General features: G+C 36.9%; 44 protein-coding genes, 3 tRNA genes and 4 pseudogenes. 9 read left to right on the top strand and 42 right to left on the bottom strand.

What is annotated here, in order from left to right:
• From ACFIN0_RS06910 to ACFIN0_RS06900, 3 genes and pseudogenes are all read right to left on the bottom strand, one after another.
• Positions 1-76 (bottom strand): annotated as a pseudogene (locus ACFIN0_RS06910) (elongation factor Tu); the annotation flags it as partial.
• Between the two features lie 181 nt (positions 77-257).
• Positions 258-331 (bottom strand) — tRNA-Gly (locus ACFIN0_RS06905).
• A 31-nt stretch (positions 332-362) separates the two neighbouring features.
• Positions 363-446 (bottom strand) — tRNA-Tyr (locus ACFIN0_RS06900).
• A 205-nt stretch (positions 447-651) separates the two neighbouring features.
• Between ACFIN0_RS06900 and ACFIN0_RS06895 the strand changes: the two genes are divergently transcribed.
• On the top strand, positions 652-1482 hold the full coding sequence (locus ACFIN0_RS06895; protein WP_375702183.1) for a TrmH family RNA methyltransferase: 831 nt from the start codon (positions 652-654) through the stop codon (positions 1480-1482).
• Here ACFIN0_RS06895 and ACFIN0_RS06890 read toward each other — a convergent pair.
• The 6 genes from ACFIN0_RS06890 to ACFIN0_RS06865 form a co-directional block, all read right to left on the bottom strand.
• On the bottom strand, positions 1479-2210 hold the full coding sequence (locus ACFIN0_RS06890) for a rhomboid family intramembrane serine protease (RefSeq protein WP_375606234.1): 732 nt from the start codon (positions 2208-2210) through the stop codon (positions 1479-1481). The genes ACFIN0_RS06895 and ACFIN0_RS06890 overlap by 4 nt on opposite strands.
• 871 nt (positions 2211-3081) lie before the next feature.
• Complete coding sequence (locus tag ACFIN0_RS06885; RefSeq protein ID WP_375606465.1) at positions 3082-3507, bottom strand: DUF2155 domain-containing protein; 426 nt, start codon at positions 3505-3507, stop codon at positions 3082-3084.
• Positions 3508-3598: 91 nt separating this feature from the next.
• Complete coding sequence (locus ACFIN0_RS06880; RefSeq protein WP_375606235.1) at positions 3599-3997, bottom strand: NADH:ubiquinone oxidoreductase subunit NDUFA12; 399 nt, start codon at positions 3995-3997, stop codon at positions 3599-3601.
• Positions 3998-4178: 181 nt separating this feature from the next.
• Positions 4179-5678 (bottom strand): Asp-tRNA(Asn)/Glu-tRNA(Gln) amidotransferase subunit GatB, encoded by a 1500-nt coding sequence (gatB, locus tag ACFIN0_RS06875; protein WP_375702182.1) that lies wholly within the window; start codon positions 5676-5678, stop codon positions 4179-4181.
• Positions 5679-5805: 127 nt separating this feature from the next.
• The gene (gene tig / locus ACFIN0_RS06870; protein ID WP_375702181.1) at positions 5806-7233 is read right to left on the bottom strand and encodes a trigger factor; all 1428 of its coding nucleotides are present in this window, start codon (positions 7231-7233) and stop codon (positions 5806-5808) included.
• 134 nt (positions 7234-7367) lie between these two features.
• Positions 7368-7450, bottom strand: a tRNA-Leu gene (locus ACFIN0_RS06865).
• Positions 7451-7583: 133 nt separating this feature from the next.
• Between ACFIN0_RS06865 and trmFO the strand changes: the two genes are divergently transcribed.
• Complete coding sequence (gene trmFO, locus ACFIN0_RS06860) at positions 7584-8996, top strand: methylenetetrahydrofolate--tRNA-(uracil(54)-C(5))-methyltransferase (FADH(2)-oxidizing) TrmFO (RefSeq protein ID WP_375702180.1); 1413 nt, start codon at positions 7584-7586, stop codon at positions 8994-8996.
• Between the two features lie 1184 nt (positions 8997-10180).
• Here trmFO and ACFIN0_RS06855 read toward each other — a convergent pair.
• The 8 genes and pseudogenes from ACFIN0_RS06855 to ACFIN0_RS06820 form a co-directional block, all read right to left on the bottom strand.
• On the bottom strand, positions 10181-10459 hold the full coding sequence (locus ACFIN0_RS06855; protein ID WP_273791158.1) for an HU family DNA-binding protein: 279 nt from the start codon (positions 10457-10459) through the stop codon (positions 10181-10183).
• Between the two features lie 231 nt (positions 10460-10690).
• Positions 10691-13117: an endopeptidase La gene (gene lon / locus ACFIN0_RS06850; protein ID WP_375606239.1), complete on the bottom strand. Its 2427-nt coding sequence runs from the start codon at positions 13115-13117 to the stop codon at positions 10691-10693.
• 183 nt (positions 13118-13300) lie between these two features.
• Positions 13301-14575, bottom strand: coding sequence for an ATP-dependent Clp protease ATP-binding subunit ClpX (gene clpX, locus ACFIN0_RS06845; protein WP_375606240.1), 1275 nt, complete (start codon positions 14573-14575; stop codon positions 13301-13303).
• 183 nt (positions 14576-14758) lie between these two features.
• Positions 14759-15391, bottom strand: coding sequence for an ATP-dependent Clp endopeptidase proteolytic subunit ClpP (gene clpP / locus ACFIN0_RS06840; RefSeq protein ID WP_375606241.1), 633 nt, complete (start codon positions 15389-15391; stop codon positions 14759-14761).
• Between the two features lie 146 nt (positions 15392-15537).
• A pseudogene (locus ACFIN0_RS06835) lies at positions 15538-16279 on the bottom strand (hypothetical protein).
• 76 nt (positions 16280-16355) lie between these two features.
• Positions 16356-17732 carry a Trk system potassium transporter TrkA gene (gene trkA / locus ACFIN0_RS06830; protein ID WP_375606242.1) on the bottom strand — a complete coding sequence of 459 codons (1377 nt, stop codon included), beginning with the start codon at positions 17730-17732 and terminating at the stop codon, positions 16356-16358.
• A 4-nt stretch (positions 17733-17736) separates the two neighbouring features.
• The gene (locus ACFIN0_RS06825; RefSeq protein WP_375606243.1) at positions 17737-19095 is read right to left on the bottom strand and encodes a sigma-54-dependent transcriptional regulator; all 1359 of its coding nucleotides are present in this window, start codon (positions 19093-19095) and stop codon (positions 17737-17739) included.
• Between the two features lies 1 nt (position 19096).
• A complete protein-coding gene (locus tag ACFIN0_RS06820; protein ID WP_375606244.1) occupies positions 19097-21364 on the bottom strand; it encodes an ATP-binding protein in 2268 nt (755 codons plus the stop codon).
• Positions 21365-21537: 173 nt separating this feature from the next.
• Here ACFIN0_RS06820 and rirA point away from each other — a divergent pair, with 173 nt between their 5' ends.
• Genes rirA through ACFIN0_RS06805 form a run of 3 tightly spaced genes read left to right on the top strand, consistent with a single transcriptional unit; the run spans position 21538 to position 23681 of the window.
• Positions 21538-21981 carry an iron-responsive transcriptional regulator RirA gene (gene rirA, locus ACFIN0_RS06815; protein ID WP_375606245.1) on the top strand — a complete coding sequence of 148 codons (444 nt, stop codon included), beginning with the start codon at positions 21538-21540 and terminating at the stop codon, positions 21979-21981.
• 24 nt (positions 21982-22005) lie between these two features.
• Complete coding sequence (locus ACFIN0_RS06810) at positions 22006-23196, top strand: bifunctional 2-C-methyl-D-erythritol 4-phosphate cytidylyltransferase/2-C-methyl-D-erythritol 2,4-cyclodiphosphate synthase (protein ID WP_375702184.1); 1191 nt, start codon at positions 22006-22008, stop codon at positions 23194-23196.
• Positions 23193-23681, top strand: coding sequence for a CinA family protein (locus ACFIN0_RS06805; RefSeq protein ID WP_375702179.1), 489 nt, complete (start codon positions 23193-23195; stop codon positions 23679-23681). The genes ACFIN0_RS06810 and ACFIN0_RS06805 overlap by 4 nt, the downstream gene beginning before the upstream one ends.
• A gap of 599 nt (positions 23682-24280) precedes the next feature.
• Here ACFIN0_RS06805 and ACFIN0_RS06800 read toward each other — a convergent pair.
• From ACFIN0_RS06800 to tpiA, 15 genes and pseudogenes are all read right to left on the bottom strand, one after another.
• Positions 24281-24742, bottom strand: a complete 462-nt coding sequence (locus ACFIN0_RS06800; protein ID WP_273791149.1) for a type II toxin-antitoxin system RatA family toxin — start codon at positions 24740-24742, stop codon at positions 24281-24283.
• 2 nt (positions 24743-24744) lie between these two features.
• Entirely contained in the window at positions 24745-25707 is a 963-nt protein-coding gene (gene lipA, locus ACFIN0_RS06795) for a lipoyl synthase (RefSeq protein ID WP_375614947.1), read from the bottom strand.
• Positions 25708-25774: 67 nt separating this feature from the next.
• Positions 25775-27235: a dihydrolipoyl dehydrogenase gene (gene lpdA / locus ACFIN0_RS06790; RefSeq protein WP_375610191.1), complete on the bottom strand. Its 1461-nt coding sequence runs from the start codon at positions 27233-27235 to the stop codon at positions 25775-25777.
• A 223-nt stretch (positions 27236-27458) separates the two neighbouring features.
• Complete coding sequence (locus tag ACFIN0_RS06785) at positions 27459-28802, bottom strand: pyruvate dehydrogenase complex dihydrolipoamide acetyltransferase (RefSeq protein ID WP_375606249.1); 1344 nt, start codon at positions 28800-28802, stop codon at positions 27459-27461.
• A gap of 14 nt (positions 28803-28816) precedes the next feature.
• Positions 28817-30184 carry a pyruvate dehydrogenase complex E1 component subunit beta gene (locus ACFIN0_RS06780; protein WP_375606250.1) on the bottom strand — a complete coding sequence of 456 codons (1368 nt, stop codon included), beginning with the start codon at positions 30182-30184 and terminating at the stop codon, positions 28817-28819.
• A gap of 16 nt (positions 30185-30200) precedes the next feature.
• Positions 30201-31241 carry a pyruvate dehydrogenase (acetyl-transferring) E1 component subunit alpha gene (gene pdhA, locus ACFIN0_RS06775; RefSeq protein WP_375702178.1) on the bottom strand — a complete coding sequence of 347 codons (1041 nt, stop codon included), beginning with the start codon at positions 31239-31241 and terminating at the stop codon, positions 30201-30203.
• A 136-nt stretch (positions 31242-31377) separates the two neighbouring features.
• On the bottom strand, positions 31378-31689 hold the full coding sequence (locus ACFIN0_RS06770) for a septum formation initiator family protein (RefSeq protein WP_012754998.1): 312 nt from the start codon (positions 31687-31689) through the stop codon (positions 31378-31380).
• Between the two features lie 182 nt (positions 31690-31871).
• Positions 31872-32314: pseudogene (locus ACFIN0_RS06765) on the bottom strand (TM2 domain-containing protein).
• Between the two features lie 377 nt (positions 32315-32691).
• Positions 32692-33122 (bottom strand): annotated as a pseudogene (locus ACFIN0_RS06760) (TM2 domain-containing protein).
• A 381-nt stretch (positions 33123-33503) separates the two neighbouring features.
• Entirely contained in the window at positions 33504-33911 is a 408-nt protein-coding gene (locus ACFIN0_RS06755) for an NINE protein (protein ID WP_375610188.1), read from the bottom strand.
• Positions 33912-34023: 112 nt separating this feature from the next.
• Positions 34024-35295, bottom strand: a complete 1272-nt coding sequence (eno, locus tag ACFIN0_RS06750) for a phosphopyruvate hydratase (RefSeq protein ID WP_375610187.1) — start codon at positions 35293-35295, stop codon at positions 34024-34026.
• A 69-nt stretch (positions 35296-35364) separates the two neighbouring features.
• On the bottom strand, positions 35365-36201 hold the full coding sequence (gene kdsA, locus ACFIN0_RS06745) for a 3-deoxy-8-phosphooctulonate synthase (RefSeq protein ID WP_375702177.1): 837 nt from the start codon (positions 36199-36201) through the stop codon (positions 35365-35367).
• Between the two features lie 36 nt (positions 36202-36237).
• Positions 36238-37866, bottom strand: coding sequence for a CTP synthase (locus ACFIN0_RS06740; RefSeq protein ID WP_375610185.1), 1629 nt, complete (start codon positions 37864-37866; stop codon positions 36238-36240).
• Between the two features lie 127 nt (positions 37867-37993).
• On the bottom strand, positions 37994-38446 hold the full coding sequence (gene secG / locus ACFIN0_RS06735; RefSeq protein WP_375610184.1) for a preprotein translocase subunit SecG: 453 nt from the start codon (positions 38444-38446) through the stop codon (positions 37994-37996).
• A gap of 82 nt (positions 38447-38528) precedes the next feature.
• Entirely contained in the window at positions 38529-39293 is a 765-nt protein-coding gene (gene tpiA / locus ACFIN0_RS06730) for a triose-phosphate isomerase (RefSeq protein WP_375702176.1), read from the bottom strand.
• Between the two features lie 154 nt (positions 39294-39447).
• On the opposite strand from tpiA, the gene ACFIN0_RS06725 reads away from it, so the two are divergent.
• Entirely contained in the window at positions 39448-41337 is a 1890-nt protein-coding gene (locus tag ACFIN0_RS06725) for a peptidyl-prolyl cis-trans isomerase (protein ID WP_375702175.1), read from the top strand.
• A gap of 901 nt (positions 41338-42238) precedes the next feature.
• Here the strand turns inward: ACFIN0_RS06725 and ACFIN0_RS06720 are convergent.
• The 9 genes from ACFIN0_RS06720 to tatA all read right to left on the bottom strand — a co-directional run bounded on the left by ACFIN0_RS06720 (position 42239) and on the right by tatA (position 50990).
• Positions 42239-43099 carry a phytoene/squalene synthase family protein gene (locus ACFIN0_RS06720; RefSeq protein ID WP_375702174.1) on the bottom strand — a complete coding sequence of 287 codons (861 nt, stop codon included), beginning with the start codon at positions 43097-43099 and terminating at the stop codon, positions 42239-42241.
• 876 nt (positions 43100-43975) lie between these two features.
• Positions 43976-44362 (bottom strand): Mth938-like domain-containing protein, encoded by a 387-nt coding sequence (locus ACFIN0_RS06715; protein WP_375622169.1) that lies wholly within the window; start codon positions 44360-44362, stop codon positions 43976-43978.
• Between the two features lie 466 nt (positions 44363-44828).
• Positions 44829-45281, bottom strand: a complete 453-nt coding sequence (gene yajC, locus ACFIN0_RS06710) for a preprotein translocase subunit YajC (protein WP_375702173.1) — start codon at positions 45279-45281, stop codon at positions 44829-44831.
• Positions 45282-45979: 698 nt separating this feature from the next.
• Complete coding sequence (locus tag ACFIN0_RS06705; RefSeq protein ID WP_375702172.1) at positions 45980-47161, bottom strand: peptidoglycan DD-metalloendopeptidase family protein; 1182 nt, start codon at positions 47159-47161, stop codon at positions 45980-45982.
• Between the two features lie 155 nt (positions 47162-47316).
• A complete protein-coding gene (locus tag ACFIN0_RS06700) occupies positions 47317-47976 on the bottom strand; it encodes a protein-L-isoaspartate(D-aspartate) O-methyltransferase (RefSeq protein ID WP_375606265.1) in 660 nt (219 codons plus the stop codon).
• A 133-nt stretch (positions 47977-48109) separates the two neighbouring features.
• Positions 48110-49387, bottom strand: coding sequence for a serine--tRNA ligase (gene serS / locus ACFIN0_RS06695; protein WP_375610178.1), 1278 nt, complete (start codon positions 49385-49387; stop codon positions 48110-48112).
• Positions 49388-49448: 61 nt separating this feature from the next.
• A complete protein-coding gene (gene tatC / locus ACFIN0_RS06690; RefSeq protein WP_375606267.1) occupies positions 49449-50231 on the bottom strand; it encodes a twin-arginine translocase subunit TatC in 783 nt (260 codons plus the stop codon).
• Complete coding sequence (locus ACFIN0_RS06685; protein ID WP_375610177.1) at positions 50228-50632, bottom strand: twin-arginine translocase subunit TatB; 405 nt, start codon at positions 50630-50632, stop codon at positions 50228-50230. The genes tatC and ACFIN0_RS06685 overlap by 4 nt, the downstream gene beginning before the upstream one ends.
• 55 nt (positions 50633-50687) lie before the next feature.
• Positions 50688-50990, bottom strand: a complete 303-nt coding sequence (tatA, locus tag ACFIN0_RS06680) for a twin-arginine translocase TatA/TatE family subunit (RefSeq protein ID WP_375702171.1) — start codon at positions 50988-50990, stop codon at positions 50688-50690.
• A gap of 1639 nt (positions 50991-52629) precedes the next feature.
• Here tatA and ACFIN0_RS06675 point away from each other — a divergent pair.
• The 3 genes from ACFIN0_RS06675 (at position 52630) to pgsA (ending at position 56518) form a co-directional block, all read left to right on the top strand.
• Positions 52630-53493: a 23S rRNA (adenine(2030)-N(6))-methyltransferase RlmJ gene (locus ACFIN0_RS06675; protein WP_375702170.1), complete on the top strand. Its 864-nt coding sequence runs from the start codon at positions 52630-52632 to the stop codon at positions 53491-53493.
• A gap of 391 nt (positions 53494-53884) precedes the next feature.
• Complete coding sequence (uvrC, locus tag ACFIN0_RS06670) at positions 53885-55864, top strand: excinuclease ABC subunit UvrC (RefSeq protein WP_375702169.1); 1980 nt, start codon at positions 53885-53887, stop codon at positions 55862-55864.
• Between the two features lie 72 nt (positions 55865-55936).
• The gene (gene pgsA, locus ACFIN0_RS06665; protein WP_273723320.1) at positions 55937-56518 is read left to right on the top strand and encodes a CDP-diacylglycerol--glycerol-3-phosphate 3-phosphatidyltransferase; all 582 of its coding nucleotides are present in this window, start codon (positions 55937-55939) and stop codon (positions 56516-56518) included.
• Positions 56519-56835: 317 nt separating this feature from the next.
• On the opposite strand, the gene ndk is transcribed toward pgsA, so the two are convergent.
• Entirely contained in the window at positions 56836-57258 is a 423-nt protein-coding gene (ndk, locus tag ACFIN0_RS06660; protein WP_375614957.1) for a nucleoside-diphosphate kinase, read from the bottom strand.
• Between the last annotated feature and the right edge of the window lie 327 nt (positions 57259-57585).

The following is a 57585-nucleotide window of genomic DNA, read 5'->3' as shown; positions in this document are numbered from 1 at the left end:
TCTTCCCATGATCAACGTGACCAATCGTACCAATATTAACATGCGGTTTTGTTCGTTCAAACTTGCTCTTCGCCATTGCTATTAATCTCTTGTTTTATTCCCTATTTTTATTAGCACCTAGGGACAGTTCTGCAAAACTTAAGTCTGACCAGACTGTAAACAGCCCAATCACCACAACTCTTAGACGGAAAACCCCACCAAATCTATAAATGGAATATCCTCCATCATACCTATTTGCCCAATCATCAACAACCATTTGGAGCGGGTAGCGGGAATCGAACCCGCATATTCAGCTTGGAAGGCTGCTGCTCTACCATTGAGCTATACCCGCATGACCCACGTACTAACTCTCCTTCGATGAATGGTGGAGGGGGTTGGATTCGAACCAACGTAGCATACGCAACGGATTTACAGTCCGCCCCCTTTAACCACTCGGGCACCCCTCCATTACACCGATAAAGTCGCGCAATGAGACATCACGACAACCATCTTGAATACCCATTCAATTCAATCTGATTGCGAAGTGGTTATGACGATTACTATTGTATCTGTCAACAGAATAAATACAATTCTGTACAAATTTCCTGCTCATAATTTTAAATCATAGATTTTTTCTCTCTATTTTTCTTATTAACACGTTATAAAGAAGCTATGAAAGAAAAAACATCACAAAATTCTCATTATGCTCGTTTGCGTCGCCGATATCGCGATACAAAAGGCTCTCTTTCTCGATCTTTTACACACCCAAAGAAGAAAGCTGCTTCTTTACAGCAAGAGATCATCCATCTTTATGGCATTCATTCTGTTCAGGCTGCTTTAGAAAACCCAAAAAGAATTTTAAAATGTCTTTACGTTACACAAAATGCCTTAAAACGATTAAATATATCCGAATCAGATTATCCTTGCTCTGTTACATTATGCACGCCCAAATATCTTGATTCGCTTGTTGGAAGTGAAGCAGTTCATCAAGGTGTTGTGTTGGAAACTCTCCCCCTCAAACCATGCAAACTGTCGGAACTAACCAATACTGATCTGGTCATTGTCATGGATCAAATTACCGATCCACATAATGTTGGCGCTATTATGCGCTCTGCAGTCGCATTGAAAGCTAAAGCACTTATTACAACTTGCCGTCACTCTCCCCACGAAAGCGGTGTTCTTGCGAAAGCAGCATCTGGAGCTCTGGAAATGATTCATTATATTACCGTACGAAACCTTGCTGAAGCTCTTCAAGAACTTCATCAAACAGGTTTCACAAGCTTTGGTCTCGATTCAGAAGGTGAACAACCTCTAGAAACAGCATTAAAAGGAAATAAAATTGCTCTTGTTTTAGGAGCAGAAGGTAAAGGCTTGCGTAAAAAAACACGCGAAACCGTTTGCGCTTTAACACGCCTTGATATGCCTGGACATATTAAATCATTAAATGTTTCAAATGCAGCAACAATAGCTCTTTATGTGGCACATCAATATCTTAGATTCTAGTTTTTAATTTTTTGTGAAACATCAAAAAAACCAACCAACAAAAAACCCGCAAGAAATCCGCCAATATGAGCTTCCCATGCTATTGAGATGCCATTTTCTTCAAACAAAATAGAAGAAATACCTATGATAAAATCAGTCGTCAGCCATACACTCATATAAACAAGAACCCCCTTAGAACACAGAGCTTTTTTGACAGACAATAAAGGTCCCAAAAGTTTTTCGTTCTGCGCATTGACAGCTAGATTACCACTAGGAAAACCGTAACGTGCAATAGCACCCATCATTCCAGATACGGCACCTGACGCCCCAATAAGTGATATGGTACTTTCTTGATGAAATGTAAAATAAGTCAAAACAGAAATAACTGCCGTTAACACCCAAAAAATTAAAAAACGTAAAACACCAAAATGCCTTGCTAAAGGAGAGCCGAAAACCAAAAGCCAAACCATATTAAGAGCAACATGTTTAAAACTACTATGCATAAATGAATAACTTACCATGGTATAACAAAATGCTACAGGATGCCTCTTAAACAATGCTGGTATAAATGAAAAAAACTCAAGGCTTTCAACATAAACATGATGAGAAAAAAAATACTGAGAAATGCAATAAAGACAAAAACAAAATGCTATCAAAACAACTATAATAAATGGAACATTCAATAAGGGTTCTTTAGGTTGTTTCGGCAATCGGGAAACATCATTATGTTGGTGACTAGAAACTTTCATTGTATAAAATCTCGTATTTTTTAGAAAATGGGTTATTCTTTATACAAAATAAATATACCATTCCCAGTGATGCAGAATCTTCTCAACGCCTCCGAAGCCCCTTTTTAAATTTTCAATAGCTCTACATGAAAACACGTGTATTTTATACAAAAGATTTTAAAAAGTATGGATATCAAGAATATGATTTACAAACTTAGTGGTATCCTGCTTACTTAAATGTGAAATTACCATGCAATATACAAGAACTTACGAATAGACAAACTCACTATGAGGTGGTGTATAATAAAAATATATAAACATTCTTTTCTTACTAGAAATATATTGATTATTGCATTTCTTAAACAAGCTATACCTCGATTGATAAACTTTACAGAATCTTAAATCTCAATTTTTCCATTAATATGGCCTGCATTGCTTCTACGCTTTGAACGAAAAACGACATCTCTATGAGAAAAAATACCAATACAGCGTTCTCTAGATATAATAATTGGTGTTTCATGATGAATTACTTACTTGATAGTCTGTTTCCCTCATACATGCAAAAGCGTCAGTTCATCTCTTTAACAAATATAAACAAGCCTTTCATTTCAACCTTTAACAGATATAATTCAAGAACTATCTCTTATGAAACACTGAAAAAATATGTTGATTCTAATGATGCATCTTTGAATTTAAACAGTTCATGACGGAATTTTTTATTCCTTTCTCAGACAGTCTTATTGACACATCCGCCACTTGTAACGCGCAAGAAAATAGTTTGGATTATTTAATATAAAAAATTAAATGAGGTAATCATAGGAATTTGCTATTAAGTTGTAAAATGATAAAGGACTATTATAAATCAATGTATTATAAATAGATAACACACTAATTATTGAAGAGAACGATCTTGAGAATTCTGCTTGCAATCCTTTAACCACACATCATAAATAGGATGCTCAACAGCGTTCAAACCAGGACTATCTGCAAACATCCATCCTGTAAAAATACGCCGTATTTTTTTATCTAATGTTACTTCATTGACTTCAACAAAACCAGTTGTACGCGTGGGTTCATCTTTAGAACTCGTATAACATGCACGTGGTGTTACCTGTAATGCGCCGTACTGATAAATTTTACCAAGAGTAACTTCAAAACGTGTGGTCCGTCCCGTGATTTTGTCAAGACCTGCAAAAACAGCAATTCCATTGCTAATACGCTCAGCCCGCACTCCATTATTTAAGGATAAAAACACTAAAATTCCCATAAAAAAAATATATATAAAATGCCTCACCCCTAACAATAAAAAAAATCTCATCATATCAAAATCAATCGCACCTTAAAAAATAATTCTTTTCATAACATAGAGTCAAATAAGACAAAAATACACACGTACATTAAAAAACATGTTATTTTTTAGGTGACCAAGCATCATAATCTTCATGCACACAAGAATGCTCTCCATTGAAAGTGATAGCCCCCTTTGGTCGATAGCCCTCACTTGTTCCTGTCATATTTGCAACATGAGGCTTTTCCCATTCATAAGGATGATAATCCTCTTGTGTTGGTGGACACTCACAGCGATGATGAATCCAGCCGTGCCAACCTGGTGGAATAGTAGAGGCTTCAGAATAGTCTTTATAAATAACCCAACGATGCGGATAACCATCCTTATGAAGTCCTCCTTCATAATATATATTTCCAAACTGATCTTCCCCTATCCGCTTACCTTTGCGCCATGTGAAAAAACGCGTACCAATGGTATTGCCATTCCACCATGTGAAGATTTGCTTTAAAAAACGAGCCATCTGCTATTCCATTCATTTAGTGCGCTCATGAAATTAATCGTTTGAATAAAATTATTAACGATTGAAATTATCGAAAAAGTTACTAGTAAATTCAACTACAATTCCAATTGATAGGTTAACGTGCTATCCTTTAATTTCAAGAAGATATCATATGTATGGCTTCTTCTCCACCCCATAAAATTTAATCTATGCCAAGTTTCATCTTAACCAATTCATTAACAGCTTGGGGATTTGCCTTACCACCTGTTGCTTTCATTACCTGTCCAACAAACCAACTAGCTAAAGCAGGTTTGTGCTTTGCTTGCGCAACTTTATCAGAATTATTGGCAACGATCTCATCAACAGCTCTTTCAATAGCCATTGTATCCGTTACCTGCTTCATATTTCGCTCTTCTACAATTTGGCGTGCATCTCCCCCCTCATTCCAAATAATCTCAAAAAGATCTTTGGCAATTTTTCCAGAAATAACTCCTTCTTTTATAAGATCAATAATGTTTCCCAATTGATTTGGCGATACTGGTGACTCTTCAATCTCACGATTATCTTTATTTAAAGCCCCTAAAAGGTCGTTAATCACCCAATTGGCAACTATTTTTCCATCACGCCCACGCGCTACTTCTTCAAAATAATCAGCAATAGCCTTTTCTGTCACAAGAATGGAAGCATCATACACTGTCAATCCCATTTCCTTAACAAAACGTGCTTTTATAGCGTCAGGCAACTCTGGTAAGTCTGCTGCCAAAGCATCCACAAATGCTTGATCAAATTCTAATGGTAAAAGATCAGGATCAGGAAAATAACGATAGTCATGTGCTTCTTCCTTTGAGCGCATAGAGCGCGTTTCACCTTTAGCGGCATCAAAAAGCCGAGTCTCTTGATCTATGACGCCTCCATCTTCTAAAATTGCGATCTGACGACGCGCTTCATACTCAATTGCTTGGCCAATAAAGCGAATAGAATTAACATTCTTGATTTCACAACGCGTTCCAAACTTTTCACCAGGACGACGAACGGATACATTGACATCCGCACGCATAGAACCTTCATCCATATTACCATCGCAGGTGCCCAAATAACGAACAATTGTACGCAATTTTGTCATATAGGCTTTGGCTTCATCTGATGAGCGCATATCAGGCTTGGAAACAATTTCCATAAGAGCAACACCAGAACGATTAAGATCCACAAAAGACATCGTTGGATGTTGGTCGTGCATCGATTTTCCAGCATCCTGTTCAAGATGCAACCTCTCAATTCCCACTTCTATATCCTCAAATTGGCCATTCGAATCTGGACCAACAGATATGATAATCTTCCCCTCTCCTACAATGGGATAGTGAAACTGAGAAATCTGATATCCCTGCGGTAAATCTGGATAAAAATAATTTTTGCGATCAAAAACAGATTTTAAATTAATACGCGCCTTTAATCCTAACCCCGTTCGAATCGCTTGACGAACACACTCTTGATTAAGAACAGGCAACATACCTGGCATAGCTGCATCAATAAGGGATACATGATTGTTTGGCTCTGCTCCAAATTTGGTGGATGCTCCTGAAAAAAGTTTCGAATTTGATATGATTTGCGCATGAACCTCCATGCCAATTATGACTTCCCAATCACCTGTAACTCCAGAAATAAAACGCTTAGAATCAGGAATACGCGTATCAATGATGCTCATTGCCAATCCATTACCAATATTTAAAATTCACTCATGGCTTATCTAAAACCATTCTCAGTGCAATCCTAGGATATAAATCTTACAACACAAGCCCGATTTTATCGGGCTTGTGTTGTTTGCATAAATATTAAGCTTTTTTAGGAGCCTTTTTCTTAACTGATGTTTTCTCTGCGGACTTTTCCTTCACTGCAGATTTTTTCTTTGCTGGCTTTTTTTCAATAACATCTGATTCGTCATATTCTTTCATCAACTCTTCAACCGTCACTTCTTTATCCGTGACTTTTATCTGTGCCAATAAATGATCAATGACCTTTTCTTCAAAAATTGGAGCACGCAGATTTTCAACAGCTTCTGGCGTCTTACGGAAAAAATCCATAATTTCTTTCTCTTGTCCAGGATACTGGCGAACCTGATCAAAAACAGCTGCCTTTAGCTCATCCTCACTAACTTTAACACCAACCTTTACTCCAATTTCAGAAAGCACTAAACCAAGTCGAACACGACGCTGTGCAAGGACACGATATTCCTCCCTTGCCTTTTCTTCTGTAATACCTTCATCTTCAAAACTGCGCCCAGCCTTTTTCAAATCATCATTAACCTGAGCCCATATATTGCTAAACTCAATTTCTAAAAGCTCTTCAGGAATCTCAAAATTATAATCAGCATCTAAAGCATCAAGAATTTGACGCTTAATTTTTTGACGTGTCATTGAACCATATTGGCTTTCAATCTGTTCACGAATGACCTCACGTAAACGATCTAGAGATTCTAAACCAACTTTTTGCGCTGCTTCATCATCAACTTTTAATTCATCTGGTTTAAAAACAGCTTTAACAGTAATATCAAACTCTGCTTCTCTTCCCGCCAAATGTGCCGCACTGTAATTATCAGGAAATTTAACAGAAATCGTTTTTGCATCCCCAGCCTTCACACCGACCAATTGCTCTTCAAAGCCAGGAATAAATTGTTTTGACCCAAGAATCAGTTGTGAATCACTATCTGTCCCACCTTCAAATGGAACGCCTTCAAGCTTACCTTGATAATCTATGGTAATACGATCACCTTCTTCAGAAGCCCCCTCTTTTAGTGAATAATTACGTGTAGAAGAAAGGACGCGTTTGACTTGATCATCAATCTCCTGTTCAGGGATAGTTGCAATTTCACGGATAACTTCAATATGTTTAAAATCTTTAATGTCAATTTTTGGTAAAACTTCATACTTTAAACTAAAAGTAAAATCAGCCTTGCCATCTAGAATTTTTTCATCTTCATCTATGTCAATTTTTGGCTGCATCGCTGCACGTTCATTACGGTCCGCTAAAATAGAACGAGGCGCCTCACTGAGTATCTCATTGAGAATCTCCGCCATAAAGGATTTACCATACATTTTTCGCAAATGCCCACTAGGCACTTTACCCGGACGAAAACCATTAAGCTTGATTTTTCCCTTGGTATCATCCAACCGTTCATTCAACTTTTCTTCTAAATCTTTCGCTGGAACCACGATCTTAATTTCGCGCTTCAGTCCTTCATTAAGCGTCTCGGTAACCTGCATTAAACACCTTCATTTTTCTAAGGAGAGGGATATGCCCACTCTAATAATCATTACATTCTAACACTTCGAGTGTTACATTACCATGAAGCGGAATTCCAGACACGTAGAAATCCGTAGCACTTAAGGGATTGCTTTGGTGCGGATGGAGGGACTCGAACCCCCACGGTCTCCCGCCAGAACCTAAATCTGGTGCGTCTACCAATTTCGCCACATCCGCCAAACTGACAAGCTAATAACCTTATACAAGCGGCGTCTCTATACCATTAATTACAGAAAAAAAGCAAACAAATATATTAAAAAAAACAAAATCTACGCTTTTCATACACGGCTGCTTACGCTAAAAGTCGATTATGTTAAAGACATTTGATACTCCAATCCATATCATAGGTGGCGGCCTTGCAGGGTGTGAAGCAAGCTGGCAAATCGCTCAGTCAGGAATTTCTGTTATTTTGCATGAAATGCGACCCCTAAAAAAATCAGATGCCCATAAAACCGATCATTTAGCAGAACTAGTTTGTTCAAATTCATTTCGTTGCGATGATTCATCAACAAATGCCGTAGGACTTCTCCATGCTGAAATGCGATTAGCGAAATCATTAATTATGAAAGCTGCTGATACCAATAAAGTCCCTGCAGGGAGTGCTCTTGCCGTTGACCGTGATGGATTTTCAAAAACCGTCACAACAGCACTAGAAAACAACCCTCTTATAACAATCAAACGTGAAGAAGTTCAAAAAATTCCTAAAGCTTGGAAACATGTTATCATCGCAACAGGTCCCCTTACCTCATCTGCACTTGCTCAAGAATTACAAGCAATAACCGGAACAGAATCGCTCTCTTTTTTTGATGCTATTGCACCTATTATCCATACCGATAGTATTGATATGAATATTTGTTGGTATCAATCTCGCTATGATAAAATTGGTCCTGAAGGAACAGGAAAAGATTACCTTAATTGTCCCTTAAATAAAGAACAGTATGAAACATTCGTTCAAGCGTTAAAAAATGCCGACAAAACAGAGTTTCGTGACTTTGAAAAAACACCCTATTTTGATGGGTGCCTACCCATTGAAATTATGGCTGAACGCGGACTTGAAACTTTAAGACATGGACCTATGAAACCTATGGGCTTAACCAATGCCCATAACCCTACAGTTAAACCTTATGCTGTTGTTCAATTACGCCAAGATAATAAACTTGGAACGCTTTATAATATGGTCGGCTTTCAAACAAAACTGAAATATGGTGAACAAATTCGCATTTTTAGAACGATTCCCGGTCTTGAAAAAGCAGAGTTTGCGCGTCTTGGTGGTCTTCACCGCAATACCTACCTCAACTCGCCAATCATTCTTGATCAAACCCTTCGTTTAAAACAAAAAAAACGACTACGCTTTGCAGGGCAAATTACCGGATGTGAAGGTTATGTAGAATCAGCGGCAATAGGGCTTCTTGCTGGACGTTTTGCTGCTGCCGAATATCATCATAACTGTCCTTGCCTACCCCCACAAACTACAGCATTCGGAGCCCTATTGCATCATATTACGGGGGGGCATATTGTAATAGAAGAAACAGAAAGACAATCCTTTCAGCCAATGAATATCAATTTCGGACTCTTTCCCCCTATTACTTCTATTAAACATTCAGAAAAACGCTTGCCAAGTAAAGAAAAAAAATTAGTAAAAAAACAAGCCATAACAGCGAGAGCTCTCAATGATTGTACTCAATGGTTAGCAGATAAAGAATCAAAGAGCTCCTGTTTATAAAAAACATACGATTCGCCTCTCACCTACTGAATAGATCTTTATGACTCTCGTGAAAAAATCATTCTAAAGCCTTTTAAAGACTACCTCCCCCAATCAATAAATACTACCCTACGTTTCATCATTTATTCAATTTTGCAGGTGCTGTAAAATAACTTTTTGCTATAAAAAAACTTTACTGCTATCAACAATTTAATATGATTTAATGACTAAAAACAAAATAATCATATAAATATATTATGAATAATCAAAAAAATAAATAGATGAAAAATACACAATTAATACTCTATTATCTTTACTAATAGTTTTTATATTATGTAATGTATATTATTTTATAAGAGCCATTTTTTTGTTTTGTAACCTCCTCCCTCAAAATTTGTGATATTCTCTCATTTTAACTCTTGTATGATGAAAAAAAACGCTCGCCTGCATATCACAAGTAAAATAAAGACAGGAAGAAAAAATATTTTAAGACAGAGCCTAATCTCTCTTTCATTTCAAGCACCAAGAAAAATCACAATATTAAAAAAGAAAAAGAATGATGATGCTACTTTATTAATTTACAATGAATTGATTTATAATAATAATTTGTATCTTTCTATATTGCATGAAAAACCTGAATATCGTAAAATTCTTTTATTTCAAACTCATCTTATAGTAAAACAATGAAAATCATCCGCTTGGTGCTTCGCAAGCGAAGCTAGTGTGTAAATAAAGAACTATGAAAAAATGAATAAAACTACTCCTTGTGAATCCATCTCAAATACTGAAAGCTCGTCACAACAGTATAGGAACTGAAAATAGCATGACGACACCCCCCTTACTCTTTTATTAAGCGTAAAAATGGTGCTATATAATAGCTTTTATACACTTCATAGAGCTTTTCGTCTTACACTATTTACAGGTCTTTATTTTTAAATAAAGATCAAGCACTTTAAGGTATAATAAAAGCTCCCATCACATTTTATAAACGATACAGTACTCTATTCCATTAAAAATGGCTAAAAACAACCCACTCCAAATCTACGGTATTTTACGCAATATTTGAAATCATTTAAAAATACCAAAATATATAAATAAGAAAAATACCGCAAAGATTCAGAATTTTTATATGAAAAACGAGCATAACACATGTGTTAAAAAAAACCCGCTTATAAATAAATCGGGTTTTTTTAATGTAGCCTAAATTATTTTTTATTAACTGCTTCTTTAAGGCTTTTTCCTGCAGAAAACTTGGGTACAGAACGTGCTGGAATATCGATTTCAGCACCCGTTGAAGGATTACGCCCCTTTGTTGCCGCACGATGAGAAACTTCAAAAGTGCCAAAACCTGGAAGACGAACATCTCCCCCTGAAGCTAAAGCTTCTGTTACAGAAGCCATAAAAGCATCCACAACAGCACCAGCTTGCGCTTTCGAAACACCTGCCTTTTCAGCAACGGAGCTAACCAATTCACTTTTATTCATAAAATATTTCCTTTCCCTATATTACCTGACAACATGACTTAATCATGTTATTGCTCAGTTTATTGAAAAGTACAGCAAACAGAAGTCTTATTTTTATCCAAAACATTGTTTTTTTAGCAATAATCATAGTTATTCACGGAATTTTTCACTTTTTCCAACAAAAAACAGAATAATAACCTCAAAAACACCTTCTACCACCTAAAAAATGCCGTTATAAATGAGATAAGTGAATCAGTGTGCAATCTGTATTCCTTCACTATCGCTGCCCTCTGATCTGATGGGGACAGCCACTGCAGAAGGCTCCTTCCATTCAATAGTATCAGGAAAATGAACCAAAGCGTGCTTCAAAACTTCACTCACATGACTTACCGGAATAATTTCCATGTTATTTTTGACATCATCAGGAATGTCAACCAAATCTTTTGCGTTTTCTTCAGGAATAAGGACTTTTTTTATCCCTCCTCGAAGAGCTGCTAAGAGTTTTTCTTTTAATCCACCAATTGGTAAAACACGTCCACGTAAAGTAATTTCACCAGTCATTGCAATATCTTTATGCACCGCTATCCCTGTAAGTACAGAAACAATTGCTGTCACCATTGCAATCCCAGCAGATGGGCCATCTTTGGGTGTCGCCCCCTCTGGAACATGAACATGGATATCGCGTTTTTCAAAAAGTGGAGGTTCAATACCAAAATCAACAGCACGAGAACGTACATAAGATGCTGCTGCTGAAATGGACTCTTTCATAATGTCACGTAAATTTCCAGTTACAGTCATCTTGCCTTTTCCAGGCATCATGACCCCTTCAATGGTCAATAACTCTCCACCAACTTCTGTCCACGCAAGGCCTGTCACAACACCAATTTGATTTTCTCCTTCAATCTGATTATAGTGGTAACGTTTAACACCCAAAAAATCATTGATATTATTTTCTGTAACTTTTACAGATTTTTGATTTGTTTTGAGAATTTTTGTAACAGATTTACGGGCAACTTTCATGAGTTCACGCTCAAGGTTACGAACTCCTGCTTCACGTGTGTAAAACTGAATAATCGACCTGAGCGCTCCATCAGAAATGCTGAGCTCTTTTTTAGACAAACAGTGATCTTTTAGTGCCTTTGGTAAAAGATGCTGTTTAACAATTTCCATTTTCTCACATTCAGTATAACCCGCAATACGAATAATTTCCATTCGATCCATTAATGGACCTGGAATATTAAGCGTATTTGCCGTCGTGATAAACATGACATCAGAAAGATCATATTCAACTTCCAAATAATGATCAATGAATGTACCATTTTGTTCAGGATCAAGAACTTCTAATAAAGCGGATGAAGGATCGCCACGAAAATCTTGGCCCATCTTATCAATTTCATCAAGCAAGAAAAGTGGATTAGATTTTTTTGCTTTTTTCATAGACTGGATAATTTTTCCAGGCATCGATCCAATATATGTTCGGCGATGTCCACGAATTTCTGCTTCATCTCGGACACCTCCCAATGAGATACGAACATACTCACGTCCCGTTGCCTTTGCAATAGAGCGCGCTAATGATGTTTTCCCCACACCAGGAGGACCTAACAAACAAATAATGGGACCTTTTATCTTTGATGCGCGACTTTGTACAGCCAAATACTCAATAATTCGCTCCTTAACTTTTTCAAGACCGAAATGTTCATTATTCATGACCTTTTCAGCAAAATCTAAATTGTTTTTAATCTTAGATTTTTTACCCCAAGGCATTGCTAATAACCAATCAAGATAATTACGTACAACTGTCGCTTCTGCAGACATAGGAGACATATTCCGTAATTTTCTCAATTCTGCTCCAGCTTTTTCCTGTGCTTCCTTGGATAGTTTTGTATTCTTGATACGTTCTTCTAATTCAGAGAGTTCATCTCGGCTATCATCACCTGCTCCTAACTCTTTTTGAATAGCCTTCATCTGCTCATTGAGATAATATTCTCGTTGGTTTTTTTCCATTTGCCGTTTAACATGCGAACGAATACGTTTTTCAACCTGCAAAACAGAAATTTCTCCTTCCATGAAGGACAAAACACGTTCAAGACGGGCCCGCACAGGTAAGAGCTCTAATATCTCCTGTTTTTCTGCAAGTTTAATCATCAAATGAGAAGCAATCGTATCGGCAAGCTTAGAAGGATTATCAAGCTGGCCAATCGCATTCACAACTTCAGGAGAGATTTTTTTATTAAGCTTTACATAGTTTTCAAAATAAGCAATCACTGACCTTGAAAGAGCTTCAATCTCAACATCACTCTCTCTAGGTTCTTCTGTAACAGTCGCAAAAGCCTGATGATAACCTTCACTTAAAGCAAATTGACTAATTTTTGCACGTGCAGTTCCTTCAACCAAAACCTTTACAGTACCATCAGGAAGCTTTAAAAGTTGAAGAATATTAGCAAATGTACCAATATGATAAATATCCTCTGATTTTGGATCGTCATCAGAAGCATTTTTTTGTGTCACCAAGAGTATTTGCTTATCAACCGCCATCGTTTCTTCAAGAGCACGAATTGATTTTTCGCGACCCACAAAAAGTGGAACAATCATATGGGGGAAGACAACAATATCACGAAGAGGTAAAACAGCATAAACCCCATCTCTTACTTCATCTGTCTTTTCATCAATATATTGCATAACTCTCCTTTCTGGAGCCTATGAGCTATCTACAACAATTAGCCCACCTGTAGAAAATCTCAGCTCTTCACTGTACATGAAGTGGTAATTACTCATACATAAATCAAGCATTATAATGATATTATTAGAAATACCTATCAAATACCGTTCATTACCACCTTTTATATTGCGCATCGCACAATGTCATGCTGATACATTTTCTTTATCTTCTGCACGTTCTGAGTAAATATAAAGAGGACGCGCTTTCCCATCAACGACATCACTCGAAATAACCACTTTTTGAACGCCTTCAAGAGCCGGTAGCTCAAACATCGTCTCAAGAAGGATCTTCTCCATAATAGAACGTAAACCACGAGCACCAGTTTTACGTTCAATTGCTTTCTTTGCAATAACACGTAAAGCATCTTCATGAAATGCTAACTCAACATTCTCCATTTCAAAAAGACGCTGATATTGCTTTACTAACGCATTTTTAGGTTGGGATAAAATTTGCATGAGGGCGTTAACATCTAAATCCTCTAAGGTGGCGACTATAGGAAGCCGCCCAATAAACTCTGGTATTAAACCAAATTTTATAAGATCCTCAGGCTCTAAATCACGAAAAATTTCACCGACACAACGCTCATCCGGAGCCTTAACAGTCGCAGAAAAACCAATAGAAGTTTTTTCACCACGCCCTGAAATAATCCGTTCTAAACCTGCAAAAGCTCCCCCACAAATGAATAAGATGTTTGTGGTATCAACCTGAAGAAACTCTTGTTGCGGATGTTTACGTCCACCTTGTGGAGGAACAGAAGCAATCGTTCCTTCCATAATCTTTAATAACGCTTGCTGAACTCCTTCTCCCGAAACATCTCTTGTAATAGAAGGATTATCTGCTTTACGAGAAATCTTATCGACCTCATCAATATAAACAATACCACGCTGCGCACGTTCAACATTATAATCCGCAGCTTGAAGAAGCTTCAAAATAATATTTTCAACATCTTCACCCACATAGCCTGCTTCAGTCAAAGTGGTCGCATCCGCCATCGTAAAAGGTACATCAATAATACGTGCTAATGTTTGTGCAAGATAAGTTTTACCACAACCCGTTGGACCAACAAGAAGAATATTTGATTTAGTTAACTCAATATCATTGCTTTTAGACTGATGCGCCAATCGTTTATAATGATTATGAACAGCAACAGAAAGAACACGCTTTGCATGCTGCTGACCAATAACATAATCATCAAGAACTGTTATAATTTCCTGTGGCGTAGGAACACCATCACGCACCTTAACCCCAGAAGACTTATTTTCTTCCCGAATAATATCCATGCAAAGCTCTACACATTCATCACAGATAAATACAGTAGGCCCCGCAATGAGCTTACGCACCTCATGCTGACTCTTGCCGCAGAACGAGCAATAGAGAGTATTTTTTGATTCGTTCCCGCTATTGCTAATTTTGCTCATTTTTCTTTCCTTTCACCACGATATATGAACACTTCGCCTTTTCAAAGGAAGCTTTTCATCATGAAAACTAAAAGACATATAGAAAACCATGCATGTCTCAATATTTTTAGGTGTTTCTCTAAACTTTGCGATATTTTTATAAAACTCTTTATTTTAAAGTAGCTATTTTTTCTATAAAAATTCTTAATCTTTTTCTTCTTTTTCAGTTTCTGCACGATATTGTATAACATCATCAACTAAGCCAAACGCTTTGGCTTCTTCTGCTGTCATAAAATGATCGCGATCGAGAGTTTTTTCAATGACCTCATAATCTTGACCTGTATGTTGAACATAAATTTCATTTAAGCGCCGTTTCATCTTTATAATATCTTGTGCATGTCGCTCAATATCTGAAGCCTGGCCTTGAAAACCACCAGATGGCTGATGCACCATAATACGCGCATTTGGCAATGTAAAACGATGCCCCTTTGCTCCAGCTGTTAACAATAAAGACCCCATAGATGCCGCCTGCCCCATGCACAGCGTAGAAACAGGAGGACGAATAAACTGCATAGTATCATAAATAGCCATACCAGATGTCACAACACCACCTGGAGAATTAATATAAAGACTAATTTCTTTTTTAGGATTTTCCGCTTCCAAGAAAAGCAATTGTGCACAAACAAGCATTGCCATACCATCTTCAACAGGACCATTAATAAAAATAATCCGCTCCTTTAAAAGACGGGAAAAAATATCATAGGCCCGTTCACCACGATTGGTTTGTTCAATAACCATAGGAACAAGGCTTAATGTCGTTTTCATTAGATCACTCATATTTTTACTTTCCGTTCATATAACAATCGCTCTTTACACATTCAATGTTTTTATCCATTTGTTAACATTACTCTCTTGTGCAAGCTACAATCAAAAGCTGTTTAGGATAGATTAAAATCCCAATTATTAAAATAGCAATAATAACTCTACCTAAAAAAATCATGAATATCAGGAATGCGAGATACCGCCCAATGGTAAAAACTTCCTTCCTGAGGTTTTTGCGTCGTCTTTATCTTTCTGTGAATATGAAATCCTATCAAGCGTGAATCGGTGAGCGGTTTTACGCCAAAAGCTGGTTCAAAGATATATTCAGACTTTCGCCCAGTCCAATAATAAAAAGTTTCCTTTTCCTTTGCTTCATGAAAAAAACCATATCGTTTTGCTAATCGTGAAATACCATCATTACCAAATATCGTAATGCCAAGATTTCCTGGTAAAATCGGCATTTTTTCCTCTTTAACCAGAACGGTCTCCAAACACGACGCTTAAACCCAAGCCAATAAGGAATAATTTCTGCGCCTGCCCAATAATCTTCAAATACTTTTATAATAGGGTTATCGGGCGGAAAATAAAGTGCAGAAACGCCCACTCTTATATTATTTTCTCTTGCCAACCAAACCTTCTCCGTATCTGGCTGAAATTGTTTAACAAGGTAAACATCTGTATCTAACCAAACACCTTGTTGATATTTCATCAGCATAACACGAAAAAAATCCGAGAACTGAACAATTGTACACCATAGTTTATCATCAGAAAAATCGGGGTCAAGGCGATAAATTGCTGAGCGTGGTAAAATTGATTCGGCTTCATGCAGCTCAACACCAGCAGGAAGATTATCTATTTTTTATCATAACTAAAAAGCTTAACGCGCTGTCCAGTTTTAACCATTGAGGACAAACAAAGCCTATCCACCAATCTTAATTGTCCACTATACCAAAAAGTACAAATATCCGTAGATAATATATCAAAAATATTCTAAACTTACGCGAAATAGTTGTTCAACATCACGAACGAACTCAGCAAGAGCAAAAATCACTATTCTATCACCAGATAAAATACGCGTATCTGCCGAAAGCTGTATTATTGTCTTATTGCGATAAATTGCACCAATTCTCAAACCATCTGATAAATTGAGCTCTGATAATGACTTACCAACCAATGAAGATGTTTGCATCACTTCAGCTTCAATAATTTCTGCTCGGCCATTAAAAACTGAATGAACAGAACGAATACGCCCACGGCGCATTTGTTGCAAAATTCTCGATATTGTAACGCTATGGGGATTAAGATATGCATCCACACCAACAGCACGACTAAATTCTTGATAGGCAACATTATTAATCAATACCATATTGGCTTTGCAGCCCAATCTTTTAGCAATAATAGCGCTTAAGAGATTAACCTGATCTTGATTGGTTAATGTAATCATTAAATCGGACTGATCAATTCCCGCATCTTGAAGAATCACTGGATCTAACACATTACCGTATAAAACTGTTGTTTTTTCAAGCTGATCAGCAATTGTGAGGGCTCTTTCTCTATGCGCTTCTATAATCTTCAATTTTAATTTATGGAAACGCTTTTCAATAGCCTGTGCAACATAAAGGCCAATGTGACCACCCCCTGCAATAATCATGCGGTGGGCATCTTGTTCTTTATGACCAAAAAGCCCAACAGCACGACGCATCTGTTCACGAGCAACAACAAGATAGGTTATATCACCGACACGTAATTGCGTTTCTGAATGTGCAATCAATAATTCCGAGCCACGTTTAATAGCGGTAACCGTTGTTTGAAGATCTGGAAAAAGCTCTGTTAATTGACGCAAAGGTGTATTAATAACGGGACAATCTTCCATGCATTCCAAGGCTAACGCAACAATATCATCATTACAAAAATAAAGAACATCTATTGCACCAGGTAAAGCAATACGACGCAAAACCATTTCCCCAACTTCAACTTCTGGCGAAATAACCACATCAATAGGAATATTTTCTCTAGAAAAAAGCGTCTTATAACGTGGTTCTAAATAAGATTGTGAGCGAATACGAGCAATTTTTGTGGGCACATTAAATAATGAATGTGCTACTTGGCAAGCTACCATATTAACTTCATCAAACAAAGTGACAGCAATCAACATATCAGCTTTGTCTGCATCTGCAGCCAAAAGAACTTCAGGCCGTGAACCGTGACCAACAAAACCTCTCACATCCAATGTATCGCGAATCTTTTCAATTAATCTCGTTTCAATATCAATAACAGTAACATCGTGATTTTCAGCAGCAAGACGCTCTGCTATCCCATAACCAACCTGTCCTGCTCCACAAATAATAATACGCATCGCTTTAAGAAACTCCAAGCGCTTTAAGTTTACGGTGCAAAGCTGAACGCTCCATGCCTATAAATTCAGCAGTACGCGATATATTTCCACCCAAACGTCCAATCTGCGCCACTAAATATCTCTTTTCAAACAATTCTCGTGCTTCACGCAACGGTAAATCCATTATACTCTCATCCGAATCCATTTGAAGACGTGGCAAAGAATCATTCACTTCACTGGGAAGAAAATCCGCTGTTATAGGACCATCCCCATCCCGCACAAGAATAAGAAGACGCTCAATATTATTACGTAATTGTCTTACATTACCCGGCCAAGCATGCGTTTGCAAAATAGCAATCACATCATCACTGATTTCACGTGGCTTAATCCCAACCTGCTGTGATATTGTTTTTACAAAATGATGGACAAGTTCTGGAATATCTTCACGACGAGCAGAAAGGGGCGGAACAGTAATGGGAACAACGGAAAGACGGTGGAAAAGATCTTCTCTAAAGCGCCCGTCAGAAATGAGGTTTTCAAGATTTTGCGCTGTCGAAGAAATGATACGAACATCTACTTTAACACGTTTTGTACCGCCAACTCTCTCAAATGTTTGCCCCGTTAACACCCTAAGAATCTTACCTTGAGTCTCACGTGGCATATCAGCAATTTCATCAAGATAAAGTATTCCGCCATGGGCTTCCTCTAAGGCACCGATTTTACGCTCTCTTCCCTCCATTTCGCTGCCAAACAGCTCTATTTCCATTCTTTCCGGAGTAATCGTTGCAGCATTTATTGTAACAAATGGCCCATTCGAACGCGTGGAGAGCGCATGAATAGTTCGTGCAACAGTCTCTTTTCCTGCCCCTGAAGGACCTGTTATCATGATGCGACTATTGGTTGGTGCTACTTTTTCTATGATTTGACGCAAATTTTTTATAACTGTCGATTTTCCGAGCAACTCTAATGTCTCGTTCGAACGTTTTCGCAATTCTAAAAGCTCACGTTTTAAATTTGAATTTTCAAGTGTTCTCTCTGCAACCAATACAAGTCTATCAGCTTTAAAAGGTTTTTCAATGAAATCATAGGCTCCTCGCTTTATAGCGGAAACAGCCGTCTCAATATTACCATGACCAGAGATCATAACGACCGGAAGAGCTGGATAGTGTGTTTTAATTTCATCAAGCAGTGCTAAACCATCGAGGCGACTCCCCTGTAACCAAATATCTAAAAAAATGAGCTTTGGAATACGTTCACTAATTTGAGCTAATGCTTCATCAGAGTTACAAGCAACACGCGTTTCATAGCCTTCATCATCCAAAATACCAGCAACAAGTTCACGAATATCCGCTTCATCATCAACAATCAAGATATCTGATACCATACTATTCCCCTATCTTATGATTTATAGCTTGTATAATACTACCCTGCTTACCCCCAACCGTCGGAAACATCAAACGGATCATCGCACCACGACCTTCATAAAAACTCTCCGGTGCATCATGAAGCTCCATGGAACCACCGTGATCTTCAATAACTTTGCGCACAATGGCCAGCCCGAGTCCTGTTCCTTTCTCCCGTGTTGTTATATAAGGTTCTAATAACTTTTGTCTTTGCTCTTTAGGAAGTCCTTTTCCGTTATCAACAACATCCACAACCACCCATTCTTCTTGATGATAAGAACGGACAAGAATATGACCGTGAATATTTTCCTCTCGCATAACTGAATCTATGGATTCGCTCGCGTTTTTGATCACATTGCAAAAAGCCTGTACAATGAGACGGTTATCAAATGCACCCATAAGTGGTAGAGTTCCTAAATCTTGCTCAAAATGAATATCATGTCGCGTCACTTCTATCAAGAAACATGCTTCGCGCAACAATTCTCGTATATCTAAAATATGCATTTTGGGTTTGGGCATACGTGCAAAAGAGGAAAACTCATCAACCATACGCCCAATATCTCCAACCTGCCGAATAATTGTGTCAATACACCGCTCAAAGACCTCTCTATCTTGTGTAATAGCTTTGTTATAACGTTTACGAATGCGTTCAGCGGATAACTGAATAGGTGTAAGAGGATTTTTAATTTCGTGTGCAATACGTCGCGCAATATCCGCCCACGCCGCTGTACGTTGCGCTGCAACAAGGTCTGTAATATCATCAATTGTTAGAACCCAAGATTGCCCCTGTCCATCATCCTCCTCCATCGTAACTTGAACATTACAGACACGCTCTTTTCCTGCAACGTTTAAAGTGACCTGCTCACGATGGTTTTTCCGATCCAATGAACGCACAAACTGAAAAACCTGCCAAATTTCAGCACTTAAAGATAAAAGACTTTTTCCAACAACGTGCTCAGAGCGAATATCAAACATCGCTTCAATAGACCGATTGATAATGGTGATATCACCATTATCATCTATCCCTGCTACTCCCGCTGTTACACCTGATAATACAGCTTCAGAAAAACGCCGTCTTTCATCAATTTGATCACGCACTGCAATCAATTCATTACGCCGACTTTTCAATTCACTGACCATGTAATTAAAAGTTTTGGATAATTGCCCAATATCGCCGTCTTTTGCTCGTACTGGCACGAAAATTTCCATATTTCCAGAAGCAACATCATCGGCAGCACTAATGAGAAGACGAATAGGACGTACTAAGCGATCAGCAACAGCAATAGCAGCCCAAATGGCTGATAAGAATAAACTAAAAAAAAGACACAAATAAAGCATACCAAATGCAATCTGTGTCAGCAGGCGATTTTCATTTAAATCACGATAACGATCTGTATTAACTTCTGTCAAACGCAAAGCAGATAAAACACCTTTATCAACGTCACGCACCAAATATAAAAATGTGTTTGGAATATTGGTAAACTTTAAAATAATACCAAAATAATCATGAACGCCTGGTTGAAAAGAAAAAGGTCTCGCACTGGTTGCACGTTCAATAAGATGAGAAGGAGGAATTGGCAGTTTATCTTCATCACCAAGAGCACTCGATACAAAAATAGCTCCGCTAGAACTTAACAAAAATGCACCACGCAAATTGCGTCCTAGAGCATGACGCGTCAATTGCATCCTATATTCAGCTGGATTACGTTCTAAGAGTTTTTTGTTATCAAGTGCAAATGCCATCGCGTAGGATAAATTTTTTAAATTTTGAAGCATTTCATCTGCATAAGCATTTGCTAAATCAATAGAAGAGCCCACAATTTGCCGCGTTGTTGTATCAAACCATCGATCAAGTCCCAAATTCAGTGCTGGCCCTGACACAAGAGCTACAGCAACAGCTGGCATTGTTGCAACAAGTGCAAACAATGAAATAAGGCGGACATGAAGACGTGAGCCTGCTCGCCTTGAACGCCAAGCACGAATGATCGGAATCATCTCATAAAAAACGATGACAATAAGCCCTAAAACCCAAAAACTATTAATTCCTATAAGAATAAGGGTTACTGTTCTACTGGGAACAACAGGAGTTAAGCCAATAAGAATAATGAACGAAACAGAGGCCGTAAGTAAAGCCAATACAATAATTGTAATCCCTAAAAAAATATATACCTTACTTAAACGATACAACTCATCGTTATAAGTATTTTTATCTATGTCTTGAAGATTCGTCACAGATGTTATATTCGTCATGAGCTTACATACCCTTATCTCATTATTATCATATAACCTTTTGTAGCAAAAATTGACAATACTAATACTACATTTACAATAGGGCAAATATAGTCAACGAGAAAAAACTTCTACATTTTGCAAAATATCTTTAAAATAGACTGTGTTCGACAATACTTTACGAAGGAAATGAGATGCGATTAACAAAACAAACAAATTATGCTCTTCGAATGCTCATGTATTGTGCAGATAATCAGGGAACTCTCAGTCGTGTTCCAGAAATTGCTAAAGCATATGCCGTTTCAGAGCTTTTTTTATTTAAAATCCTTCAGCTGCTTGTTCAAGCAGGTTTTATCCAAACAGTGCGTGGACGCAATGGTGGAGTTAGATTGGCTAAACCCGCAGCAGAGATTTCAGTCGCGGATGTTGTGAAAGTAACAGAAGACAACTTTTCCCTCGCAGAATGTTTCGATACTGCAGAACCAACTTGCCCCTTGTTTGATTTTTGTGGTTTAAATACCGCACTTCAAAAAGCATTAAATGCTTTTTTTGAGGTATTATCAGTGATATCCTTGGCTGATCTACAACGATCACCCTTTCAAAATCATTTTAAAATTAATGACAAAAAAGCAAACTAAGATTATAATACAAGGAGATTAAGTATTTCTATTGCAGCAATAATATTAGCCGCTGGACGCGGTGAAAGAGCAGGATCTCCCCATAAAATTCCAAAACAATATCGGCTTCTAGGACAAAAGCCAATTATTTATCATACCTTGCGTTGTTTTTTGCAGCATCCAGCTATCACAACAATTATTCTTGTTATTCATCCAGAAGATCGTCAAATCTGTGAACAAGCTATTGACGATTTTAAAGAGCGCCTTATTATCGTTGAAGGAGGCAATACACGTCAAATCTCTACCTTATATGGACTTCAGGCACTCAAAAAATTTGCCCCCCAATATGTGCATATTCATGATGGTGCACGCCCTTTTATAGAAAACAAGCTTCTTAATAACATTCACAACACTATCACACCTCAAGAAGGTGTTCTTCCTGTTCAGCCCATCTCTGATACCCTTAAACGTATAAATAATCAGCATGTTTTAGAAACAATTCCCCGTACCCATCTTTATAGAGCACAAACTCCACAGTGTTTTCCCTTTGAACATATCTTAGCGGCTCATAAACAAGCAAAACAAGCTTGCAAACAAGAATTCACTGACGATTCTGCAATTGCCGAATGGTTTGGAATTCCTATGCGTACCGTTCTTGGGGATCCTAACAACATAAAAATTACATGGCATGAAGATTTTAATACTGCCCATTTATATCTCCAAAAGAAAATGCAAATATTTCCTGATATTCGTACCGGCAATGGTTATGATGTTCACTCTTTTGAGGATGGTGATTTTCTTATATTATGTGGTATAAAAATTCCTTTTCATAAAAAATTAAATGGACACTCCGATGCGGATGTTGCTCTTCATGCATTAACAGATGCCCTTCTTGCAACTCAAGGTGCTGGAGATATCGGTACACATTTTCCTCCCTCTGATCCTCAATGGAAAAATGTATCATCAGAAATTTTTCTCCGTCATGCTCTTGATATTATAAAACAAGCAGGTGGTCGTATTGCCAATGTTGATATCACAATTATCGCTGAAAATCCTAAAATTGGTCCCTATCGTCATGCCATGACAGAAAATCTTATGACAATACTTGCAATAACACCTGATCGAATCTCTATCAAAGCAACAACAAATGAACGACTTGGATTTATTGGTCGTGGTGAGGGAATTGCTGCTCTTGCAACAGCGAGCGTCCTTTATTCAGGAGAAATTCCCCAATGACATATCTTTGTGAAAAACACGCACATGAAGTCCTTAATACCTTTCGCCAAAAAGGTTTGCTGTTAACAACTGTAGAGTCTTGTACAGGAGGACTCATTGCTGCAAGCCTCACAAATATTGCAGGATCGTCAGATGTTCTCGATTGTGGATTTGTTGTTTATTCAAATGAATCCAAAACACGCCTTGTTGGCGTTTGTGCTGAACTTATAAGAACCTATGGTGCCGTTTCAAAAGAAGTTGCTCTTGCAATGGCTGAGGGTGGATTAAAACATTCACAAGCTGACATTGCAGTTTCTGTAACAGGAATTGCTGGTCCAGGAGGTGCAAGTTTTGATAAACCTGTAGGACTTGTGCATTGCGCAGTAGCTTATAAAAACCACTCCCCCCTGCACAAAGAAATGCACTTTGCTCATCTTAATCGCAATGCTATCCGCCATGCAACTGTTGAAAATGCTTTTAAAATGATTCTGGAATTGCTTCACTGAATTCCCCATATTAATTTCAAAATTCTTTATTCGCCATCGAGTCTATAATCGTCAATATCTTGAAAAAATTTTATTGTATCACAACTTGAAAATGAAAGATCTCAATAGCGTAAAGTTATCTCACTTTAGTCCTGTGTAGGTTGAATTAATCAAATTTATTCGCTTACACGCCACAAGAGAAAAAACTATATAAATAAAATGATTAAAGAAAGAGACACTTGTACTTCTCTCAAGTGCTAAGAGCTGGCGCGCAACATCTTGAGAGATAGCAAATAAATGATGCAGGAGGACTTCTTCATAAGTGTACAGATGTAGATTTTATATACTTTTACGAGAATCTATACTATTTATTATGAGCACTATTATGAAATGGGTATGACGCAAGCATGTTCTATTTGGGCGTTTTGTTTAACGAGTGTGCATCCATTAAAAAAGAGAAAAACAAAAGCATGAAGCTGTGCATCATCTTCATCATTTAAAATGATATTCTTTCAATATGCTTTTGAAAGCTGAATTAAAAACAAATAGTAAAGATGAAAACCCGTTTTCACCTTCACGCTGTTTAAGCAATACGTATTGTTAAAAAATAACAGAATAGACTATGTTACCGTAGAGCCATAAATCTGATGCGCACGCTTCTCAAAAGCCTCGGTAAATTTACGAAACGCAATATCAAACATTGAGCCCATCACTAATCCAAGCGTTTTACTTTTAAATTCATAATCAATAAAAAACTCTACATTACATGCATTGGTATTTTCAATATCATGAAAAGCCCAACGATTTTCAAGATATTTGAATGGACCATCAATATATTTAACTTCTATAAGACTTTTTTCCGGCTGAAGAAATACTTGAGTCGTAAAAGTTTCACGAATAATCTTATAACCAACGGTCATATCCGCAAGAAGCAATATTTTTTTTCCATATTCTTTTCGAGAACGTATTATTAAAGACTCACACATTGGTAAAAATTCAGGATAACGCTCAATATCCGAAACCAGATCAAACATTTCACTGGCACTATGGGTGATCTGCCGATGTATTGTAAAAATCGGCATAATTATCTCTGTAAGGAAAATTTTTCATCACGCGCTTTTTGCAAAATGGCAAAATCATCTCCAGCATGATGAGATGAACGCGTTAGAGGATTGGAGGCCATATGTAAAAATCCTTTTACTTTACCAATCTTGGCAAAAGACTCAAATTCTTCAGGAGGCACAAAACGAACAACTGGATGATGTTTTCGTGTAGGCTGCAAATATTGTCCAATTGTCATAAAGTCAACATCAGCAGCGCGCAAATCATCCATCAATTGCAAAACTTCATTTCGCTCCTCCCCAAGGCCAACCATAATTCCCGATTTTGTAAAAATTGTTGGATCAAGTTCTTTAACACGTTGTAATAAACGAATTGAATGAAAATAACGTGCCCCTGGACGGACCTTCAAATATTTAGAAGGAACTGTTTCTAAGTTATGATTAAAAACATCAGGCTTAGCAGCAACAACAACTTCTAAAGCGCCATCCTTATGACGAAAATCAGGTGTAAGAACTTCAATTGTTGTTTTAGGAGTTTTTTGACGAATCGCATAAATAACTTTTGCAAAATGCTCAGCACCACCATCAGCAAGATCATCACGATCAACAGATGTAATGACAACATGTTTTAGTGCCATCTGTGCAACAGCATCAGCGACACGTTCTGGCTCATTATGATCAACGGCAAGTGGAATACCTGTTGCAACGTTACAAAAAGCACAAGCACGCGTACATATTTCACCTAAAATCATAAAGCTAGCATGCCTCTGGCTCCAACATTCGCCAATATTAGGGCAACCAGCTTCTTCACATACAGTCACTAACTTATGCGTACGTACAATACCATGTGTTTCCTTATAAATTGGTGATGTTGGCGCTTTTACACGAATCCAATCCGGCTTTTTTTGAACGCTTGTATCCGGACGATGCGCCTTTTCAGGATGGCGCAAACGTCTATTCGTAACTCTATCAACAACCGTAACCATTTAAGCCTTTGCCTTATAAATACGAAGGAGCAATGAAAAATTTAAAATCTTTCATACAATCTAATCATCAAGCGTTTAAAACTTGATCATAAGCATCCAATACACTTTCTTTCATCATTTCCGATAAAGTCGGATGTGGAAAAACAGTATGCATTAATTCTTCCTCTGTTGTTTCAAGATTCATGGCAATGACAAACCCCTGTATTAATTCTGTTACCTCAGCTCCTACCATATGGGCCCCAAGAAGCTGTCCTGTTTTTTTATCAAAAATTGTTTTTACTAACCCTTGATCTTCACCCAGAGCAATCGCTTTGCCATTCGCGGAAAAAGAATAACGACCAATACGTATATCATACCCTGCTTCTTTTGCTGTCGCTTCTGAAAGCCCTACAGAAGCAACTTGCGGTGTGCAATAGGTGCATCCTGGAATTTTTTTCTTATCAAGCGGATGAACATTCTTTAAACCAGCAAGATGTTCAATACATATTACGCCTTCTTCTTCTGCTTTATGGGCTAACATAGGAGGACCTGCCACATCACCGATAGCATAAATACCCGAAACTCCTGTCCAACTCCATTCATCAGTTACAATACACCCACGATCGGTTTTTATTCCCAAAGCTTCTAATCCAAGATTCTCAATATTACCCTGCACCCCAACAGCAGAAATCAACCGATCAACAGTCATTGTCTCATTTTTACCTTGAATATCAATATGTACAGTTACAGAATCGGAAGATTTTTCAACCCTTGTTACTTTTGCTTGACGAAGAACACGTAAACCTTTTTTCTCTAATTGTTTACAAGCAAATGTTGAAATTTCAATATCTTCAGCAGGCATGATGTGGGGCATTATTTCAACAACAGTGACTGTCGCTCCCATATCATGATAAAAAGAGGCAAATTCAATGCCTATAGCCCCAGACCCTATGACCAAAAGCGATTTTGGCATTTCTGGCGGTATCATAGCTTCAAAATAAGTCCAAATGAGATTTCCATCTGGCTCAATACCAGGAAGGACACGAGGACGTGCACCCGTTGCAATAATGATATGCTTTGCTTGGTAAGTTCCCTCTCCCAAGGTCCCTTTAGGGACTGGATTTTGTGGTTGCATAACCGGTTTGGAGGATGAAGAAACCATAATTTCCGCAAGCTGGCTTCCCTTTGCTTCTTTAGTAAGCTTTGCTTCACCCCAGATAATATCAATTTTATTTTTTTTCATTAAAAAAGCAACACCAGCATTTAAACGTGCTGAAACACCGCGTGAACGTGCCACAACATTTTTGATGTTTGCCTCAATTGAACCATTAATTTTTAGTCCATAATCTTTTGCATGTTCAGCAAAATGTTTCATTTCCGCTGAACGTAAAAGAGCCTTTGTTGGAATACATCCCCAATTTAAACAAATCCCTCCCAAATGTTCACGTTCAACAATCGCAGTCTTAAAGCCACATTGCGCTGCACGAATTGCGGTTACATATCCGCCTGGACCTGATCCAATCACAATTACATCATAAAGATTTGCCACAGTAATTCCTCCATGGATATATATAAAATGGATATGCATTTTTTGAACTTAAAAATGAAAATGAACATAACAGAATTATCTTATGTCTTTATACTCTAAGCTTTCTATAAATGCTTTACCCAAACTAGAAACAGCAATACCTCTGCTCTTCAAACTCTTTAAATTTGTTTTTATTCTCTTAAATACACTCTCTCACAATTTACGTGAAGAACTGTTAAACAGTTCAAACCAACATTGCTAATGGATTTTCAATCATCTTCTTAAAAGTCCGCGCGAGCTCTGCTGCTAAAGCACCATCGACAGCACGATGATCCGCAGAAATTGTAACTGACATAACTGTCGCAATGGCTAATGCACCATTTTTAACAACAGCACGTTGCTCCCCTGCACCAATCGCAAAAATTGTCGCATGCGGTGGATTAAGAATAGCAGAAAAACTTTTCACACCATACATCCCCATATTGGATACAGCTGTTGTTCCACCCTGATATTCTTCCATTTTTAACTTGCCCTCACGCGCACGCTTTGCAAAATCCTTCATCTCTTTGGAAATAAGCGATAACGGCTTTTCCTCTGCATGGCGAATAATCGGCGTAATTAATCCATTGGGAATAGAAACAGCAACCCCAACATCACAATGTTTATGATGAAGCATTCCACCTTCAAGCCAAGAGACATTCGCATCAGGAACCGCTTTCAAAGAAAGTGCGACAGCTTTGATCACCATATCATTAACAGAAATCTTATAAGTAGGCTTAGCTTCTTCCTGCATCTTAACCATTGGTGCAGCAACATTCAATTGTGTACGCAGCGCTAATAGCGCATCAAGTTCACAATCTACCGTTACATAAAAATGTGGGACTTTCTGTTTTGATTCCACCAAACGTGTCGCGATTGTTTTACGCATATTATTATGGGGTGTGAAAACATATTCATCCTCTTTGAAGAGTTTCAATATCTGTTTCTCAGAAGCACCTGCGGCTACTGGCTCTCCTGTCTGTGACGAATAAGAAATCTTAGAAATATCACCGCTCATAACTTTTTCTACATCACGCTTAATAATACGCCCATGCGGCCCACTCCCAGAAATAAGGGATAAATCAAGACCTGCCTGAGATGCTAATCGCCGCGCTAAGGGAGAAGCAAAAAGACGAGCTCCCTTTTTATCTTGCTGTATTAATTGCCCAGTTGATGATTCATGAGACATTTTTATTCCCTTTGAGTCCGTCTGTTTCAGAGAATCTGTCTGTTTGATACCCTCTAGTTTTTGTCTTGTAGAAGAAGAGATTTCTTCTGTAACTTTTGCAGCTTCAGCTAAATCTTCACCTTCTTCTGCTAAAACAACAATTAAAGCATTTACTTTAACGCCTTGTGTTCCAGCAGGAACAACAATTTTAGCAACCCTACCTTCATCAACAGCTTCGACTTCCATCGTCGCTTTATCCGTCTCAATCTCAGCAATAACATCACCAGAGGAAACCTTATCTCCCTCCTTAATATTCCATTTTGTTAAATTTCCCTCTTCCATCGTAGGGGAAAGCGCTGGCATTGTAATTTTAATGGGCATTATGCTTTCCTCCGTTATGCTCTGTATGTCACAGCCTTAACGGCCTCAATAATTTCAGCAGTATTAGGCAAAGCCAACTTCTCAAGATTAGCGGCATAAGGCATCGGAACATCTTTGCCAGAAATCGTAGCAATTGGCGCATCAAGATAGTCAAAAGCCTGCTGCATAACACGCGTTGCTATTTCAGTTCCCACGGATGACTGAGGAAATCCCTCTTCAATTGTTACCAAACGACCTGTTTTTTTAACTGAAGAAAGAATTGTTGGAAGATCCATCGGGCGAATGGTTCGTAAATCAATCAATTCAACATCAATACCAAGTTTTTCAATTTCTGGTAATGCTTCAACCGCGTAATGCATTCCAATCCCACATGCAACAATTGTCACATCTTGTCCAGACTTATGAATACGCGCCTTACCAATAGGTAAAACAAAATCATCGAGTTGAGGAACATCAAATTGATGCCCGTACAAAATCTCATTTTCAAGGAAAACAACAGGATTATCATCACGAATAGCAGCTTTCAGCAAACCTTTTGCATCTGCAGCGCTATAAGGCATAACAACTTTCAGACCTGGTATATGACTATACCATGCTGCATAACATTGAGAATGTTGAGCACCAACACGGGCAGCCGCACCATTGGGACCTCGGAAAACCATAGGAGCGGTCATTTGTCCACCAGACATATAACGTGTCTTGGCTGCTGAGTTAATAATTTGGTCCATCGCCTGCATCGCAAAATTAAAGGTCATAAACTCGACAATAGGACGTAACCCACCAAAAGCAGCCCCGACAGCCAGCCCAGCAAAGCCGTGCTCTGTAATTGGGGTATCAATAACTCGGCGTTCTCCGAATTCTTCCAACAAACCTTGACTAACCTTATAGGCACCTTGATATTGCGCAACTTCTTCCCCCATAAGAAAAACTGTTTCATCACGCCGCATTTCTTCAGCCAAAGCCTGATTAAGCGCTTCACGAACTGTCATTGTAACCATTTGTGTTCCCGCTGGAATATCAAAATTAAGAGATGTATCAAAAGTAGGAGCAGCCTGCGGAACTGACAAAGGCAGAGAAAGAGAAGATTCCTTAGGTTTTTGTGCTGTATCAGTAGGTTGCGAAATATCCTCAGCACGCTCACCTTCTTCTAACAAAATTGCGATAACAGTGTTAACCTTTACGCCTTCTGAACCTTCAGGCACAAAAATTTTACCAAGAGTACCTTCATCAACGGACTCTACTTCCATTGTAGCCTTATCCGTTTCAATTTCAGCAATAACATCGCCAGAGCTAACCTTATCACCTTCTTTCTTGAGCCATTTAGACAGTTTACCTTCTTCCATAGTTGGTGAAAGCGCCGGCATCAAAATATCAATAGACATACTTGCTTCCCTCGCATCAAACTAAAATATCAGTATAGAGCTCAGAAGCATCTGGCTCTTGATCACTTTGTGCAAAATCTACCGCATCAGCAACAATTGCACGGACCTCTTTCTCAATAGATTTTAAATCGTCCTCGCTCGCCCAATTTTTTTTAAGAATCCGACTTTTTACTTGATCAATCGGATCGTGTTCCTCTTTTATTTTTTGGACTTCTTCCTTTGAACGATATTTCGCTGGATCAGACATGGAATGACCACGATAGCGATAGGTTTGCATATCAAGAATGATCGGCCCTTTACCTGAGCGTGCCCAAGAAATTGCTTCATCAGCAGCTCCTTTTACTGATCGAACATCCATACCGTCAACAACAATACCTGGAATTTCAAAAGAAAGACCACGACGGGAAAAATCAGTTTCTGCAGATGCACGTGAAACGGACGTTCCCATAGCATACTGATTATTTTCAATAATATAAACAACAGGCAGCTTCCAAAGTGAAGCCATATTAAAACTCTCGTAAACCTGCCCCTGATTTGCAGCACCATCACCAAAATAAACCAATGTCACATTATCTTTATCAAGATATTGATTCGAAAATGCCAAGCCTGAACCAATGGGAACCTGCGCCCCAACAATACCATGTCCCCCATAAAAGTTTTTTTCTTTAGAGAACATATGCATCGAGCCACCTTTCCCTTTGGAAAAGCCCCCTTGGCGCCCCGTTAATTCTGCCATAACACCACGCGGACTCATCCCAACCGCTAACATATGTCCATGATCACGGTAAGACGTAATAACCTGATCACCTTCTTTTGCCGCTTTCAATGTTCCAACAACAACAGCTTCCTGTCCAATATAAAGATGACAAAACCCCCCAATAAGCCCCATACCGTAAAGTTGTCCTGCTTTTTCTTCAAAACGGCGAATTAAAAGCATTTCACGATAGGCAACAATTTCTTCCTCTTTTGTAAAAGAGGCTATTAGTGCTTTCTTTGTAGTGCTTGATAATACAGTGTGCGCTACCGACGCAGAATTTTTTTTAAGTCGTTCTGCCATATTAAACTCCCTTTTATGATTATCTAGGAATAACCTTTACGAACAAAAGTTACAAGCCTTATCAACCGGCTTAAACAATATCATTGCTGATTGTTGTCTAAATTAAGCGATTTTTCATTTACCTTTAGTATCAATTTCAAGGTATTAAGATTGTCAGTTCATTTGGCTTAGAGAAGTTCAAATTCTTTCGGACATACTCATCCAACATATCTTTTTCTATATGCCCGTTGCGTAAAAGAGAAATACGCTTTTCCATGAATATCCGCTCAGCTTCTATTTTATGAAGCTCCTTTTCTAATTCACTAATATGCTGATTAACTTCACTGCGTGAATACAATCCATACTCACCATGATAAATGTGATAACTGAAATAGCTTAAGACTCCCACCGTCATAAGAGGTAGTACAAAGCGTACTTTGATTGATCGACGTTTCTGCTTTGTCCACATAAAATAGCACAGTCTTTATAGCACAAATTTCTTAATATTTTGCCCAACTATGCATTATTTTGATTAATACCTCATTACCAAATATACACCAAAATAATTTGTTATTTCAATTTATCCCTCCTCAAGACAATCAAAGTAAGCTGAATGCCCCACTTTTTGTATTACAAATATTGGATGTCCCACTAACTTGTGATTTTACACCCATCTTTGTCTTTAAAATTTCCTGTTAAAATAACTATAAAATCAATCAATACCCAAGGTGTAATTATAAAAAAATCCCTATAAGCCCTACCCCAAAAAGTGGTATAATTATTATACTTAGTATAGTCATAAGAAGCATTACGATGCCAGTTCCAACTTTACCAACCATAAAACGATGAATTCCTAGTCCACCTAGAAAAAAACAAACGACCGCTAACGTCACTTTTGATTGCTGTGACTGACCTTCAGTCAAGATAGGGAAAATAGATTTAATGGTATCCCCTTCACACACAAAATCAACGACATCACCAATTTTCGGCGGCATTTTTCCTGACCAATCCCAATTCGCAAATTGATAGCGCTTACCATCAGCCCCTGAAATAAAATAATCTCCTTGATCATGACCAATAATCTTACCTTTCATCTTCACCACCTATAAAATTGTTATTCATAAAAAAGCTTTTCTTCTAATATGATAATATATTGGATAAACCTCACAGCATGAATACAATCTGTATTCACCGTGATATATGACAATTTAAAAAGCTTAAAATCCCCCAACAACTTAAAATTCCCGCAATTATAAGTGGTAAGCACGCTGTTCGATTTGCACTTTTGCTTTTTTCATATGAAATAGTACAATCTTTTTCAATAGTTTTATTTAAATATTCATAATTTTCTTTAATATTTCACATTTAAAGACATAGCCTAAAATAATTTACATTATTAAATTAATATATTGACAACATTAAAAGTAAAGAAAGTTTCTAGCTCTTTACATTTTATATTATTCTAAAATTTCTACCAATTTATAATTTTATCCCCATTTTCATCCCTAAAATATCCGGATAAAATAACTATAAAATCAATAAATGACCAAGGCGCAGTTACTAAAAGTATCCCTAACCCAAAAGTAAATGGTATACTTAGTAGGCTTATAAGAAGCATTACAATGCCCGTTCCGATTTTACCTGCCATAAAGCGATGAATTCCAAACCATCCAAAAAACCAACAAACAAGTGCTATCGCCAATCTTGATTTTTCTGACTGCGATTTACTCAAAAGAGGGAGAACAGATTTAACAACATTATCTTCATATACAAAATCAACGATATCCCCTACCTTTGGTGTTTTTTTCCTAACCAATCCCAACTCGTAAATTGATAGCGCTTACCGTCAGCTCCTGAAACGAAATAATCTCCTTGATCTTGACCAATAATTTTACCCTTCATCCTTGCCCACCTATAAAGCTACTCCTCATGTGTTATTCATAAAGAGATTATTTCTAATTCGATAATATGCAGATTAACCTCACGGTATAAATAAAACGCATAAAAAACATGATAAATGTATAATTGAAATAGTTAGGCCCCCAATAATCTAATATTTCCCGCTTCTATAAACAGCAACCCAAATTACGCTGTAATTGATTTGCGCTTTTGTTTTACCTATAAAAATAGCACAGTTTTTTCAATATTTTCGTTCAACTGTGCATAGCCTTTTAATATTTTACATTAAATACATGTAATACAATAACGCAGAGCTATTATGAACTTAATATATTGATAAAAATAAAAAGCGGGCTAGATTACCTCCTTTTTATTATAAGATTTTTAAAAATCTGTAATTTGATTCCCATCTTTATCCGTAAATCTTCCACCAAGAATGACTATAAAATCAACAACTGCCCAAATTCCGGTAATTATCAATCCAAAAAATGATAAAGATAGAATCAGCATTAAAGCACCTGTCCTAACTCTCCCAACCATAAAGCGATGAACACCAAAGATACCTGCAACCCAACAAAGAAGTGCGAACATTATCTTTGAGTTCTCTGTACTTGATCTCAACAACGGAAAAACAGAACTGACCACACCGCCTTCATAGACAAAATCAACAGTATCACCAATCCTTGGTGGTTTCTTTCCCAACCAATCCCAAGTCGCAAACTGATAACGCTTACCGTCATCACCAGAAACGAGATACATTCCTTGATCTTGAGTAATAATCACACCTCTCATCTTAATCCCTATAAATTTAAATACCTATAAAATTACTATGCATATGCCTTTGATAAGAAATCTCAATTTCATAATCTAAATGATCTTATACTTTCATATTTTTTGCTCACAACTATACACGATATAAATCACCAGCATAATGCGCTTGAGCTCCTAGCATTTCTTCAATACGAATAAGTTGATTGTATTTTGCTAATCTATCCGAACGTGCAAGAGAACCTGTTTTAATTTGTCCACAATTCGTTGCAACCGAAAGATCTGCAATGAAAGAATCCTCTGTCTCGCCTGAACGATGAGATATAATGGCACGATAACCTGCTTTATGTGCTACTTCTACAGCATCAAGTGTTTCACTCAATGTACCAATTTGATTAACTTTTATGAGAATAGAATTGCCTACCCCCATTTTGATACCATCACGCAAACGTGCTGAATTCGTTACAAACAAATCATCACCAACAAGCTGACATCTTTCTCCAATTGTATCCGTGAGTAGCTTCCAACCTTCCCAATCATCCTCTGCCATTCCATCTTCAATTGTAATAATAGGATAATTTTTCACAAGCTGCGCTAAATACTCTACCTGCTCTTGGGTGTCACGGCATTTTCCCTCACCTTTATAAAAATACGAGCCATTTTTATAAAATTCGGTTGAAGCACAGTCTAAACCAATGGCAATTTGTTCACCTGGTTTATAACCACATATCATGATAGATTCCATAATAAAATCAATTGCTTGATCAGCGCTTTTAAATTGAGGTGCAAAACCACCTTCATCACCAACATTGGTATTATAACCTGCACCCTTTAAACGCTTTTTCAACGCATGAAAAATTTCAGCACCATAACGAATTGCTTCTCGAACAGTAGGCGCTCCTATAGGAATAATCATAAACTCTTGAAAATCAATCAAGTTATCAGCATGAACGCCACCATTAATAATGTTCATCATAGGTGTTGGAAGAATATGCGCTTGTGTACCCCCAATATAACGATACAAAGGTAAATTTAATGAAGCCGCAGCTGCTTTTGCAACAGCTAATGAAACACCAAGAAGTGCATTGGCACCAAGACGGGCTTTGTTTGGCGTTCCATCCAAAGCAATCATGGCTTGATCAATAGCGATTTGATTTGTTGCATCCCGACCACCAAGTTCTTCAAGAATTTCGCCATTGACTGCAGCAACTGCTTTTTCAACACCTTTTCCTTGATAGCGCAAACCACCATCACGAAGTTCTATAGCCTCGTGTGCTCCTGTTGAAGCTCCCGAAGGAACCATAGCACGACCAAACGCACCATTTTCCAAATGAACATCAACTTCTACCGTTGGATTACCACGGCTATCAAGAACTTCACGTCCAATGATATCGACAATTATAGTCATATGTATTTCCTTATCCGATAAAAGTCGCGATTCATTTCTAACAACCTATTAATGAAATACTTTTTCTTCTCAATTCAGTTTCTTTGACAGATAATCGAATTCCATTAAAGTCTCAAGCAATCTTTGTAAATCATCAACTTTAATCATATTGGGTCCATCAGAAGGCGCATTATCTGGATCTTGATGCGTTTCTAAAAAAATACCTGCGACCCCAACAGAAACAGCCGCACGCGCTAAAATTTCAACAAATTGACGCTGTCCACCAGATGAAGAACCATGACCACCCGGTTCTTGAACAGAATGCGTTGCATCAAAAATAACAGGAGCACCCAATGAACGTAAAATAGGCAACGAACGCATATCAGAAACAAGTCGGTTATAACCAAATGACGTGCCTCGCTCACAAAGCATAACATTCGGATTACCACTGTAAACAACCTTTTTTAAAACATTCTCCATGTCCCACGGCGCTAAAAACTGACCTTTTTTAATGTTAATAACACATTCTGTTTTGGCAGCTGCTACCAAAAGATCTGTTTGACGACATAAAAAAGCCGGTATTTGTAAAATATCAACCGTAGAAGAAACAATTGTACATTGCTCTTCCGTATGCACATCAGTTAATATGGGACAATCAAACTCCTTTTTTAAATCAGAAAAAATAGCCATTGCTTTTTCAAGACCAATGCCGCGTGCCGCACTCAAAGAGGTTCTGTTGGCTTTATCGTAACTTGATTTATAAACAAACCTGATACCAAGCTGATCGGTAATTGTTTTAATACGACCAGCCATTTCAAAAGCATGATCTCGACTTTCCATCTGACACGGCCCTGCAATTAATGAAAGAGGCATTTCATTTGAAAAAATCATATTTCCAACTTTCACACGGGCATTTGGTTTAGTCATTTTATCCCTCAAAAGCAAAGTAACCAAATTTATGCATTAAACTAATCGACTTTGTTCTACAGCGGCTTCAATAAAAGAAGAAAAAAGCGGATGTGGATCAAAAGGACGAGATTTTAATTCTGGATGATATTGAACACCAATAAACCATGGATGATCTACATATTCTATCGTTTCTGGTAAAATACCATCAGGAGACATCCCAGAAAAAATCAAACCACACTGTTCTAACTTATCCTTATAATCAATATTGACCTCATAACGATGACGATGTCGCTCGACAATCTTGGTCATCCCATAAATTTGAGCAATATGACTCTCTTCCTTTAATTCAGCAGCAAAAGCACCAAGGCGCATTGAACCGCCGAGAGCACCATTTCTTGTACGTTTTTCAAGAACGTCTCCTTTAAGCCATTCTGTCATTAAACCTACAATTGGATTGTCTGTTTCGCAAAATTCACTTGATGAAGCATTCTCAATCTGTGCAATATTGCGTGCAGCTTCTATACAAGCTAATTGCATTCCAAAACAAATTCCTAAAAATGGAACTTTACGCTCTCGTGCAAATTGAATTGCTCGAATCTTCCCTTCAGACCCTCGTGCCCCAAAAGCACCTGGAACCAAAATTCCATGGGCTTTTTGTAAAGCTGAAACAGAATCTTCTTTTTCAAAAAGTTCCGAATCAATCCACTCAATATTAACCTTCACTTTATTCGCTAAACCACCATGCGCAATCGCTTCGATAAGGGATTTATAAGCATCCTTTAAGCCCGTATATTTTCCTACAACAGCAATCGTAACTTCTCCTTCAGGATGGTGAATGCGATGCGTAATATCTTCCCAACGATCCATCTTGGGGGAAGGAGCCGAATCGATTCCAAAAGCGCAAAGAACTTCAGAGTCCAAACCCTCCTTATGGTATGCCATAGGAACATCATAAATTGTTGGCATATCTAATGCCTGAATGACTGCATTGGAGCGAACATTGCAAAAAAGTGATAATTTGCATCGTTCTGTTTCTGGAATAGATCGATCTGCACGTACAAGCAAAATATCAGGAGAAATACCAACTGCTTGCAATTCTTTGACAGAATGTTGTGTTGGTTTCGTTTTTAATTCACCTGCCGAAGGAATATAAGGCATTAAGGTGAGATGGACATAAACGACATTTTGTCTCGGTAGCTCATTGCGAAGCTGACGAATCGCTTCTAAAAAAGGCATTGCTTCAATATCACCAACCGTTCCACCTATCTCACACAAAACAAAATCAAATTCTTCATTTCCCATCGTAATGAATCTCTTAATTTCATCTGTAACATGAGGAATAACTTGGACTGTTGCCCCCAAATAATCACCACGCCGCTCTCGTTCAATGATATTGCGATAAATACGCCCTGTTGTAATATTATCTTGGCTATTTGCAGAACGCCCAGTAAAACGCTCATAATGACCAAGATCAAGATCCGTTTCTGCACCATCATCGGTCACAAATACTTCACCATGTTGATAAGGTGACATCGTACCTGGATCAACATTTAAATAAGGATCAAGTTTGCGAAGACGTACGCGATAGCCACGAGCCTGTAATAACGCTGCTAACGCCGCTGCTGCGATGCCTTTTCCAAGGGAAGAAACCACACCACCAGTAATAAAAACATAACGTGCCATGGGCTTATGGTGATAAGCAATTTATAATGATTTTTCCAGCAAAAAATGCAAAAAGAAACAATTTTTCTTCTAAAATAAAAAAGGTGAAAAAATCACCTTTTTAAAAAGTCTATATTTTCTTAAAAAACTATTTTGTACTGTTATCCGGAACTGTATTTTCAAGAACCGGTGGAACTGGGCTTTCTGCTTCAGGATTTGTGGACTGTTTCTGTTCCTGCGGAGAATTCGAAGAACCTCCTAGCTGCTCAAGAATAGAAGGGGAAGACTCACCATCTGATGATGGGACTGATCCTGAGCCTTTATCGGTAGAATTCTGCTCGGAATTAACCGGTATACGCTTTAAAATATCAGAACTAGAATTTGATATATTACTCACCACGGTAAGTCCAATAGACACAACAAAAAAACAACAGGCTAAAATAGCAGTCAAACGTGTTAAAGGGTTTCGAGATCCACGAGTTTTCATCAACCCTGAGCTATTACTCACACCGAGCCCACCACCTTCTGAAGGTTGAATTAATATAATACCAACCAAAGTAATCACAATCAAAAAATGAATAACAATAAGTACTGTTTGCATAAACCCTGCTCTTCAAATAACTCTTTCGTGGTTATTTACACATAAATAACACACAATCCAAGGGGTAACTCAAATTTCTCCGCTATAATTTACGATAAACATCGCAAATAGTTAAAAAATCAGTCGCTTTTAAACTTGCTCCACCTATCAAAGCACCATTAACATGAGCAATGCTTAAAAGCTCAAATGCATTGGAGGGTTTTACTGATCCACCATAAAGAAGGCGCATATTATTCCCTTCATCCCCAAAACGAGAGCACATCTCATCACGAATGAAATGATGCACTTTTGCAATATCTTCTACAGTTGCTGTATTGCCGGTGCCTATCGCCCAAACAGGTTCATAAGCGATAATGATATTCTCTGCTGTTGCATCATCTGGTAAAGATCCCTCAAGCTGCTGTGCGAGAACATCCAGCACTTTATTATTATTGCGTTCTTCCAATGTTTCACCAATACATACAAGAGCCACAAGCCCTGCTCGCCACGCTGCTTGCACTTTGGCGCAGACAATAGCATCATTTTCCTGATACACTGTACGACGTTCTGAATGCCCGATAATAACATGACTTGCTCCCGCTTCTTTAAGCATAAAAGCTGAAATATCTCCAGTATAAGGGCCATAGTCATCAAAGTGACAATTTTGTCCTCCTAAAAGGAGATTTTCACCATCCAGCGTATCAGAAGCACGCGATAAAAGCGTTGCTGGAACACAAATTAAAGCTTCAAACAAATGACCTAGATCAGAGCTAACGCCTGTAGCAATAGCACGCAACTCTCCAAGCGATTCACTCGTTCCATTCATTTTCCAATTTCCAGCAAGAAAAGGCCGAATATTTGGAGACATATTTTCACCTCAAGAGCTATTATAATATATTATTTATCTGTAAGTACCAAATTATAAAGTGAAAGCAAGTCTTTAAAGCTTGCATCTTTCGTGTCTTTGTTGCAAATTCCGTTACTGCTTTGATAATAACTCATGTTAAAAGTGGAATTAAACAATGCTTGACATCGTAAGAAATGCTGCAAATTCTTGGATTGCCAGAATTTTCCTTGCTATTTTACTCTTATGCTTCATTCTTTTATGGGGGATACCACAGTTACACACCAAAAATGAAAGAGGCCTTATTACTTCTGGAAAATCCACAGTAACTGTCGATGATTATCGTCTCGCTCTTGCCGATCAAAGCGCACGTTTAGCACATGCCGCTCATCTTGGACGAATGTTTACGCCAAATGAAATGCAGCAATACCAAATTCCCGCTTTTGTGTTTAATCAATTACAACAAAATACACTGCTTGATGAACAAGCCCGTAAAATGAAAATAAGTCTTTCAAAAGATACAATAGCGCGTATGATTGGAACTGATAATATGTTCCAAATAAATGGCACTTTTGATAAAAATTTATTTTATAACTATCTTCAGCATTTACGTATCAGTGAAAGTGCTTTTCTTAATTATTACACCAGAAAAGAAAAGCGTAACCAAATTATTTCAGCTTTATTCTCTGATATGAAAGCACCAGATCTCTTCTATAAAGCACTTGCTCTTTATCAAGGAGAAATGCGTATCGCAGATTATCTCATGATTGATCTAAAAGAAAAGGAAATAACAGCTGATCCTGATGACGAAACACTGCAAAAATGGTTTGAAACACATCAAAATGAATTTCGTACTCCAGAATACCGCACTGTCTCTTTATTATCTATGGAACTTAATGATTTCGTAAAACCTAAAGATATCCCAACAGATGAGGCAAAAGCTTATTATACCCAAAATGCTTCACGTTTTGTAACCCCTGAAAAGCGTACATTCGAAGAACTGCGATTCCCCTCACGCGAAGAAGCCGATAATGCAGCAAAAAAAATAGCCGATGGATTGAGTTTTGATGAACTGGTAAAAGCTGAAAAAAAGACTCTTAATGACATACAAAAAGGGCCTCTCGCAGAAAATGAACTTCCTAGCCATCTAGCATCCGAAATTTTTGAACTCCAACAAGGGCAAGTCAGTGCTGTAATCAATGACTTACAGGGACCTGTTATCATTCGCATCACACATATTGAACCCTCAAGCTCTCTTCCTTTTGAAAGTGTAGAAGAAAATATTCGCCAAATACTTGCCAAAAATCGTGCTACGGATGATATTCGTAATAATTATGTAGCCATTGAAAATGCTCGTTTTGAGGGTGCTTCTCTCAAAGAGTTAGCTGACCAATACAAGTTATCTTTGCGCACAATTACCATTGATAAAACGGGGAAAACGCTTGAAGGTGCAATACTCACGGATTTACCTCAAAAAGATATTTTACTGAATGCCATCTATCAATCAAACGAAGGTGTCGATCTTGATCCTCTCTCTTTTCAAAATGGTGGGTATCTCTGGTATAAGGTCGATAAAATTATTCCTGCCCGCGATAAGACACTTGAAGAAGCTAAGCTAGATGTTCTTTCTCAATGGAAAAATGAGGAAATCCAACGTCTTCTTGATGAAAAAGCCAAAAATGCTCTCAAACAGCTCACGGAAGGAAAAAGTCTTGTTGCTCTTGCTCATACCCTTGTTGTTACAAAACAAACAACACCAGCCCTCCGGCGTCAAGATTCATCTGAAGTCCTTGGTGTTGAAGGTGTTAAAGCCTTGTTTTCTGGTCCCAAAGGTCATTATGGTGTCATAAAAGGACCGGTTGCAACAAACCGTATCATTTATCAAATAAAGACTGTAACAATGCCTAAAGATATCACGTCTCATACTCTTTCAACTGAGGTCCGCGCCAATATAGATATGATGATAAGAGAAGATCTTAAGCTAGAAATGCTCCAAGTTGCCAATAAAGAACATCCTTTGGAAATTAATAGCACAAATTATAATCAGATCTTTAACGCTCTCCAGTAAAAAGAGTGTGCATAATTTAAAGGGCTTATTTGATAAAGTGTCTATCGCTCTTCGTTTATAGTTTAAGAGGTAAGACAGGTTTCTTGTCTGCATATCTTAGTATCAGCGTTTTTATAATGATTCATTTTCTCGCAAAACAGTGCATGTATGGATTTGCGAGAAAATAGTCAATGGAATGTAGAATCGTTTTTGCAATGCATTAAAAAACATTATCCATCCAAAGGTTGTCGCCCATTAAGCTATAAATGTCATCCCTATCGTCATTCATTCATAGCTCATATTGCTACTCTTAATATTCATTCATAGGGAGCGTATTGCTTCTTCCTTAAATGATTTCATTTACACACCCAACTTATAATAGATAAAAAAACTATTTTTAAAATTCATTATAAAAATGGAGAAATCTTGTTCTATTCAAGACTCTCATTCAATATGAGAAAAAACGAATTATCATTATAAATCAATATATTCATAAATCATAACAGTCATCAATTATGATGTTATAATTTCTTAAAAATAAGAGTTTTTTTATAGACTTATAGACTGCTAAGATAACTTCTCTCATAAAATAGAAATTTTATTTCATTTGCAAATGAGATACAATCAATACATTCAGAGTACTTAAAAGTTCTTCTTCAAACAAACCAATGTATTAAAACTTATCTCATGTTTTTCTTTCTCTGCATCTCACCCATCCAATACACTGAATAAAACATATTACTTATGAAGACATACAGCGTATTTTCAAGATCATAAAATTTCTTACTCTTTTGCGTTCATAACAACCAAAACATCAACATTTTTTATAACAAAAAAATGGTTTGGAATCACAATAGCTCCTTTTATCTTCATATGAGAAAGTCAGTCTACATGTTACGCATTCTAACGTAGTAATATTCTTTTACAATATCTTTGGAAAATTGCCGCTTATTGCTGCCCTTGTTATCAACCAATAGCGATACATCAATGGCAAAGTTGCACTCTCTTGAAAAATTGCTGCCCCCAACTGTATAGCTTTTTGAAGAGAAGCCGGTACAATGACCAATGGAAGAAAAGCTGGCTTAAGAATTCTAGGTAAAGTACAAGAATATTCGTAAAATTTGGTATAATGATCGCGCGATAATGCTACCATAGCTTCAACAATACGACCCTTTTGTTGATCACTGAGACGATGGGATTCCAAATCTTCCCTATTCACTCCTACAGCCTTTAATATATCAGTAGGTAAATAATATTGATATCGTGATTGCATGAATGATAAAAGACGCAATACACCGCTTAATCCTTGAGAAATCCCTCCATGCTCATAGATATCTGTAAACTCTTGTGCAGTATCAAGATCTAATATCTGACAAGAAAGCTGTAAAATTATGCCTGCTGTCTCACCACAATAATGCTCTAGATCATGAAGTGTTTCTATTGGATTGTGATAAAGATCTAAAATTTGTGCATCACAATAACGTAAAAAAGCTGTCTTAGGTAAATTAAAAAGAGTGATTGCTTTTAATAAATCATTCAAAATCGGATTGTTTCCACTCGTTTGCATTTCACCATGAGCAATAGCATCATACCACCAACGTAACCGTATTTCTCCTATGAATGGATCATGTACACTTTCGCGAATACGAGAAACTTCAGCATTAAATACATAAAGAGCAGCCAATGCTTGGCGCTTTTTTTTAGGCGCAAATAAAACCGATATATAGCGATCACGATCTATGGTACGTAAAATATCAAGACAATAAGGAAGAGAGCCTATCATTCTATGAACCTATTAACGTCCCTTTTTTAGCAATTAAATTAATATCCTCTTTTTATTCATATTAAAAAATGAAGGATAAGCAAATACAGTTCAGAAAATAAGATTTTTAAATGTGTCTCTTAACTGTATTGTGAATTAAAGTTTCTTTTCTAGTCACTTTTCGTTTTAGAAAGAAAAAATTAAATAAATAATTTTTCTGATAAAACTTATCTTATAGGACTTCAAGTTTTCATTTGCAGTAAAAAAGCTAAAAAACAATCGTAACATGCATAGTAAAACTTGAACAACAAACAACGAAAAACACTTTTTCAGTGGATAGATGACAATGTTATTTTATTAAAAATGCACTGATCACAAAAACTTCATCAAATCATTGATCTCCTCCCCATCCTAAAAGACAAAGGTTTTTACCAACACCAATTTGTAAAAAATCCAATTGCTCTCGGTGAGTTTCTGTTACTATCAATAAATTGATTTATAATCATAATTTGTTGTTTTGTATGTTAAATTAGAATCCCAAATATCGTAGATATGCTTTCATTTTAAACCAATTCCATGTTACATCAATAAAAACTATTCCCTTGCACGTCCCAAGCGTAACTGGCTTGTAGGTAACAACTGTATGAGAAAGAACTAAAAATGTCTCTTATGAACTGTCTCAAGTGCCAAGAGTTGATCACTCATGTGATTCATTAGGAACGACGAGCAAGCTTTGTTCTGAATACTTGCTGCTGTATTTAAAAAACTTAATGTGTTATGTTATGTATATTCTACACCCTTATATCACCGCCTTAAACGACAGTATTTTACAGAGCAGAAAATAATTACACAAGTCTTTCATGCTAGACCAGAGCCTTTGTTTTATGAAACAATACTCTATTCTACCGCAAATAATAACGCCGCAACAGCGCGATCTTCAGCCAATAAAACATTAAATGTACGCACCGCCGCTCCCGTACTCATTGTATCTGATGAAATACGTTTTTCCCATAAAAGCACCCGTAACTCTTCAGGTAATCGTAATAATTCAATTCCAGTACCTATTAATAAAACCTCGATTTCAGAAGCTTCTTCTAAAATACGAGATATATCCCCTTGAGTAGGAATAGGCCCTGCCATGTCAATGCCATAAATACCTGATGGGACACAAATAATAGAACCTCTATGAGACATATCAGCAAAACGAAACCCACCATTTCCATAAGCATCAATAGGTGCGCGACTTGGAAAATGTGCTTCACGAATTTGAATTGCATCGAACATGAATATGCACCTTTTATTTTTGAATAATCCAATTGTCTTTGCTACTTCTCACCATAAAAATTAAAGTAAGGCTGATATAAACATTGATATGTTAAACATAGATAGCCTAGTATTGAAGTGAAAGTTTTTATATAATGCCCTAATCTTCTCATACAACAAATATATGAAAATTTGGTCATAAACCGCAGTAAAATGCTATACCTACTTAAATAAATCTATTTTTTGAAAAGTTTCTTCAGCTTATTTACTTACAAATTTTTTTTTATAAAAACAATGATCTTCTTTAAAAAACAGAAAAAAATTGCGTAATATTCTATAAATAAAGCAACTATTTTAATAATCTAAAGAAAACAAAAACTCCATTTTCTGTAGCCACTATAAAAGCCCCTTTTCCAATGAAATTGTCTTGATCTTGCCAAGCTTTTTATAAAAATGCTTAAAAAATGTAATAAACTGCCATTACACCTTAAGATGCATTTTCCTTTGATACAGCTTTTTTCTCTTCAGAGATACTCATATCTTCTTTCGTTGTCGTTTTAGATTTAGACTTTTGTGGTGTTTTTGCTTTAGCATTAAGTTTTGACTTTTTTTCTGCAATCGGCTCACCTTTAACGCGCACATCAGCTAATGTTGAGCGAATAACACGAATATTTATACTCTCACCAATTTCAACCTCTAATTCACCACTCTCGTCGTGAACCTTCTTAACCTTGCCGATAATACCACCACCCGTTATAACTGTATCACCACGACGTACTGCATTAAGCATTTCTTGGCGTTTTTTCATTTGGGCACGCTGTGGACGAATCATAAAAAAATACATAATTGCAAAAATTAAAATGAATGGGACAGCGTTAGCAAATGAAATTCCACCGGAAACATCGCCTGCAACTTGAGCATAAGCGTTCGTAATAAACATTTTTATCTCCTATAGTTAAACCTCAGGTATTTCCCACTCTATTAAAATGAAATTCCGATACAGAAAAAATTCCTAAAGAATTTATCATAAAAAGCAATAACTACATAATCTAATCACAGCTTTACAAAAATACAATAAATCCTTAAGAGGCAGAATACCAAAATACAATGAGAAAAATCTTAAAAAATAGATTCACTTTCCCCTATTGTATATCCTACAATATAAATCTTTTCACTAACTCAATAAATTATACAAGATAATTTTTCTAATGAACAAACTTTAATTTATATAGATAATTTATCGTTTTTGATATCGAACGACAGATCTAAATACAATAAAATACTCTCATTTCAAATCTTCTGAATTAATCAAAACGATTTTCTTGACGTCACACATATGAGTCACACATATGAAATGAGCCTGTCGATAAAAACTTTTTAAGAAAGGCGTGAAATATCTTTTTTCATGCTTCTCTCAAATGCAAGAGCAATTGGAATACTCAAAGCTGACAAACAGTATGATACTATTGTCTTACACTTTCATAAATACAAAGATGGTAATATCTAACGACCCCAACGAACTACTCTCCTGAAACCAATGATTTTTTGCTGCTATGTTATTGATTTAAGAAAATCAATTGTTTTTCATGAATTTTCTATAAACTGTAAGACTATTCAAATGTCAAAGTTATCAATAAATTAGTTTTCTAAATATTTAAGGGGATCAACAGGTAATGAATTCTTACGCATCTCAAAATAGACACGTGGCGTTTTAACATTTCCTGAAACACCCGATTTAGCAATCTCATCACCACGCCTTATCCTTTGTCCTTTGTTAACAACAAGCTTACTGTTACATCCATAAATAGTGATAATATTATTTTCATGTCGAATCATCACAACATTACCAAGCTCTTTTAATCCATCTCCCGCGTAAATAACCACACCATTTTCTGCCGCCTTTACCGAAGACCCTTCAGGCACTGCAATATCTATTCCTCGATTCATTACTGTTCCCTTTTTTTGACCGAACTGGCTTAATAAACGCCCTCGTACTGGCCAACGCATCTTAGAAATTCCTGTGGCTTGCGGAGTCGTCATATTATCTGTATTCGTAACAGTACTTGACAAACCAGTCTCATGTTTCAATTGCGTCATCTGTTTAGAAAAATTTTTCTCAGAACTTGATTTGTTCATCTTTGCAGAGGGTGGCGTTGTTACAGGAGCTTTATATATAGGAGAGGACTTCTTGTTTTTTATAGAGGACATCACTTGAGATTGGGATGTAGATTCTGTAGTTGACACTGCCCAATCGTTATTATTGTGTGCATTTGAAGCTGCTAATGTACGCCTGCTTGGAACAACCAGTACCTGACCGATATAAATGGAATTGCTGTTTATACCGTTTGCTAATTTTAATGCCTCAACACTAACCCCTACTTGTCGTGCAATACTGAGCAGTGTATCTCCACTCTGGACAATATAAGAATTCCGCCGAAAAATAGGAGATTTATCCATTTGTGAACGAGAAAGTGTTCCAAGATTACGTGGAGGGGAGCCCATAACGCGACCATCAGAAGAAGTTATCCTATCTTGATGTGGAAAATTATAGGGGGAATTATCATCTCCCCACGAATCATCGCTTGATTCCACAGGTGGCAATTCAGTGCTTTGTATCATACCACTACCGTATGATAGCATTCGCGGGTCTGTATACATAGTGCTTGATATATTTGATTGAGATGATACCGTACGATGAGAGAACGTATTGGAAAAACGCTGTGTACCAGAACTACAACCAGCAACAATAGTTACCACCGCTAACAAAGTTATTCTCTGAAAATTATGCTGGAAAATATTATCCAAAGCTTTTAGACACATCGTTTTGCTCACTCATCAATAATCAACTTACTCCATTAAAGCTTTTTTAAATTACCGAAGAGTTAAAATGAGATGTTTTATTCATAAATATCTTTATATAAGATCAAAATGAATTTAACGTAGGCAATTTGCAGAAATTTCTTAGCTTTTAAAAATTAAAGTATCTCTGCAATGCCTTTAATAAAAGGTTGGTAACGCACTTGGAACAGTTCTAAACACTCAAATCGACTACCGATTTTTGTATAGCGCGTCACCGTTTGTACCCCTTCGTCAGGTCCTATCGCCTGAATGAGAATTCCATTTTCAGCTAAAAGTTCTAAAAATTCCTTGGGTTCATCAAAACGTGATGGCCAAATAAGAATGCGATCAAATGATCCTAAGCCTGTCACACTATGACTTCCATCAATTTGCCGTATAACAATATTTTCAATTCCTAAAGTTTGAAATTTTTGTCGTGCTAAATCAACAAGCGTTTTATAACGATCAATCGTTGTCACACGGTCACTCAGACATGCTATAAGAGCAGTACAAAAACCAGATCCTGTACCAATTTCTAAGACACGATGCCTTTTTTTCAACGATAATGCCGAAAGAATTAAGAGTTGTTCTTCCAAACGTTCCATATATTCACCACACTCAAGGGGAATAACTTTATTATCATAAGCACTATTGAACCAAGGAGCAGCAACAAACTGTTGACGCGGAATTTTCTCTAATGCAGAAAAAAATCGCACGTCATCAATGCCTTTGCTACGCATTTTCAGTACAAGAGCGGCTAACTCCTCACGAAATTGTAAAATACCCTTTTGCCCCATAGTATCATTCAATCTCCAATGAAGGTGCACTTTTATCATACTGACAAACTGCTTCTTTTAAAATGGCAAAAACTTGCGCCTGTGTATCATCACCTCTTGGCAATAAACGCATATTGTCTCTCCTTTCGTAAAATTAAGCAGTAATACAGCGCATGCCTCCCATATAAGGTTGTAAAACATCTGGAATAATAATTGATCCATCAGCCTGTTGATAATTTTCAAGTACGGCAATAAGACAACGTCCAACAGCCGTACCAGAACCATTAAGGCTATGAACAAAATGCAATTTTTTATCGCCGTCTTTACGATAGCGCGCATTCATACGACGACCTTGAAAATCTCCACAAACTGAACAGCTAGAAATTTCACGATAACATTCTTGACCAGGAAGCCAAACCTCGATGTCATAGGTTTTACGCGCTGCAAACCCCATATCACCCGTAGAAAGAACCACTGTGCGAAAAGGCAAATCAAGCCGTTTTAATATATCTTCTGCACATTCAGTCATACGTTCCAATTCAATTAAAGACTGCTCTTCACTGGTAATCGAGACCATTTCAACTTTCCAAAATTGATGCTGACGCAACATACCGCGCGTATCACGACCGGCTGCTCCAGCCTCTGAACGAAAACAAGGAGATAAAGAAGAAAATCGCAGTGGTAAATCTGATATTTCAAGAATTTCATCGTTAACCAAATTAGTTAATGGTACTTCTGCAGTAGAAATAAGCCATCGACCATCTGTTGTCTGAAAAAGATCCTCTGCAAACTTCGGCAATTGTGCTGCTCCGTAAACAATCTCATCACGAACAAGAAGAGGTACTGAGACTTCTGTATAACCATGCTCATTCACATGCACATCAAGCATAAATTGTCCTAATGCTCGTTCTAGCCGTGCTAACGCCCCTGAAAGCACTGTAAAACGTGTTCCAGACAAACGACTAGCTCGCTCAAAGTTCATTTGTTTGAGATCTTGACCAAGATCAAAATGTTCCTTTGGTGTAAAATTAAATGTTGGAGGTGTACCAAAATGTCGAATGACGACATTATCACTTTCATCTTTACCTTCTGGAACATCATCTAATGGAATATTTGGAAGTGCTGAAAGAAGTTTCTCAAGACTCTCCGTCAGTTGCTTTTCTTCCACTGTTGCAGAGGAAAGAAAAGCTTTAATCTCTTCAACTTCAGCTCTAAGACGTTCAGCCATTTGCTGATCAGATACAGCCAAAGCCTGTCCTATTTCCTTTGAAACAGCATTGCGACGTTCCTGCGCCAATTGCACCTTAGCAATATGCGACCGACGTGCAAGATCAAGTTGTATTAACCTTTTAGCTTGTGGCTCAAGACCTCTACTTACGAGTGCTTTATCTAATTTCTCAGGATTGTCACGAATCCACTTAATATCAAGCATAAAAATTCCTCATTTATATTGTTTTTATTCATTCCTTATCGCATAAGATTATACACTTTTCTTAAGCGGATTTTCTTCTCTTTTCTATACTGTAAGCAATTAAAATTGAAATCTCGTAAAGTGCTATCGTTGGTAAAGCCACTGCAAACATCGTAAAAAAATCCGACGGCGTTATGATTGCCGCAATGATAAAAGAGAGCAAAATAGCCCATTTTCGTTTAGACGCCAAATCATGAGATGTTAAAAATCCAATTTTTGTTAAAAGACTGATGACAAGAGGTAATTGAAAAATCAAACCAAAAATTAGGATAAATGATGTCATAAAGCCCAAATAATCAGAAATACGCACTATAAACTCTATTTTTAAATGAACATCTGGAAGAAATTGTTGAGAAAGGCTAAACCATAGTATTATTGGCGCGAATAGACCATAAACAAACGCTCCCCCAATACAAAATAAAATAGGCCCCCCAATGAGAAATGGTAAAAAAGCCATCCGCTCATTTTTATAAAGCCCTGGTGCAATAAAACTATAAAACTGAAAAGCCGTATAGGGAAAAGATAAAATAATTCCCCCAAAAGCAGAAAGCTTCATCTTCGTTAAAAAAGTTTCCCATACTTGCGTTGATTGCAAACGAATTCCCTCAGGATTACCCCCTGCTATTTTCATTGCCCACTGATATGGCCATAGTAAAAAATTTAAGATATAATCTTTAACAAGAAAACACATCATAAAAGCGATCATAAATGCAACCAAGGCAGCAATAATTCGCTGACGAAGTTCAATTAAATGTTCTAAAAGTGGTGCCATATGGGCATCAACTTCATCTTTCTTAACATTCATGACATATCTTCTTTATCTTTAGAAGCGATAGATACTGTCGTATCTTTATTGGTTACGTTTTGATCGCATTCCAAAATTTCTTTATCTTTTTTTGATTTATAGTGTGTTTCCTTAACATCCCAATTATCGTGGATATCCTCTAATATATTTTGAGTGGGATCAAAAGTTTCTGCCAACTTCTTACTTGAATCGCTAATATCCGAACATACTTTTTGCAAATCATCGCGCTCGATTTGTTTTATTAAATTATCAAACTGATGACGAAGTTCATTTGCTGTTGAATACACATACGCTCTTATCTTTGCTACTGTCTTTAATATTTTAGGTAAGTCTTTTGGTCCAACGACAATGATGAGAACAAGTAAGATTACGATAAACTCTGGTCCGTCAATCCCAAACATCTCTTAATTCGACTTTCTCATCAAAAAATATTGCACAATGATGATTGCGTTTTTGTTACTGTTTTTTAGCAATAGATGTTTTGCGTTTTTTAGAAGCAGAAGAAACCTTTCTGCGCACTGTTGCATGTTTTACCGATAACGGCTGAGATTGTTGAGATTCTACATCAATCATTTGGGAAGTAGGAGCCATTTCAACTTTATCCTCAATGCTATCATCTTCTTCCTTCATATTTTTTTTGAAGGCTTTAATTCCTTTAGCAACATCGCCCATTAATTCAGAAATTTTACCGCGACCGAAAAGCACAAAGATAATCAATAAAATTATAATTAAATGCGTTGGTGAAAAAATATTACCCATTATTCTCTCTAACTTTATGCTTTTAAATTTGATTTCATTTATTCATGCTTCCTCTGAAGAATGTATCAAATATAATATCTTACTTATATATTTTCTTCTTAACTTAAAAGCAATTACACGCTTTTATTGCAAAAAGAGCTTTTTATCCTCTTATCGCTTTTTAGCGTACTATAACACAAACCATTCAACAATGATAAACCGCTTCATACAAAATTCAAAACACTTAAAAACTTTTCTAAAATAACTTCATCTGATCTCTTAGGTTACTCATCTTCCTGTAAAGACTATAGCCAACGTCTTTCCTTTTAAACAATGTTGTACGTATCATTACAAACATTTCCGCCAAATTATCCGTTACTGATAAAAATCATAATGCTGTAAAACATTTTACGTATTCAATTAAAAAATCAGAAAGAAAAATCTCTAAAAAACTTTCTTAACACATCATCAGTCTCTTCAAAAATGATCATCTTACGCACAACATTTATTCTTTGCGTTGGGGGGGGAATTTTATCATCCATTATTCCATACACAATACGAATATGAGCCATCATCGTATTCAATTAAATATCTGTTGTGTAAATAAAAACTATTAGCGGAAAGAGTAAAAATGTACTTTATGAACCAACGCAAGTGCCAAAAGGTATGGCAATACTGCTAAAAAATAAAAAAGGTACCAGCTTGTGCCTTTATTCAGTAAAATACCTCCATATAACCAGCTCTCTAAGCCACGGCATGCTCTAACTATTACAAGTCTCTGGATTCTGGGCATGCGTTCTCATAATATCATGTGTTTAACCTATCTCAGTATTGAAACCAGAATGGGCATTAATAGAAAATTACATTCAATCAAAAGCATGGCATCGAAGCATAATCCATGTAAAAAGAATTTCTTATCCTAGCCTTTTTTATAAGATTACCTTATAAAGCCGCTCGATAATACAGTGTTAGAGATAGATAAACCTATTTGCTTTAGTTTAAAATTCCTCATTTTATTGAGATAGCTTGCAGAGCACATATCAATTCTCAAAAGTTTTATTTTAGCATCATACACAATAACCTAGCCATTTAGCGTGTATAATGTAAAGCTTTGGCTCTGCTTAAAGCAATGAGATTCATTCATACTTTTATAAAAACCTATCACTATAACACCAGCACTTTATTGCTCTATCCATAATTTTACGCTTGCTAAAAAACTTATAAATGTAACAATGTTTTTATCAAGTATTTGAAATTCTTTAATCTTTAAACAAGAAAATTTATGAATGAATTTGAAAGGTACTCTTCAATTTTTCAACAAACTTCACTAATATTCTCGTTAATTGAGGTTTTTTATAGTATTCCTGGAAGAGACCGCGATCATAAAAAAATTCTCTTACAACATAAATATCTCTATTGAGATGTTTGATCTCTTCTTGTCTATCTCTCATATAAAAAATTTAAAATTTTAACGATTAAGCTCATAATATAAAAATAGCCCTGTGAATAAATGCTCCCATGACATTAATATTTTTTCTGTAGTGTATAATTTGGAAGTGAGGGCATTGTTTGATTTCTACAAGAGTATTTTTATGGATATCAATTCTATTATTCTATGCTAATAATCCGGTACAGTTACACATATGATAGAGTTTACTCCATGAATTATCGGCATATTTATCATGCTGGCAATTTTGCTGATGTTTTTAAACACATTATTGTCACTCGCATTGTAGAATATCTCAAACGCAAAGAAAAAGCTTTTCGCGTTATAGATACACATGCTGGAATCGGTATTTATGACCTTTCTTCTTTAGAAGCACATAAAACAGGAGAGTGGCGCGAAGGTGTCCAACGACTTTTTTCAACTCCTATCCCAGAAGATTTAAGAACACTCCTTTGTCCATGGTGTGACATCATTGATGCCCTCAATAAAGGGGAAAAAGAAATTATATTTTATCCTGGATCTCCTGTTCTTATTCGTCAATTATTACGGAAACAAGATCGCCTCACCGCAATAGAATTGCACAATGAAGATTATCATATTTTAGCAAAAAACTTTGCAGGAGATTATCAGACAAAAGTTCTGCATTTAGATGGTTGGCTTTCCTTAAATGCTCATGTACCACCAAAAGAAAAACGTGGGTTTATCCTTGTTGACCCTCCCTTTGAAAAAGCTGGAGAGTTTTCCCGCCTTATTGAGGGATTAACGAAAGCCTATCGTCGCTTTTCTGGAGGAATCTACGCTTTATGGTATCCTGTTAAATATGACAAAGAAATTGAAAGTTTTCTTCACGCGCTTTATCAAACAGGAATTCCTAAAATTCTCCAGCTTGAAATGCGTATCCGAAAAAAATCAACATCACCTACAATGAATGGAAGCGGTATGATTATTATTAACCCTCCCTACCTTTTGGAAGAAGAAATGAAAAAACTCAGCCCCTTTCTTATCAACCGTCTTGGACAAGATGAAAATGCCAAAATAACGTATAAGTGGCTTCAAAAAGAACATCTATTATTTTAGATCTTTTTCTGATATCTTTCCTAAATCAAATATCATGTTGTAAAATACAAATGCATTAAATGATAAAGTTCTTTAATTCTTTGGATAATATCAACATATTATAATGATAAGCTAATAACGATCAGCGTGAATTATTTTTTTAGAAAGCCTATCCTCTTAATCATCATGGATTTCTTATTTCAATCATTTTAATGGATAAATTGGCCAAATTCATAAAGCTGTCTTAGAATAACAACTCTCATATTTTTTTATGAAAGATCGGCTCTCTAAAATCATACTCTTATGCTATAAGATATATTTATAAAAAAAATTATAAAGACATAAATAATCATTATTTAATAAAAAAGAATATTTCATATATTAAACAAACAACATATTCGTAATAAACGGAATGGTCCTGAAAAATAATACAAATTGTCCGCAAAATGAACGGGAAAAACTTTCTTTTCTCTCTAATGTTACATGGCATAATGCCAATCAAAGCAATGAGAAAAATCAGTTCCAAGGTATCAAGTTCATACAAAAGTTTGTTAGACACCTTCCGCATAAGCCAGGGGTTTACCGGATGATTGGTGAAAATGGTGATATTCTCTATGTTGGCAAAGCCCGTAATCTCAAAAAACGTGTTTCAAACTATACACGTGAACAAGGACACAATAATCGTATTACCCGCATGATTCGTGCAACATATCATATGGAATTTATCGTCACCCATACAGAAACAGAAGCACTCCTTTTAGAAGCCAATCTCATCAAAAGATTGCATCCACATTTTAATGTACTCCTGCGTGATGATAAAAGTTTTCCTTATATTATGATTACAGATGATCATCGAGTGCCTGCACTTTACAAACATCGTGGTGCTCGAATACGAAAAGCTCACTATTTTGGTCCTTTTGCTTCTGCTGGTGCAGTGACACAAACAGTTCATGTTTTACAACGCGCCTTTTTATTACGAACTTGTACTGATTCAGTTTTTGAAAACCGTACACGCCCCTGTTTGCTTTATCAAATTAAGCGATGTTCTGCACCTTGCACTCATGAAATTAGCGACAGTGATTATAAAGAACTGGTGAAAGGAGCAAAAGCGTTCCTTTCGGGAAAAGATCAATCTATTAAAAGCGATATGGTTCAAGCTATGCATAAAGCTGCAGAAAATCTTGATTTTGAACAAGCAGCTTCCTATCGTGACCGCCTATCAGCCCTTTCTCACATACAAAGCTATCAAGGTATAAATCCTCAAACGATAAAAGAAGCGGATGTTTTTGCGATTGCGCAAAAAGAAGGAATGACCTGTATTCAAGTGTTCTTTTTTCGCATGGGGCAAAATTGGGGAAACCGTGCTTATTTTCCTAAAGCAGATCCCTCTTTTTCCCGTACTGAAATTTTAGCAAGTTTTCTTGCCCAATTTTATGATGATAAACCACTTCCCAAAAGCATCCTTTTATCTGAAGAAATTGAAGAAAAGGCACTTCTTACAGAAGCATTTAGTCTCAAAGCAAACCACAAAGTATCCCTCTCTTTACCCAAACAAGGTGAACGGAAAACTCTTGTTAATCGTGCCTATCTCAATGCTCATGAAGCACTTGAACATAAGCTTTCTGAAACAGCCACCCATACAAAATTGCTTCAAGGTCTTGCTAAAACATTCCAACTACCTTTTCCTCCACGCCGGATAGAAGTCTATGACAATTCTCATATCATGGGAACAAATGCTGTAGGGGCTATGATTGTTGCTGGTCAAATGGGATTTATTAAAAATCAATATCGAAAATTCAACATTCGCTCAACAGATATCACGCCTGGCGATGATTTTGGTATGATGAAAGAAGTGATTAAACGAAGATTTTCACGCCTTATCAAAGAGCATGATCTGCCAAATAGAAGTCATAACATAAAAGATGATGATCTTTTTCCCATTTGGCCTGACCTTATCTTAATCGATGGTGGTGAAGGACAAATCAACAGCGTACATGCAATACTTGCTGAATTACAATTAAATGATCTCTTCACAGTTGTTGGAATCGCCAAAGGTGTTGACCGTCATGCGGGACGTGAACGATTTTTTATAAAAGGTATTCCGCCCTTTACACTTCCTCCACGTGATCCTATCCTCTATTTTTTGCAACGTCTGCGTGATGAAGCACACCGTTTTGCGATTGGAACTCATAGGATAAAACGAAAAAAAGCAACATTCAAAAACCCACTTGATGAAATCGAAAATATCGGTCCGACAAGAAAGCGTGCGTTGCTTCATCATTTTGGAAGTGCCAAAGCTGTTGCTAGTGCCTCATTTGAAGATTTAAAAAAAGTTACGGGAATCTCTATGACAATTGCACAAAAAATTCATAACCATTTTCATGAAAAATAAGCTTGTTTCATAACCTTCGCCTTGTTACGTTTAGGAAATATATTCTCTTTCACAAGAATTAAAAATGGCTCCATGAAAAATCATACTTTTTCTTTTCCAAATATTTTAACTTATGCACGAATTGTTGCAGTCCCAATGGTTGTTGCATGCTTTTTTTTAGAAGGGCGGCTACAATCAAGTGATATCACCCGCTGGATTGCTGTTTCCATTTTTATCGTTGCATCCATTACTGACTTTCTTGACGGTTACCTTGCTCGTATTTGGGAACAAACATCCAATATTGGTCGCATGTTAGATCCAATTGCCGATAAACTTCTCGTCTCTGCTTGTTTGCTCTTGCTTGCCGCAGACAGTACCATCGCTGGATGGACTCTATGGGCAGCTATTATCATTCTTTGCAGAGAAATTCTTGTGTCAGGATTACGTGAATATTTGGCTGAGTTAAAAGTTAGTGTTCCTGTCTCTCGTCTTGCAAAATGGAAAACTTTTGTACAGATGATCGCTATTGTATTTCTTTTAGCTGGACCAGCCGGTAATAAAATTTTCCCTTACACAGTAGAGTTTGGTATTACTATGCTGTGGATTTCTGCCCTCCTTACATTGTGGACAGGGTGGGATTATTTTCGTGCAGGTTTAAAACACGTTATCCTATGAATAGTATGGAATTTTATAAAATGATTTATCTTTTTGTACTTAAATAAGAGATGAGAATAGCATAAGATTGATTTATTTTAAATCTATTAATGATAAATCAATAAAACACTTTTTTGCACATTACAAGTAAGGGTAGCGTGTAGATAAAAACTCTTCAGAAAAGAGTAAATAGGCTTTATATTTTCGTAAAAGCAGCTGCAATATTAAAAGCTAAAAAAATGATTAATGGCTCCATATGCTTTCAAAAAAATCTATAACCTCATAAGCAAAAAACCGAAATATAGTGTTTCGGATTTTTGCTTCTTATATACGCTTTATTAACCAACAATTTCTACCTCAGGAAACCAAAAGGCGATTTCTGTTTTTGCCGTTTCAGCACTATCGGATCCATGGACAGAATTTTCGCCAATCGATAAAGCATGAACCTTACGAATTGTCCCTTCTTCTGCATCACTAGGATTCGTAGCCCCCATTACTTCACGGTTTTTAGCTATTGCATTTTCACCTTCCAAAACTTGTACAACGGTTGGACCAGAAGACATAAATTCAACCAATTCACTAAAAAAAGGACGTTCTTTATGAACAGCATAAAATTTTTCCGCCTCACGTCTGCTCATCCAGACACGTTTAGACGCAATAACACGTAGCTCCGCATCCTCAAGCATTTTAGTAATTGCGCCAGTCAAATTACGACGGGTTGCGTCTGGTTTAATCATCGAAAAAGTACGCTCTAAAGCCATTTAACCACCTTTATTTCATTGATAATATTCTCTAGCCATTCCTATAGCGAGCAAGGAACCCTTTGCCAAGTGGCTCTGCAAAAATCTACACAAATTCTCAAAAATATAGAATAAATTATAAAGAAAACTTTAATAAAAATTCTGCAATTGCTCATCCCATCATAAAAATGCGCTACCGACTCTTAATAAATATTGAATCTTCTTCCATAATTTTAAATGCTTCCTATCAAAATTATCATTGAAATCAATCAAAAAATAACCATATCGTTAGAAACTATAGCGTACACCTAAAATACCCTGAAAGGACTGTTTTGTTTTATGTCCTTT

It is taken from the genome of Bartonella sp. AA89HNZF (assembly GCF_042196905.1).
Classification (GTDB): domain Bacteria; phylum Pseudomonadota; class Alphaproteobacteria; order Rhizobiales; family Rhizobiaceae; genus Bartonella.
Note: the sequence above shows the minus strand (reverse complement) of the source record. Positions and strands in the feature narration are given on the sequence as shown.

Bases quoted from the DNA above. Each gene is read 5' to 3' on its own strand.
- ACFIN0_RS06895 (WP_375702183.1), top strand. From the start codon at position 652: ATGAAAGAAAAAACATCACAAAATTCTCATTATGCTCGTTTGCGTCGC.
- ACFIN0_RS06890 (WP_375606234.1), bottom strand. From the start codon at position 2,210: ATGAAAGTTTCTAGTCACCAACATAATGATGTTTCCCGATTGCCGAAA.
- ACFIN0_RS06885 (WP_375606465.1), bottom strand. From the start codon at position 3,507: ATGAGATTTTTTTTATTGTTAGGGGTGAGGCATTTTATATATATTTTT.
- ACFIN0_RS06880 (WP_375606235.1), bottom strand. From the start codon at position 3,997: ATGGCTCGTTTTTTAAAGCAAATCTTCACATGGTGGAATGGCAATACC.
- gatB (WP_375702182.1), bottom strand. From the start codon at position 5,678: ATGAGCATCATTGATACGCGTATTCCTGATTCTAAGCGTTTTATTTCT.
- tig (WP_375702181.1), bottom strand. From the start codon at position 7,233: ATGCAGGTTACCGAGACGCTTAATGAAGGACTGAAGCGCGAAATTAAG.
- trmFO (WP_375702180.1), top strand. From the start codon at position 7,584: ATGTTAAAGACATTTGATACTCCAATCCATATCATAGGTGGCGGCCTT.
- ACFIN0_RS06855 (WP_273791158.1), bottom strand. From the start codon at position 10,459: ATGAATAAAAGTGAATTGGTTAGCTCCGTTGCTGAAAAGGCAGGTGTT.
- lon (WP_375606239.1), bottom strand. From the start codon at position 13,117: ATGCAATATATTGATGAAAAGACAGATGAAGTAAGAGATGGGGTTTAT.
- clpX (WP_375606240.1), bottom strand. From the start codon at position 14,575: ATGAGCAAAATTAGCAATAGCGGGAACGAATCAAAAAATACTCTCTAT.
- clpP (WP_375606241.1), bottom strand. From the start codon at position 15,391: ATGAGTGATCTAATGAAAACGACATTAAGCCTTGTTCCTATGGTTATT.
- trkA (WP_375606242.1), bottom strand. From the start codon at position 17,732: ATGCGTATTATTATTTGTGGAGCAGGACAGGTTGGTTATGGGATAGCA.
- ACFIN0_RS06825 (WP_375606243.1), bottom strand. From the start codon at position 19,095: ATGGTATCAGATATCTTGATTGTTGATGATGAAGCGGATATTCGTGAA.
- ACFIN0_RS06820 (WP_375606244.1), bottom strand. From the start codon at position 21,364: ATGACGAATATAACATCTGTGACGAATCTTCAAGACATAGATAAAAAT.
- rirA (WP_375606245.1), top strand. From the start codon at position 21,538: ATGCGATTAACAAAACAAACAAATTATGCTCTTCGAATGCTCATGTAT.
- ACFIN0_RS06805 (WP_375702179.1), top strand. From the start codon at position 23,193: ATGACATATCTTTGTGAAAAACACGCACATGAAGTCCTTAATACCTTT.
- ACFIN0_RS06800 (WP_273791149.1), bottom strand. From the start codon at position 24,742: ATGCCGATTTTTACAATACATCGGCAGATCACCCATAGTGCCAGTGAA.
- lipA (WP_375614947.1), bottom strand. From the start codon at position 25,707: ATGGTTACGGTTGTTGATAGAGTTACGAATAGACGTTTGCGCCATCCT.
- ACFIN0_RS06785 (WP_375606249.1), bottom strand. From the start codon at position 28,802: ATGCCCATTAAAATTACAATGCCAGCGCTTTCCCCTACGATGGAAGAG.
- ACFIN0_RS06780 (WP_375606250.1), bottom strand. From the start codon at position 30,184: ATGTCTATTGATATTTTGATGCCGGCGCTTTCACCAACTATGGAAGAA.
- pdhA (WP_375702178.1), bottom strand. From the start codon at position 31,241: ATGGCAGAACGACTTAAAAAAAATTCTGCGTCGGTAGCGCACACTGTA.
- ACFIN0_RS06770 (WP_012754998.1), bottom strand. From the start codon at position 31,689: ATGTGGACAAAGCAGAAACGTCGATCAATCAAAGTACGCTTTGTACTA.
- ACFIN0_RS06755 (WP_375610188.1), bottom strand. From the start codon at position 33,911: ATGAGAGGTGTGATTATTACTCAAGATCAAGGAATGTATCTCGTTTCT.
- eno (WP_375610187.1), bottom strand. From the start codon at position 35,295: ATGACTATAATTGTCGATATCATTGGACGTGAAGTTCTTGATAGCCGT.
- kdsA (WP_375702177.1), bottom strand. From the start codon at position 36,201: ATGACTAAACCAAATGCCCGTGTGAAAGTTGGAAATATGATTTTTTCA.
- ACFIN0_RS06740 (WP_375610185.1), bottom strand. From the start codon at position 37,866: ATGGCACGTTATGTTTTTATTACTGGTGGTGTGGTTTCTTCCCTTGGA.
- secG (WP_375610184.1), bottom strand. From the start codon at position 38,446: ATGCAAACAGTACTTATTGTTATTCATTTTTTGATTGTGATTACTTTG.
- tpiA (WP_375702176.1), bottom strand. From the start codon at position 39,293: ATGTCTCCAAATATTCGGCCTTTTCTTGCTGGAAATTGGAAAATGAAT.
- ACFIN0_RS06725 (WP_375702175.1), top strand. From the start codon at position 39,448: ATGCTTGACATCGTAAGAAATGCTGCAAATTCTTGGATTGCCAGAATT.
- ACFIN0_RS06720 (WP_375702174.1), bottom strand. From the start codon at position 43,099: ATGATAGGCTCTCTTCCTTATTGTCTTGATATTTTACGTACCATAGAT.
- ACFIN0_RS06715 (WP_375622169.1), bottom strand. From the start codon at position 44,362: ATGTTCGATGCAATTCAAATTCGTGAAGCACATTTTCCAAGTCGCGCA.
- yajC (WP_375702173.1), bottom strand. From the start codon at position 45,281: ATGTTTATTACGAACGCTTATGCTCAAGTTGCAGGCGATGTTTCCGGT.
- ACFIN0_RS06705 (WP_375702172.1), bottom strand. From the start codon at position 47,161: ATGTGTCTAAAAGCTTTGGATAATATTTTCCAGCATAATTTTCAGAGA.
- ACFIN0_RS06700 (WP_375606265.1), bottom strand. From the start codon at position 47,976: ATGGGGCAAAAGGGTATTTTACAATTTCGTGAGGAGTTAGCCGCTCTT.
- serS (WP_375610178.1), bottom strand. From the start codon at position 49,387: ATGCTTGATATTAAGTGGATTCGTGACAATCCTGAGAAATTAGATAAA.
- tatC (WP_375606267.1), bottom strand. From the start codon at position 50,231: ATGAATGTTAAGAAAGATGAAGTTGATGCCCATATGGCACCACTTTTA.
- ACFIN0_RS06685 (WP_375610177.1), bottom strand. From the start codon at position 50,632: ATGTTTGGGATTGACGGACCAGAGTTTATCGTAATCTTACTTGTTCTC.
- tatA (WP_375702171.1), bottom strand. From the start codon at position 50,990: ATGGGTAATATTTTTTCACCAACGCATTTAATTATAATTTTATTGATT.
- ACFIN0_RS06675 (WP_375702170.1), top strand. From the start codon at position 52,630: ATGAATTATCGGCATATTTATCATGCTGGCAATTTTGCTGATGTTTTT.
- uvrC (WP_375702169.1), top strand. From the start codon at position 53,885: ATGGTCCTGAAAAATAATACAAATTGTCCGCAAAATGAACGGGAAAAA.
- pgsA (WP_273723320.1), top strand. From the start codon at position 55,937: ATGAAAAATCATACTTTTTCTTTTCCAAATATTTTAACTTATGCACGA.
- ndk (WP_375614957.1), bottom strand. From the start codon at position 57,258: ATGGCTTTAGAGCGTACTTTTTCGATGATTAAACCAGACGCAACCCGT.